This is a genomic window from Vibrio kasasachensis (assembly GCF_050337565.1).
GTDB lineage: Bacteria > Pseudomonadota > Gammaproteobacteria > Enterobacterales > Vibrionaceae > Vibrio > Vibrio kasasachensis.
Genome location: NZ_JAKJTB010000016.1, coordinates 57,672 through 115,342, shown reverse-complemented (window position 1 = coordinate 115,342; position 57,671 = coordinate 57,672). Strand labels below are relative to the sequence as shown.

Annotated in this window: 41 protein-coding genes (2 of these 41 cut by a window edge); 24 read left to right on the top strand and 17 right to left on the bottom strand. The window is 43.7% G+C overall.

The genetic code is table 11. The features are described from left to right. A protein-coding gene (locus L4C38_RS14015) for a potassium channel family protein (RefSeq protein WP_428798180.1) crosses the window boundary here: on the bottom strand, window positions 1-468 show its 5' portion. It extends 339 nt beyond the left edge of the window; the window shows 468 of its 807 coding nt (coding positions 1-468); the start codon lies at window positions 466-468; its stop codon lies off the left edge, out of view. A gap of 103 nt (window positions 469-571) precedes the next feature. Here L4C38_RS14015 and L4C38_RS14010 point away from each other — a divergent pair, with 103 nt between their 5' ends. The 3 genes from L4C38_RS14010 (at window position 572) to hldE (ending at window position 6,310) form a co-directional block, all read left to right on the top strand. Further along, entirely contained in the window at window positions 572-1,828 is a 1,257-nt protein-coding gene (locus L4C38_RS14010) for a methyl-accepting chemotaxis protein (RefSeq protein WP_428798179.1), read from the top strand. Between the two features lie 123 nt (window positions 1,829-1,951). Next, window positions 1,952-4,792: a bifunctional [glutamate--ammonia ligase]-adenylyl-L-tyrosine phosphorylase/[glutamate--ammonia-ligase] adenylyltransferase gene (gene glnE, locus L4C38_RS14005; RefSeq protein WP_428798178.1), complete on the top strand. Its 2,841-nt coding sequence runs from the start codon at window positions 1,952-1,954 to the stop codon at window positions 4,790-4,792. 87 nt (window positions 4,793-4,879) lie between these two features. Continuing rightward, complete coding sequence (hldE, locus tag L4C38_RS14000) at window positions 4,880-6,310, top strand: bifunctional D-glycero-beta-D-manno-heptose-7-phosphate kinase/D-glycero-beta-D-manno-heptose 1-phosphate adenylyltransferase HldE (protein WP_428798177.1); 1,431 nt, start codon at window positions 4,880-4,882, stop codon at window positions 6,308-6,310. 133 nt (window positions 6,311-6,443) lie between these two features. On the opposite strand, the gene arcA is transcribed toward hldE, so the two are convergent. After that, window positions 6,444-7,160: a two-component system response regulator ArcA gene (gene arcA, locus L4C38_RS13995; RefSeq protein ID WP_428798176.1), complete on the bottom strand. Its 717-nt coding sequence runs from the start codon at window positions 7,158-7,160 to the stop codon at window positions 6,444-6,446. 742 nt (window positions 7,161-7,902) lie between these two features. Between arcA and L4C38_RS13990 the strand changes: the two genes are divergently transcribed. Continuing rightward, window positions 7,903-8,388: a putative 4-hydroxy-4-methyl-2-oxoglutarate aldolase gene (locus L4C38_RS13990; protein WP_428798175.1), complete on the top strand. Its 486-nt coding sequence runs from the start codon at window positions 7,903-7,905 to the stop codon at window positions 8,386-8,388. Between the two features lie 13 nt (window positions 8,389-8,401). Here L4C38_RS13990 and L4C38_RS13985 read toward each other — a convergent pair whose 3' ends face one another. After that, window positions 8,402-8,854, bottom strand: coding sequence for a ribonuclease regulator (locus L4C38_RS13985; RefSeq protein WP_428798174.1), 453 nt, complete (start codon window positions 8,852-8,854; stop codon window positions 8,402-8,404). A gap of 415 nt (window positions 8,855-9,269) precedes the next feature. Between L4C38_RS13985 and thrA the strand changes: the two genes are divergently transcribed. The 3 genes from thrA to thrC are packed head-to-tail and all read left to right on the top strand — an operon-like array spanning window position 9,270 to window position 13,980. Then, window positions 9,270-11,729, top strand: coding sequence for a bifunctional aspartate kinase/homoserine dehydrogenase I (gene thrA, locus L4C38_RS13980; RefSeq protein ID WP_428798173.1), 2,460 nt, complete (start codon window positions 9,270-9,272; stop codon window positions 11,727-11,729). Window positions 11,730-11,743: 14 nt separating this feature from the next. After that, a complete protein-coding gene (gene thrB, locus L4C38_RS13975) occupies window positions 11,744-12,700 on the top strand; it encodes a homoserine kinase (protein WP_428798228.1) in 957 nt (318 codons plus the stop codon). Next, complete coding sequence (gene thrC, locus L4C38_RS13970) at window positions 12,697-13,980, top strand: threonine synthase (RefSeq protein WP_428798172.1); 1,284 nt, start codon at window positions 12,697-12,699, stop codon at window positions 13,978-13,980. Before thrB ends, thrC begins: the two co-directional genes overlap by 4 nt. Window positions 13,981-14,045: 65 nt before the next feature. Here thrC and L4C38_RS13965 read toward each other — a convergent pair whose 3' ends face one another. The 4 genes from L4C38_RS13965 to mtnN form a co-directional block, all read right to left on the bottom strand. After that, window positions 14,046-14,666, bottom strand: coding sequence for a TRIC cation channel family protein (locus L4C38_RS13965; RefSeq protein WP_428798171.1), 621 nt, complete (start codon window positions 14,664-14,666; stop codon window positions 14,046-14,048). A gap of 105 nt (window positions 14,667-14,771) precedes the next feature. After that, the gene (btuF, locus tag L4C38_RS13960) at window positions 14,772-15,590 is read right to left on the bottom strand and encodes a vitamin B12 ABC transporter substrate-binding protein BtuF (protein ID WP_428798170.1); all 819 of its coding nucleotides are present in this window, start codon (window positions 15,588-15,590) and stop codon (window positions 14,772-14,774) included. Then, window positions 15,590-16,543: a cobalamin biosynthesis family protein gene (locus tag L4C38_RS13955; RefSeq protein ID WP_428798169.1), complete on the bottom strand. Its 954-nt coding sequence runs from the start codon at window positions 16,541-16,543 to the stop codon at window positions 15,590-15,592. The genes btuF and L4C38_RS13955 overlap by 1 nt, the downstream gene beginning before the upstream one ends. Before the next feature lie 12 nt (window positions 16,544-16,555). After that, window positions 16,556-17,254 (bottom strand): 5'-methylthioadenosine/S-adenosylhomocysteine nucleosidase, encoded by a 699-nt coding sequence (mtnN, locus tag L4C38_RS13950; RefSeq protein WP_428798168.1) that lies wholly within the window; start codon window positions 17,252-17,254, stop codon window positions 16,556-16,558. A gap of 234 nt (window positions 17,255-17,488) precedes the next feature. Between mtnN and rpsO the strand changes: the two genes are divergently transcribed. The 5 genes from rpsO (at window position 17,489) to L4C38_RS13925 (ending at window position 23,232) form a co-directional block, all read left to right on the top strand. Further along, window positions 17,489-17,758: a 30S ribosomal protein S15 gene (rpsO, locus tag L4C38_RS13945; RefSeq protein WP_005598021.1), complete on the top strand. Its 270-nt coding sequence runs from the start codon at window positions 17,489-17,491 to the stop codon at window positions 17,756-17,758. Window positions 17,759-18,062: 304 nt separating this feature from the next. Next, window positions 18,063-20,192, top strand: coding sequence for a polyribonucleotide nucleotidyltransferase (pnp, locus tag L4C38_RS13940; RefSeq protein ID WP_428798167.1), 2,130 nt, complete (start codon window positions 18,063-18,065; stop codon window positions 20,190-20,192). A gap of 196 nt (window positions 20,193-20,388) precedes the next feature. Further along, window positions 20,389-21,300 carry a lipoprotein NlpI gene (nlpI, locus tag L4C38_RS13935; RefSeq protein WP_428798166.1) on the top strand — a complete coding sequence of 304 codons (912 nt, stop codon included), beginning with the start codon at window positions 20,389-20,391 and terminating at the stop codon, window positions 21,298-21,300. Between the two features lie 107 nt (window positions 21,301-21,407). After that, the gene (locus L4C38_RS13930; RefSeq protein ID WP_428798165.1) at window positions 21,408-21,821 is read left to right on the top strand and encodes a MarR family winged helix-turn-helix transcriptional regulator; all 414 of its coding nucleotides are present in this window, start codon (window positions 21,408-21,410) and stop codon (window positions 21,819-21,821) included. 67 nt (window positions 21,822-21,888) lie between these two features. Beyond that, window positions 21,889-23,232: an MATE family efflux transporter gene (locus L4C38_RS13925; RefSeq protein WP_428798164.1), complete on the top strand. Its 1,344-nt coding sequence runs from the start codon at window positions 21,889-21,891 to the stop codon at window positions 23,230-23,232. An 84-nt stretch (window positions 23,233-23,316) separates the two neighbouring features. Here the strand turns inward: L4C38_RS13925 and L4C38_RS13920 are convergent, their stop codons facing one another. The 3 genes from L4C38_RS13920 to L4C38_RS13910 form a co-directional block, all read right to left on the bottom strand. Continuing rightward, the gene (locus L4C38_RS13920; RefSeq protein WP_428798163.1) at window positions 23,317-24,192 is read right to left on the bottom strand and encodes a U32 family peptidase; all 876 of its coding nucleotides are present in this window, start codon (window positions 24,190-24,192) and stop codon (window positions 23,317-23,319) included. 18 nt (window positions 24,193-24,210) lie between these two features. Then, a complete protein-coding gene (ubiU, locus tag L4C38_RS13915) occupies window positions 24,211-25,224 on the bottom strand; it encodes a ubiquinone anaerobic biosynthesis protein UbiU (protein WP_428798162.1) in 1,014 nt (337 codons plus the stop codon). 131 nt (window positions 25,225-25,355) lie between these two features. Next, the gene (locus tag L4C38_RS13910) at window positions 25,356-27,395 is read right to left on the bottom strand and encodes an EAL domain-containing protein (protein WP_428798161.1); all 2,040 of its coding nucleotides are present in this window, start codon (window positions 27,393-27,395) and stop codon (window positions 25,356-25,358) included. A gap of 195 nt (window positions 27,396-27,590) precedes the next feature. Here L4C38_RS13910 and ubiT point away from each other — a divergent pair, with 195 nt between their 5' ends. The 5 genes from ubiT to prfC all read left to right on the top strand — a co-directional run bounded on the left by ubiT (window position 27,591) and on the right by prfC (window position 31,249). Beyond that, window positions 27,591-28,118, top strand: coding sequence for a ubiquinone anaerobic biosynthesis accessory factor UbiT (gene ubiT, locus L4C38_RS13905; protein ID WP_428798160.1), 528 nt, complete (start codon window positions 27,591-27,593; stop codon window positions 28,116-28,118). After that, on the top strand, window positions 28,102-28,605 hold the full coding sequence (locus tag L4C38_RS13900) for a GNAT family N-acetyltransferase (RefSeq protein ID WP_428798159.1): 504 nt from the start codon (window positions 28,102-28,104) through the stop codon (window positions 28,603-28,605). Before ubiT ends, L4C38_RS13900 begins: the two co-directional genes overlap by 17 nt. A 95-nt stretch (window positions 28,606-28,700) precedes the next feature. Further along, on the top strand, window positions 28,701-29,102 hold the full coding sequence (locus tag L4C38_RS13895) for a DNA polymerase III subunit psi (protein WP_428798158.1): 402 nt from the start codon (window positions 28,701-28,703) through the stop codon (window positions 29,100-29,102). Between the two features lie 3 nt (window positions 29,103-29,105). Next, complete coding sequence (gene rimI, locus L4C38_RS13890; RefSeq protein WP_428798157.1) at window positions 29,106-29,555, top strand: ribosomal protein S18-alanine N-acetyltransferase; 450 nt, start codon at window positions 29,106-29,108, stop codon at window positions 29,553-29,555. 104 nt (window positions 29,556-29,659) lie between these two features. Next, complete coding sequence (gene prfC / locus L4C38_RS13885) at window positions 29,660-31,249, top strand: peptide chain release factor 3 (protein WP_428798156.1); 1,590 nt, start codon at window positions 29,660-29,662, stop codon at window positions 31,247-31,249. Window positions 31,250-31,498: 249 nt separating this feature from the next. Here the strand turns inward: prfC and srmB are convergent, their stop codons facing one another. Together srmB and L4C38_RS13875 are read right to left on the bottom strand one after the other, a co-directional pair. Next, entirely contained in the window at window positions 31,499-32,728 is a 1,230-nt protein-coding gene (srmB, locus tag L4C38_RS13880; RefSeq protein ID WP_428798155.1) for an ATP-dependent RNA helicase SrmB, read from the bottom strand. Window positions 32,729-32,862: 134 nt separating this feature from the next. Beyond that, window positions 32,863-33,582 (bottom strand): tRNA1(Val) (adenine(37)-N6)-methyltransferase, encoded by a 720-nt coding sequence (locus tag L4C38_RS13875; RefSeq protein ID WP_428798154.1) that lies wholly within the window; start codon window positions 33,580-33,582, stop codon window positions 32,863-32,865. A 309-nt stretch (window positions 33,583-33,891) separates the two neighbouring features. Here L4C38_RS13875 and brnQ point away from each other — a divergent pair, with 309 nt between their 5' ends. From brnQ to vpsR, 4 genes are all read left to right on the top strand, one after another. Next, window positions 33,892-35,205: a branched-chain amino acid transport system II carrier protein gene (brnQ, locus tag L4C38_RS13870; RefSeq protein ID WP_428798153.1), complete on the top strand. Its 1,314-nt coding sequence runs from the start codon at window positions 33,892-33,894 to the stop codon at window positions 35,203-35,205. Between the two features lie 161 nt (window positions 35,206-35,366). Then, window positions 35,367-36,465 (top strand): peptide chain release factor 2 gene (gene prfB, locus L4C38_RS13865; protein WP_428798152.1). Its coding sequence is split into 2 segments (ribosomal slippage): window positions 35,367-35,441 and window positions 35,443-36,465, totalling 1,098 coding nucleotides; the frame shifts between segments, so codons are not numbered across the junction. Window positions 36,466-36,499: 34 nt separating this feature from the next. Then, entirely contained in the window at window positions 36,500-38,035 is a 1,536-nt protein-coding gene (gene lysS, locus L4C38_RS13860; protein WP_428798151.1) for a lysine--tRNA ligase, read from the top strand. A gap of 319 nt (window positions 38,036-38,354) precedes the next feature. Next, window positions 38,355-39,689, top strand: a complete 1,335-nt coding sequence (vpsR, locus tag L4C38_RS13855; protein WP_428798150.1) for a cyclic-di-GMP-binding transcriptional regulator VpsR — start codon at window positions 38,355-38,357, stop codon at window positions 39,687-39,689. Window positions 39,690-39,763: 74 nt separating this feature from the next. Here the strand turns inward: vpsR and L4C38_RS13850 are convergent, their stop codons facing one another. From L4C38_RS13850 to gltB, 5 genes are all read right to left on the bottom strand, one after another. Further along, the gene (locus L4C38_RS13850; protein WP_428798149.1) at window positions 39,764-41,521 is read right to left on the bottom strand and encodes a diflavin oxidoreductase; all 1,758 of its coding nucleotides are present in this window, start codon (window positions 41,519-41,521) and stop codon (window positions 39,764-39,766) included. A 30-nt stretch (window positions 41,522-41,551) separates the two neighbouring features. Then, the gene (locus tag L4C38_RS13845; protein WP_428798148.1) at window positions 41,552-47,011 is read right to left on the bottom strand and encodes a glutamate synthase-related protein; all 5,460 of its coding nucleotides are present in this window, start codon (window positions 47,009-47,011) and stop codon (window positions 41,552-41,554) included. Between the two features lie 275 nt (window positions 47,012-47,286). Continuing rightward, window positions 47,287-47,718, bottom strand: a complete 432-nt coding sequence (locus tag L4C38_RS13840) for a DUF1499 domain-containing protein (RefSeq protein ID WP_428798147.1) — start codon at window positions 47,716-47,718, stop codon at window positions 47,287-47,289. 210 nt (window positions 47,719-47,928) lie between these two features. Next, window positions 47,929-49,398, bottom strand: a complete 1,470-nt coding sequence (locus L4C38_RS13835) for a glutamate synthase subunit beta (protein ID WP_428798146.1) — start codon at window positions 49,396-49,398, stop codon at window positions 47,929-47,931. Continuing rightward, window positions 49,398-53,936 (bottom strand): glutamate synthase large subunit, encoded by a 4,539-nt coding sequence (gene gltB, locus L4C38_RS13830; RefSeq protein WP_428798145.1) that lies wholly within the window; start codon window positions 53,934-53,936, stop codon window positions 49,398-49,400. Before gltB ends, L4C38_RS13835 begins: the two co-directional genes overlap by 1 nt. Before the next feature lie 533 nt (window positions 53,937-54,469). On the opposite strand from gltB, the gene mnmL reads away from it, so the two are divergent. The 3 genes from mnmL to arcB all read left to right on the top strand — a co-directional run. Further along, the gene (mnmL, locus tag L4C38_RS13825; protein WP_428798144.1) at window positions 54,470-55,399 is read left to right on the top strand and encodes a tRNA modification radical SAM protein MnmL/YtqA; all 930 of its coding nucleotides are present in this window, start codon (window positions 54,470-54,472) and stop codon (window positions 55,397-55,399) included. 69 nt (window positions 55,400-55,468) lie between these two features. Continuing rightward, window positions 55,469-57,220, top strand: a complete 1,752-nt coding sequence (locus tag L4C38_RS13820) for a sensor domain-containing diguanylate cyclase (protein ID WP_428798143.1) — start codon at window positions 55,469-55,471, stop codon at window positions 57,218-57,220. Window positions 57,221-57,359: 139 nt separating this feature from the next. Next, window positions 57,360-57,671: the start of an aerobic respiration two-component sensor histidine kinase ArcB gene (arcB, locus tag L4C38_RS13815; RefSeq protein ID WP_428798142.1), read on the top strand. 2,037 nt of this gene lie beyond the right edge of the window; the window shows 312 of its 2,349 coding nt (coding positions 1-312); it begins with the start codon at window positions 57,360-57,362; its stop codon lies beyond the right edge, outside the window.

Sequence of the window (57,671 nt, the reverse complement as noted above, 5' to 3'; positions counted from 1 at the left end):
CGTTTGGATGTTGGCATCAGGTGAGTGTCCTTCAACAAATAACATGATGCTTGAACCAAGTGTAAGAAGTACCACCAATAACAATAGGATGGATGCGATAGTGGTCTCTTTGCGATTGCTGAGAATCTGTTTGACGATACTTCGACTTGAACGAATAACCAATATCACTCGCAAAATATGAAAAATTCTCGCAAATCGCAGGGGTTCGATCATTGGCACACTGGCGATGAAATCAATCCAGTGTTTTTTCATAAATAAGACTTTGTTTGCGGAGCGGATCAAATCAATCGATAGTTGCAGAATGAAAATACTGCAGATGACAAAATCTAAGCCGATGAGTATTTGACGAGTTTCTGCTTGTATAGGAAAAAACAACAAGGCTGAGATCACAAATAACGCCATAAATGAGAGTATTAGTGACAGCAAGCTCATCGGCTTTGTATCGTTTTTGTTATCATTTGTATTCATACGGGGCTCGAAATAAATATAAGTACTAGTACTAAAGTGCTGGATAGTGCGGAGTGATACCCGCTCACAGTTACAGAATATATGACTTAGTGGAGAACTAACAATGACGACAATGGCATTTAAGCCATGGGAACGAGTGATTACGGATATTCGACTTGTTCCTAAGATGGCGTTGCTGATGGTGTTCAGTACCTTACTGATCGTCGGAAAGCAATTATGGGACGCAGAGACGTTCTACGACTCACTCCTCGCAGTAACTGACAATACTGCTGTTGCTCGTGAACATTATGAAGCTTATCTAGTTGATGTGGTTTGGCAAACCATCAGCTTAATTGCCATTTTTATCTTTGTTCTTCTTTTTGCTGCGCGAATTATGTTGCGCCAAACCAAATACATCAATGATGCGATTCAGCTAATGGCAAGCGGTGATCTATCCACACCGATTCGTTTAGAGTGTAAAGATGAGTATGGTGATGTTGCTCGTGAGTTAGAAAAAACACGTTCTCAACTGCAAGATTTAATTCGGATGCAGGTTAGTTCTTCACAAGAGCTTTCGGAATTAACGGAAGTTATGACCTTGAGTATGTCGGAAACAAAAGAATCAGCTGTCGAAGAGTTTGAAGAAATCGATCAGCTTGCGACGGCAATGAGTGAAATGACATCCACAGTACAAACGGTTGCTGATCATGCGAAAAATGCATCGTCTCTAACGGAAAGCGCCTCAGGTCAAGCGGCGACGGGGCAGCGTTTTGTACAAGATACAGTGGGTAAAATCAGTGAATTGTCACAAGATATCGCGGCTTCTGCTCAAGCGGTTAATCAAGTTGAAGAAAGTGTTGAAGCAATTGGCAGTGTGGTTGGTACGATTCAAGGTATCTCTGAGCAAACGAACCTTTTAGCACTAAATGCAGCTATTGAAGCGGCTCGTGCTGGTGAGGCCGGTCGAGGCTTTGCCGTTGTTGCTGATGAAGTTCGTAACCTTGCAGGACGCACTCAACAAGCGACTATCGAGATTCAAGAAATGATATCGCAATTACAAAATAGCGCCAACTCAGCTGTGGACTTAATGGAAAAGAGTGTAGTTGAAGCTGCAGAAGGTGTTGATTTGGTCACCAATGCTGGTAACGAGCTGGATGGTATCGTGCTACAAGTGAACCAAATTAATGATATGAACTTCCAAATTGCAACCGCAGCAGGGCAACAAAGCAGCGTCGCAGAGGAAATGAACCAGAACCTAACTAATGTGAGGGAGTTGGTTGAAGCCTCAGTGACTGTGGTGAGTGAACTACTTGAAACCTCTGAGATAATGCAAAAAAATGCTGAAGAGTTAGATAAGAAAATTACCGCATTCAAAGTGTGATCTCACAGAGTGAATCAATAAACGCCTGCGAATTGTTAGCAGGCGTTTTTTATTGCCTAAAGTTTGTTATAACTAGCTCAACGGAACATGAGTCCATAACGCTTTTATCTACAAGGAATACCCATGCTTTTGCCTCCATCTCTTATCCCTATATCTCAATCCGCGTTGGCAAATCTGGAGCAATACCAACTAAAACAGCTTTGGCCTGAAAAAGTCCACCAACAACTAGAGTATGTCAGCGGGCTGAGTCAGTTTGTCATTGAGGTATTGGTCAAAGATGAAATTCTACGCGAGCAGTTACCTGCAATGCTGGAGCAGCAAGATCGCTATAAAGAGTATCGTGATGCGCTAGCAAGGCAATTGGACGTTTGCGCCGATGAGATGACAGGACAACGGGTACTGAGACAATTTAGAAATCGCGAAATGGCTTACATCGCTTGGCGTGATTTTTGTGGTTCTTGGTCTCTGGAGAAGAGCTTAAAGCATATTTCTCAATTAGCGGAAGCGATGATTTTCGAGACTTATCAGTGGCAATATAAAGTGTGTTGTGAGCTATGGGGGACGCCTTGCAACGATCAAGGTGAAGCGCAGCCTATGTTGATTATTGGCATGGGGAAACTGGGCGGTGGTGAGCTGAATTTCTCATCCGATATCGACCTCATCTTTACTTATCCTGAAAATGGAGAAACGCAAGGTTCTCGCCGAAGTATTGCCAATGCACAGTTTTTTACGCGTCTAGGTCAACGTATTATTAAAGCGTTAGACCAACAAACTTTAGATGGTTTCTGTTATCGAGTTGATATGCGTATTCGCCCATTCGGTGATAGCGGTCCACTGGTTATGAGTTATGCTGCGCTTGAAGATTACTATCAAGAGCAAGGGCGTGACTGGGAACGTTACGCGATGATTAAAGCACGTGTAATGGGGCGCGAAATGTACCCAGAATATCAAGAGCTTCGCCAGATGCTGCGCCCATTCGTTTTCCGTCGCTATATCGATTTTAGTGCGATTCAATCTTTGCGCCGCATGAAGTCAATGATCAGCAGTGAGGTTCGTCGTCGTGGGCTAAGCAACAATATTAAGCTTGGGGCAGGTGGTATTCGTGAAGTGGAATTTATCGCACAGGTCTTTCAGTTGATTCGAGGCGGGCGTGAGCCAAGCTTGCGACAACGAGGATTGCTGGTGACATTAGACGCGATTACCGAGCTTGAACTGTTGACCGTGAAAGAGACAGATAAGCTCCGTGAAGCATACAAACTATTGCGTAGATTAGAGAACCTACTGCAAGCCATGGCCGATAAGCAAACTCAAACTCTACCCGATGGAGAGATTGAGCAGCTTCAATTGGCGACAGCAATGGGTTTTCAATCCTGGCAAGAGCTTGTTGCTGAAGTTCAGTTAAATATGGGCAATGTACATGGTGTATTTACTTCCTTAATTGGTGATGATGACGAAGATCAGGGCGAAGTCGCGAAGCACTTTCATGAATTATGGGATATGGCGCAAAACAGTGATGTTATAAACCATGTGTTGATCCATGATTTAAATCAGGAAGATCCTGAGAAAATGGCTCAAATCATTGTTCAGTTCAAACAAGATTTAGCCAAGAAAACGTTAGGACCTCGAGGTCGAGAAGTGCTTAATCGACTTATGCCGAAAGTGTTTCAAGCTATCTTTGCTCACCCTGATGCGCAATTTGGTTTATCACGCGTGTTGCATTTGCTGCACCGCATAGTTACTCGTACCACGTACTTAGAGCTGCTGGATGAACATGGCGCCGCACTGACCCAGTTAGTTCGCCTTTGTACTGCCAGCCCGATGATATCTGAGCAATTGGGTCGCTACCCAATTCTTCTTGATGAGTTGATTGATCCACAGCAGCTCTATAATCCGATCCCGCTGGAAGCTTATCGTACCGAGCTGCGTGATTACCTAGCTCGTATTCCTGAAGATGATATGGAGCAGCAAATAGAAGCACTTCGTCAATTCAAACAGATTTGTATCTTACGTATCGCCGCCGCTGATATCGCAGGCGTGCTTCCTGTGATGAAAGTGAGTGATCACTTAACTTACTTGTCTGAGGCGATTGTTGAATGTGTGGTAAACCAAGCTTGGCTGCAAATGGCGGCAAAATATGGTCAACCAAATCATTTGATAGATCGTGAAGGAAAAGGTTTTGCGGTGGTAGGCTACGGCAAAGTGGGTGGATGGGAATTAGGTTATAACTCAGATCTTGATATTGTGTTTATGCATGATTGTCCAGTGAGCGCTTATACGGATGGTAAGAAAGAAATCGATGGGCGCCAATTTTACTTGCGTCTGGCACAACGAATTATTCATATTTTCTCGATTCGTACCGCTTCAGGTATTTTGTATGAAGTGGATACTCGCTTGCGTCCATCAGGTGCATCGGGTTTATTGGTGAGTCCTGCCGATGCATTTGAAGAGTACCAGCGCAATGATGCATGGACATGGGAGCATCAAGCTCTCGTTCGTGCGCGGATGATTTATGGTGATGAGCCTCTCCAACGTGCCTTTGCTGACATACGTCACTCTATTTTATGTTTGCCTCGCGAGAGTGCAGAGTTGAAGAAGCAGGTGACAGATATGCGTATTAAGATGCGTGACCATTTGGGTGGTAAGAAGGCTGGGCGATTTATGTTGAAGCAAGATCCTGGTGGGATCACCGACATTGAGTTTCTCGCGCAATATTTGGTGTTGAACTACAGTCACAATAAACAAAAAATGACTCGTTGGTCGGATAACGTGCGTATATTCGAGCTGTCGATTTCACAAGATATTATGGATGAAGATCAAGCGATGGCGATTACCAACGCTTATACAGCGATGCGTGATCAAATTCATCAAAGGAATTTGCTCAATTTAGATGCCGATGTTGCAGATGACAAATTCATTCATGAGCGCGAGTTAGTGATTGAAGCATGGAATCAATGGCTGAATTAAACATATACAAGCTGACCGTATGTAAAGGTTTTGACAGTCAAAGGGCTATGATAAACTTTGCCAAGAATTAAATAGTGGAGATCCCTGATGAAACCAATCCTACCTGACTACAGTCAAGCAGGTGTGCTTATTATTGGTGACGTAATGCTAGATCGCTACTGGTATGGTCCTACTGGGCGTATTTCGCCAGAAGCACCAGTACCAGTAGTGAAAGTAGAAAATAACGAAGAGCGACCAGGTGGTGCTGCTAACGTAGCAATGAACATCGCCTCTTTGGGTGGACTTGCTCATATCGTTGGTTTAACAGGGATTGATGAACCCGCTAAAGTGTTGAATGAAACCTTATCTGCACTCAGCGTTAAATGTGACTTTGTGTCATTGCCAAATTTTCCAACCATCACCAAGCTGCGTGTACTAAGCCGTGGGCAACAGCTAATTCGCCTTGATTTTGAAGAGCAATTTGAAGGGGTTGACCCTGAACTGATCTTAGATCGCATGGAGCTGGCACTACCGAAAGTAAAAGCGGTTGTGTTATCTGATTACGCGAAAGGGGCGTTGGAGCATGTGCAACTTTTCATTCAAAAAGCGCGAGCAGCTAATGTTCCAGTCTTTATTGATCCAAAAGGTGCAGACTTTGAGCGCTACCGTGGTGCTACGCTACTTACGCCAAACATGGCTGAGTTTGAGCTTGTGGCTGGCAAAGTTAAGTCAGAGCAGGAGTTGGTAGAAAAATCTCTTGAGCTGATTGAACAATATGATTTTGAAGCGTTACTCGTTACTCGTAGTGAGCATGGCATGACATTGATCCGTCGTGGTCAAGATCCTTTCCATTTACCGACTCAAGCGAAAGAAGTGTTTGATGTAACCGGCGCTGGTGATACGGTTATTTCAGTACTAGCAGCTTCAGTATCGGCAGGAAAACCATTAGACCAAGCGTGTGCATTAGCCAACGCAGCCGCTGGGGTTGTAGTCGGTAAGCTTGGTACATCAACCTTATCTACTATTGAATTAGCTGAAGCCATTCACGGCAGCCGAGATACGGATTTTGGTGTGATTTCTGAAGTGACATTGATTGAAGCGGTAAAGAAAGCACAGTCTCGTGGTGAAAAAGTTGTTATGACGAACGGTTGCTTCGACATTTTGCATGCTGGGCATGTGTCCTACCTCAACCACGCCGCTGAGCTTGGTGATCGTTTGATTGTGGCTGTGAATACTGATGAGTCGGTTAAACGCTTAAAAGGACCTGGTCGTCCAGTAAACCCAACAGATCGTCGTATGGCGGTATTAGCTGGTTTAGGCGCGGTTGATTGGGTTGTTCCATTTGGAGAGGACACACCACAGCGTATAATCTCTGAAGTGTTACCGGATCTTTTGGTCAAAGGCGGTGATTACAAGCCAGAAGACATTGCTGGTGGTAAAGAAGTGATCGCTCATGGTGGTGCTGTGAAAGTACTTAATTTCGAAGATGGTTGCTCAACGAGTGAAATCATCAACGCGATTAAAGGCGGTAAAGGCTAAGTTTTTATTTATCGACTATCTTATTATTTATAACGCTCATCAATGATGGGCGTTTTTTTTAGTAGTGCGACTATCAAGTACTTAAATACAAAAAAGGAGCCAACAGGCTCCTTACATCTAATGAGGTTGAAGATTAATCTTCTAGCTCACCACAAAAGCGGTAACCTTCACCGTGAATGGTCGCGATGATTTCAGGTGTGCCTGATACTGATTCGAAATGTTTACGAATGCGACGGATTGTAACGTCAACCGTACGATCGTGTGGTTTAAGTTCACGACCAGTCATTTTCTTCAGTAGATCTGCACGAGTTTGGATTTTACCTGGATTCTCACAGAAGTGCAGAAGTGCACGGAACTCTGAGCGAGGTAGTTTGTAGCTATCACCATCAGGGCTCACAAGTGAGCGGCTGTTGATATCTAGAATCCAACCATTGAATTGGTATTTTTCAACCGTACGCTTCTCTTCTTGAACTGAGCTAGAGTTCATTGAGCGGGTCAATAGGTTACGCGCACGGATAGTTAGTTCACGAGGGTTGAATGGCTTAGTGATGTAGTCATCAGCACCGATCTCAAGACCAAGGATTTTATCAACTTCGTTGTCGCGACCAGTTAAGAACATAAGTGCCACGTTCGCTTGCTCACGAAGTTCACGTGCTAGTAGTAGACCATTCTTACCTGGAAGATTAATATCCATGATCACCAAGTTGATTTGACTTTCAGTCAAAATCTGGTGCATCTCTTCACCGTCACTGGCTTCGAAAACAGCGTATCCCTCTGCTTCAAAAATACTCTTTAGAGTGTTACGAGTTACTTGCTCATCTTCAACGATAAGAATCTGCGGGGTTTGCATTGGCGTTACCTAAACTGGTGAAAAAAATGTGCTAATAGAATAAATTCTAGGCAAAAACATTACTTACAGGTAATTTGATTTTGACATTAAATCAAAGACTATAAAAACAATTCGTTACATGCCCGCCATCCTTGGTGTTACTTTCTTTCAGAAGAGGTTCCTTATCCTCATTCATACTATCAAGCGATGGTTTGGATTTTATAGAGTTAACAGCACGCTAACAATGGTCAAATGTTAATTCCATTCACTTTGTTGATTTATATCAAGAGATTCTTTGTAACAGATATTAATGGCAAATGACAATTGTAAATTTATTGGTCATATGATGATTGATGACTATTTTGGTTAATCTTACTGTGATCCATGCTTCAAATTTGAAAATAGAATTCTAATTGGTTAAATTGTCATTAATTCGGTGAATAACTCTGCAATTTAGTGCATGTATCATCAGGAAAACATCATAATAAATATACGTTTGCAGTGTTAAGTGCAGCTAAGGTAAAGGCATAGGATAGGGGCTGGTAAGAGCAACTTATTATAGGGTAAATAACGTTTCTCTAGTCAGTTTTCGTGCAATTCGGCTATTGAGCTTGCAAAGAAATATCAGCAGAATGCTATCTACTTTACTCAAGGTGGACAATTAAACTTGTTATCATGAGTATGCAATAGAACAAAAAATAACCGAGGGGAATTGTTGCGCAGGATCAGATAAGGAATTCAAATTAAGTTCATGGAGGAATACATGAGAGACATAACCCCTGACATTTGTGACAAGTTCGAAAGTCACGTGAATTACGTAAATTTACCACTTAGTAATTTTGGTCGAAGAACAGCCTTCTGGGGCGAAATTGTCACAGTACGTTGCTATCATGACAATTCTAAAGTGCGTGAAGTACTAGAGCAAGATGGTAGAGGTAAGGTATTGGTGGTGGACGGAAACGGTTCTTGCCAACGTGCATTGCTTGGTGACCAGCTTGTGATTTTGGCTATCGAGAATCATTGGCAAGGGATCATCGTTAATGGTGCCGTACGAGATGTGTCGATGATGGCTGAAATGGATATCGGTATTCAAGCGCTAGGTACATGCCCATTTAAAACCGAGAAGCGCGGTGTGGGTGAGATCAACGTAATGTTGACGATTCAAAATCAAATGATTCAACCAGGTGATTATATTTACGCAGATTGGAACGGTGTTTTGACGTCGAGCGAATTACTCGATTGGAGCTAACAGTTTTTGAAAGCTAGAAGCGGAATCCAATTCCAACTTCAAAGCCTTGCTGCCATTCTTGATAATCGAGAGTGGCATGCAAATCTAAATGTTCGGTGAGATGGACTCGACTGGATACTTCTGCAGAAATACCGCTTTCCTGACCTTCAGGTGCATCATCATTAGAATACGAGTGAAGAGAGCTTTTAACCGATACACGTGGTGATACTTGATAACTTAGCCCGCTAAGAAAGCCGCCTTCTTTGTTATCATCAAGTCGTGTGCCGACATAAATATCGACTTTTTTGAATAAGCTATATGAATAACCACTGTCGATGGTCCATGAATCAAAGCTTCTTTGATTGTTCTCACTGGAAATAAACAATCTGTGAGGGGAGTTTGATTGTTGAGATGGCAGTGTAGGAAGATCGGCAGCGCAAACCCCACAACTCACAAGGGTAAGAACTAGGCTAATTAGTTTTGTCATAAGCCGCCCCAATCCATTTGGTAATTATTTTTATCCACTGCATGGACAATTAAAGCATAAAACTTAAGAACCAGATGCATTTTTCAACCAATTAAGATCAAAACTGCTATATCAGTGCTATTTCTATTCAATTTCAGTCTGATAAAGTCGCATTAGCGAATAAATTATCAGCGTAAAAATAAAGTTTTCGTTGACTAAATGTTGGAAAATAAGGTAAACGTAGTGGTAAGCAAACACATACAAGCTATTTAGTTATGAAAATCGACAGCCTAAACGTAATGACCACAACCATTATTATTACCGACAATATACGCGTTGGGGCAGGCTGCTAAGCGTAAAAAAATTTTTAAAAGGCCTGTCTCCAAATGGAACAGGCCTTTTTTTATACCAATTGATTGAGAATTCGGAGGAAGGGATGCGAGTTTTAAAATTTGGGGGATCTTCATTATCAGATGCTGATCGCTTTTTAAGAGCAGCAGATATCATCGCCAATAATGCCCAACAAGAAGAGGTGGCAGTGGTGCTATCAGCACCAGGAAAAACAACCAATAAACTTGTTGCGGTGATCGACGCGGCGTTAAAAGGTAGTGATGCCGAATTACAAATTGCTGAAATCGAGGATTTGTTCCGCGGTATATTTGAAGAAATAAAACAAGTACTGCCAAATATTGATGGTAGTGGCTACAACCATCAGGTCAAAATTTCATTGTCACAACTACGTCAGTTTGTTAATGGCATAGGTCTGCTTGGAATGTGTCCTGATAATGTCAACGCACGTATTATCAGTAAAGGTGAGCGTGTATCCGTTCAACTAATGAAGGCGGTTCTTGAGGCGAAAGGGCAACCTGCTAGCCTAATTGACCCTATCAAATACCTACTTGCTCAAGATGAATATCTTGAAGCCATGGTTGATGTCGAGTTATCAACTGAAAACTTTAAGGCTAATCCATTACCTCAGGGGCACGTTAATATAATGCCGGGCTTCACGGCTGGTAACGCGAAAGGCGAATTGGTGACGCTAGGGCGTAATGGTTCTGATTACTCTGCAGCGATTTTGGCGGCATGCTTACGCGCAGAGTGTTGTGAGATTTGGACCGATGTGGACGGTGTTTATAATTGCGATCCGCGCTTAGTGGATGATGCCCGTTTATTGAAGTCTTTGAGCTATCAAGAAGCAATGGAGTTGTCTTACTTTGGGGCTTCTGTACTACACCCTAAAACCATTGCACCTATTGCTCGATTCCATATCCCTTGTCTGATTAAAAATAGTTTTAACCCACAGGGTGCAGGAACCTTAATTGGACAAGACACAGGTGAAGATAATCTCGCAATCAAAGGCATTACCACATTAAGCAATTTAACTATGGTGAACGTTTCCGGTCCGGGAATGAAAGGCATGGTAGGTATGGCGAGTCGTGTATTTGGTGCTATGTCGGCTGCAGGGGTATCGATCGTTTTGATCACTCAGTCTTCGTCTGAATATAGCATCAGTTTCTGTATTGAAAGTGATGATAAAGCAGTAGCAGAGCAAGCACTTAAAAATGCATTTGAGCTTGAGCTTAAAGATGGATTGCTCGAGCCGGTGGAATATATCAATGACGTAGCCATTGTGACTCTGGTAGGGGATGGTATGCGCACTTCACGCGGAGTGGCATCTCAGTTCTTCTTATCATTGGCAGAGGTGAACGTAAACATCGTCGCTATTGCTCAAGGATCGTCTGAACGTGCGATTTCCGCTGTGATTCCAGAGGATAAAATCTCTGAAGCAATCAAAGCGTGCCACGTAAACCTGTTTAACTCTAAACACTTCCTTGATGTTTTCGTTGTCGGTGTTGGTGGTGTTGGTGGTGAGTTGATCGACCAAATTCAGCGTCAGCAGCCTAAATTGGCGGAAAAAGGTATTGTTCTTCGAGTGTGTGGTTTAGCCAACAGTAAAGGCGTATTGCTTGATGGCGCGGGTTTACCTTTGGATCATTGGCGTGATCGTCTTAATGGTGTTTCTGAGCAATTTAGCTTAGCTAGCTTAACGTCATTAGTGCAACGTAATCACATCATTAACCCAGTATTGGTTGATTGTACTTCGAGCGAAGAGATTGCCAATCAATACGCTGACTTTCTGGCCGCGGGCTTCCACGTTGTTACACCTAATAAGAAAGCCAACACAGCAAGCATGTCTTACTATCATCAGTTACGTAACGTGGCGCGCAGCTCACGTCGTAAACTAATGTATGAAACAACGGTTGGTGCTGGTTTACCCGTTATCGAAAACTTGCAGAATCTTATTTCAGCAGGTGATGAACTTGAGCGCTTTACGGGTATTTTGTCAGGCTCGCTCTCTTTCATTTTCGGTAAGCTTGATGAAGGAATGACACTTAGCCAAGCCACTAATATAGCTAAAGATAATGGCTTTACTGAGCCAGATCCTCGTGATGATCTTTCTGGTATGGACGTAGCTCGCAAGCTGTTGATCCTTGCCCGTGAGGCCGGTATGGCTCTAGAGTTGGAAGATGTGATTGTCGATCAAGCACTACCGCCAGGTTTTGATGATTCGGGCAGTGTTGAAGAATTCATGGAACGTCTTCCAGAAGCGGATGCCTATTTCCAAGATCTTGTCGCACAAGCGGGTGAAGAAGGTAAAGTCCTGCGATTTGTTGGTGAAATCGCCGACGGGCAATGTCGTGTGAGTATTGCCGCGGTGGATGAAAATGACCCAATGTTTAAGATCAAAGACGGTGAGAATGCGTTAGCTTTCTATAGTCGTTATTACAACCCTATCCCATTAGTTCTTCGTGGTTACGGTGCGGGTACAGAAGTCACTGCCGCAGGTGTTTTTGCGGATGTAATGCGCACACTAGGCTGGAAGCTGGGAGTATAGCAATGAGTCGTGGTATGGATGTAGTGGTATACGCACCAGCGTCAATAGGTAATGTTAGTGTTGGTTTTGATGTGTTGGGGGCGGCAGTGTCACCAATGGATGGTTCTTTGCTTGGTGATCGTGTGCTGGTTGCTAAAGGTGAACAAGCATTTAGTTTAACCACCGCAGGTCGCTTTGTTGGTAAATTACCGACCGACGCTAAAGAAAACATTGTTTATGATTGTTGGCGAGTATTTGCTCGTGAGCTAGATAGAAAAGGTGCTGAACTACTGCCACTCTCAATGACATTAGAAAAAAATATGCCGATAGGATCCGGTTTGGGTTCGAGTGCATGTTCAATCGTCGCCGCGCTGGATGCGCTTAACCGCTTCCATGGAGAGCCATTGGATGAGACTGAGCTATTGGCTCTAATGGGGGAGATGGAAGGGCAAATCTCTGGTGGTATCCATTATGACAACGTTGCTCCTTGTTACCTTGGTGGTCTGCAATTAATGCTCGAAGAGTTGGGTGTTATTAGCCAAGAAGTGCCTTGTTTTGATGAATGGTACTGGGTGATGGCTTACCCTGGCATCAAAGTTTCCACAGCAGAAGCGCGCTCTATTTTGCCGTCACAGTATCGTCGCCAAGATGTGATTGCTCATGGTCGACACCTTGCAGGTTTCATTCACGCTTGTCATTCTAATCAGCCTGAGCTTGCTGCAAAAATGATCAAAGACGTGATCGCGGAACCGTATCGTGAGAAACTGTTACCCGGTTTTGCTGATGCTCGTAAATACGCAACATCAGCTGGAGCGCTTGCTACCGGTATTTCGGGTAGTGGACCAACATTATTTAGTATCTGTAAAGAGAAAGATATTGCCGAACGTGTGGCTGGTTGGCTCGAACAAAACTACGTACAAAATGAAGAGGGATTCGTTCATGTTTGTCGTTTAGATAAGCAGGGTTCGAAAGTTACAGGAAGTGAGCTATGAAGCTTTACAATATTAAAGAAAATGATGAACAAGTATCCTTTGGTCAAGCCGTTCGCCAAGGATTAGGTCGTAATCAAGGTCTATTTTTTCCATCTCAACTGCCTCAGTTTGATGATGTCGACGCACTATTGAAGCAAGATTTTGTTTCGCGTAGTACTACTATTTTATCAGCTCTTATTGGAGAGGAACTATCGTCCGATCAGGTCAATTCAATGGTCGATGCTGCATTTCAGTTCCCAGCACCAATCAAACAAATCAAATCAGACGTGTATGCGCTTGAGTTGTTCCATGGACCAACCTTGGCATTCAAAGATTTTGGCGGACGATTCATGGCTCAATCTCTATTGACCGTTTCTAATAGTGGTAAAATCACTATTTTAACGGCCACTTCTGGAGATACGGGCGCAGCGGTTGCTCATGCTTTTTATGGTATGGAACACATCAATGTCGTTATTCTTTATCCGAAAGGCAAAATTAGCCCTTTGCAAGAAAAGCTATTTTGCACCCTAGGTAAGAACATTCATACCGTTGCCATTGATGGTGATTTTGATGCATGTCAGGCGTTAGTTAAGCAAGCTTTTGATGATACAGAGCTGCGTGAAGAAATTGGTCTCAATTCAGCAAACTCAATCAACATTAGTCGTTTGATGGCGCAAGTTTGCTACTACTTTGAAGCCGCTTCTCAGTTGACTAAAGCACAACGTGAGAATTTAGTTGTTTCAGTACCAAGTGGTAACTTTGGTAACTTAACCGCAGGCTTATTGGCAAAAGCGATGGGTTTACCGATTAAGCGCTTTATTGCGGCAACCAATGCTAACGACACTGTACCTCGCTACCTAGAAACAGGTCAGTGGGATCCTAAACCAACGATTGCGACGACTTCAAATGCGATGGATGTAAGCCAGCCAAACAACTGGCCGCGTATCGAAGAGTTGTGTCGACTGAAAGGTTGGGGTTTGGATACGTTAGGTAAAGGTAAAGTATCAGATGAGCAAAGTGCAGCCTCTGTTTTAGAATTGAATCAGCTGGGCTACTTATGCGAGCCACATGGTGCAATTGCATACCGATTGTTGAGTGATCAACTTGCAGAAGGAGAGACGGGTCTCTTCTTATGTACCGCTCATCCTGCAAAATTCAAAGAAGTTGTGGATGATATTCTGGGTACCGATATCGAGTTGCCAGCACCGCTCGCAAAACATGCTGCCATGGAGTTACTTTCAGAAGATTTAGCTAATGACTTTGAAGCACTTAAGCAAGTGCTGCGTCGCGTTCAAAAGTAGCGCCGTGATGTGTAAAAAGGTCGCTTAGGCGACCTTTTTTTATGAGCAGCTTTTCTGTTGTCTAACTAGCGGTTTAGGGCAAATATCGGCAGAGATAAATGCCAGCGTATTGCCCCTAAACGAATGAAAAGCGTTGAAAATACACCCGCTAAAAACGCCATGTTATTGTCGTATCCTATGATGAGTACGGTTGTGTGAAATACCCCGCCAGCGATACAAGCGGTAGCATAAACTTCACTTCTGAGTACCATTGGCACTTCACGAGCTAATACGTCACGGATGATACCGCCACCGCAACCTGTGATAACGCCCATGATGATGGCGATCAATGCAGAATCTTGGAACATCATCGCTTTTTCTACACCAATACCGACAAACACGGCAAGACCAACAGCGTCACAGACTGGCAGTATCCACCATGCGAGTCGCTTAGGTCGACGGACAATCAGCATTGTCAGTACACAAGTAATGAAAATTACCCATAAATAGTTGGTATCCGTAATCCAGAAAACCGGAGTTGCGCCTAATGCCATATCGCGAATTGTGCCGCCACCGATAGCAGTGACACTACCGAGCACTATCACTCCAAACGGGTCCATCTTTAAACGACCAGCCAGCAGTACCCCCGAAATAGCGAAGATCGCGGTGCCAAAAAGGTCAACTAGATAAATTAATAAGGAATCCATATCGTTAGGAGCTCAATCTATATAATAAAAAAGTATATTAGTTTTAGTGTAAGTAAGTGCGATACAAAATCGGCGCCGCATAATACGAGATTAAATGAGTAACTGTTAACGCTTTTGTCTCACGGTTTCGAATAGTTCACAAACTTGAGTAATTGCATGTAAAGTTCGATATGTCGGACGATTGATCCAATCGGAACTCAGGGTCCACATGTGTTTATTTTGTAACGCTTGTAGTTGTTCATTCCATGGTTGCCACATGCTGCCATTTTCGATCGCATTACGTGAAGTAAAGATTACTTCAGGATTGGCTAAAATGACCTGCTCTATTCCTACTTGAGGGTAGGGAACTGAACTATTGGCGAAGACGTTTTTACCGCCACAGAAGCTAAAAACTTCGCTCGGCCAATTTTCTTGAGCAACCGTGATTATTGGTTTCTCACTGAGCTGATAGAAATAACTTACAGATTGAGTGGTGTTGTATTTTTGTTTTAACTGTATGAGTTGACTACGGAAGTTATCGGCAACCGATTGACCTTGTGTTGGGTCGTCAGAGTATTGGCTGAGTCGTTCAATATTGAGGGCAATATCTTCCAGTGAAGTTGCTTTGGCATTATAAATATGAAATCCAAACTGACGTAGCTTAGCTAAATCTTGAGCTGGATTACCAGCAGGCCAAGCGAGAATTAGATCTGGTTGAAGGCTAATGATCCGCTCAATATTGATGCCTTGATAATTGGCTACTTTGTCCAATTTGGTAGCAAATTCAGGGTAGTCGCTGTGCTCGCTAACGGCAATGAGTTTCTCACCAAGACCTGCAGCATAAGCAAGTTCAGTCGTTGAAGGCGATAAGCTAATTACTCGGTCAATAGTTTGTGCGTGAAGAGAAAACGTCACTAATGAAAGAAGTAGACTCAGTCTAAGCATTACAGTCCTTGGTAGATTGCACCCATGATCAGGCTTTGTAGGAACACCCAGAGCCAAAAACGACCAATAAGTAGTTTACGTAATTGAGCAAAATGGATTGCGGCTGGGGCAATACGCCCACCAAGCTTTGCCCGAACGGCTTTTTTTCCATTATAGATAGCGGGTCCGGCAAGAGACAATTCTAGCTTGGCACCTGCGGCTGCGAGTAGCCATGCTGGACCAGGTAGCGGCCAAGATAAGGCTTGTTGTCTAATTAAGCTGATGCGTGTCTGAGCTCGTTGGCCTGCAATGATCATTAACGCAAACAATCTCAATGGAATAAAATCGAGTAGCGCCAATATCCTGATTGCTGGCAAGCCAAACGGAAGAAACTGTTGTCGAGAAGGAGACCAAACACGTGATAATTCCATCGCCATGCGATACATAAATGCGCCAATTCCACCGGTCAATCCATACCAGAACAGCACAGCAATTACATTACGTCCATAACTCATGATCAACGTTTCACAGCCTGCTTTACCAAGCCCGAGTAGAGATAGAGTGTTCGTTGATCGGTTTACTATTGGGGTTAATAATTGCTTCGCTGTTTGAGTATTTTCTTCAGCTAGCTGGTGGGTAAATTGGTTGGCAAATTTATCGCTGTTACGCCAATCGAGTGCTAATACTAAAAAAGCTAATTCGAATAATTGCGGTTGCCACGCTAAAGTCTCTATTGCCCAAAGAACACAAAGCATAGGAATCATCATTAGCAACCATGCGAGCGTTCCTGAAATTACGCTTTGCGAATAACTGGCTGGGGCGTTGACTTTGTCCGCTAATTGCTCAGCAAACTTACGCCATAATATGGCTGGATGGGCTTCGCGAGGAAACGGAAGGATCCAATTGCACAGTAACGCCCCCCACATAATGAGGAGCGCGCCATTAGCAAAAACCTGATTAAAAAGTTCTTCCATGATGCTTGATAATTACGCCTTTAGCAGCTCAACCATCTTGATAACCATTTCTGAAGAGCTTTGAGCTGCTAGAGGTAGGAACTCGTCAAAGCTCATGGTTGCTTCTTTATCAGCAACGTCAGAAATAGCACGAACAACGACAAATGGTACCTTGAATTGGTGACACGTTTGCGCGATTGCTGATGCTTCCATCTCTACGGCAATAACTGAAGGGAAGTGCTTGCGGATAAACGCTTGACGCTCAGCAGTGCAGACGAATGCGTCACCCGTACAGATCAGACCGCGTACAGCGTGCTTGTTTTCCATTTGAGCTAGAGCTTGCTCTGCTACGCTCATTAGGTTTGCATCTGCAATGAAAGCAGCAGGTTGTTGAGCCATTTGCCCCATTTCGTAACCAAACGCAGTAACGTCTGCGTCGTGGTGGCGTACTTCAGTAGAGATAACCACATCACCTAGGTTTAGGCTAGAATCAAAACCGCCAGCAGATCCCGTATTGATCACTACATCAGGCTGATACTCATCAAGTAAAATTGTAGTGCCAATCGCAGCGGCAACTTTACCAATGCCTGATTGCAGCAATACCACATCAACGCCATTTAGCTGACCAGAAAAGAAAGTACAACCTGCTTTTTTTACTTCTTGGCAGTTGTTGATTGAATCTTTCAAGATGGCAACTTCTTGTTCCATCGCGCCGATAATGCCGATTTTCATATTGGCTTAAACCCGTAGTAATAAATTAAGTGGTAAAAGTTTATCATGAAGCATCAAGAGCAGGTACTCATTATCCAAGATGTCGTGGGTAATGTTGATTTATATAGAGATAATCGCTAGCCAAATTGCAGTTGCTATAGATAGGTGATTCCCCTATAATTCGCGCTTCGCGTAGCGGCTGAATCAGAGATTGGCTGCTACAAATTATAAACCTACTCTTATTAGGAGAGCATTATGTCTCTGAATGCAGAAACTAAAGCAGCAATCGTTGCAGAATACGCACAATCTGAAGGCGACACTGGTTCACCAGAAGTACAAGTAGCACTACTTACTGCTTCTATCAACCACCTACAAGGTCACTTCAAAGCTCACAAAGGCGATCACCACAGCCGTCGTGGTCTTCTACGTATGGTTTCTAGCCGTCGTAAGCTTCTTGATTACTTGAAAGGCAAAAACCTTGCTCGTTACCAAGATCTAATCAAACGTCTAGGTCTACGTCGCTAATTAGCGATTGCATAGAACAGTTTGTTAAAAAAGGGGCTATATGCCCCTTTTTTTATTGGCGAAATCCCCCAATATCCGTCAAGTAGTTTATACTACTGTCCGGTTGAATTAGTTGATGCTATTTCATTCCGCACGCAATACTAAAATTGCTCATCACATTACAGTCACCGATGTCGGCCAACAGGTCGCGACTATTAAAAAGTTACTGTGAGATTATCAGTGTCTTTTTACTAGTCGCGATTAGTAATGTTGTGAGTGTTAACTCAACTTAGTCTAGGTGTTTCACCTAGTACAAGGAATAACAATGTTCGAAAAACCAGTTGTTAAAACGTTTCAGTACGGTAACCACACCGTAACTCTAGAAACAGGTGTAATTGCACGTCAAGCTACTGCTGCTGTTATGGTTACTATGGATGATACTGCGGTATTCGTATCGGTAGTAGGTAAAAAAGAAGCAGTTGAAGGTCAAGACTTTTTCCCGCTAACAGTGAACTACCAAGAGCGTACTTACGCTGCAGGTAAAATCCCTGGTGGTTTCTTCAAGCGTGAAGGCCGTCCTTCTGAAGGTGAAACACTGACAGCTCGTCTAATCGACCGTCCAATTCGCCCTCTATTCCCATCTGCGTTTAAAAACGAAGTTCAAATTATTGCGACTGTAATGTCAGTGAACCCTAACGTTCAACCAGACATGGTAACAATGATCGGTACTTCTGCAGCACTTGCTATCTCTGGTTTGCCATTCAATGGTCCTATCGGTGCAGCGCGTGTTGGTCATATCGATGGTCAACTAGTGCTTAACCCAAGCATCACTGAACTAGCAACCTCTAAGCTTGATCTAGTTGTTTCAGGTACTGAAAACGCAGTGTTAATGGTTGAATCAGAAGCTGACAACCTAACTGAAGAAGAAATGCTTTCTGCAGTAGTATTTGGTCACGACCAACAACAAGTTGTTATCAATGCAATCAATGAATTTGCTGCTGAAGTTGCAACGCCTAGCTGGAACTGGGAAGCGCCATCAGTAAACACTGAGCTTAAAGCTCTTGTTGCTGACCTTGGTGAAGCGCGTCTATCTGAAGCGTACCAAATCACTGAAAAAATGGCTCGTTACGAGCAAGTTGGCGCAATCAAGAACGATGTTGTTACAGCGCTTCTAGCTCAAGATGAAGAACTGAACGAGCGCGAAATTCGTGGCATGCTTGGTTCTCTAGAGAAGAACGTTGTACGTAGCCGCATTATCGCTGGTCACCCACGTATCGATGGTCGTGAGAAAGACATGGTTCGTGCACTAGATGTACGCACAGGTGTTCTTCCTCGTACGCACGGTTCTTCACTATTTACTCGTGGTGAAACTCAAGCAATCGTAACGGCGACTCTAGGTACACAGCGTGATGCTCAGATCATTGATGAGATCACAGGTGAGCGTAAAGATCACTTCCTACTACACTACAACTTCCCTCCATACTGTGTAGGCGAAACTGGTTTTGTTGGTTCTCCTAAGCGTCGTGAAATTGGCCACGGTAAACTAGCGAAGCGCGGTATTGCTGCGGTAATGCCTTCAGTTGATGAATTCCCATACACTATTCGCGTAGTATCGGAAATCACTGAATCTAACGGTTCATCTTCAATGGCTTCTGTATGTGGTACTTCTCTAGCTCTAATGGACGCTGGTGTACCAATCAAAGCTTCTGTTGCTGGTATTGCAATGGGTCTTGTTAAAGAAGGCGACGACTTTGTTGTTCTTTCTGACATCCTTGGCGATGAAGATCACCTAGGTGATATGGACTTTAAAGTAGCAGGTACTAAAGAAGGTATCACTGCACTTCAAATGGATATCAAGATCGAAGGTATCACTAAAGAGATCATGCAAATTGCTCTTAACCAAGCGCAAGGTGCACGTAAGCACATCCTTACTGTAATGGATGAGGCTATCTCAGGTGCTCGTGAAGAGATTTCTGAATTCGCTCCACGTATCTACATGATGAAGATCAGCTCTGAAAAGATCAAAGATGTTATCGGTAAAGGTGGTGCAGTAATCCGTGCTCTAACTGAAGAGACGGGTACTACAATTGAAATCGAAGATGACGGTACAATCAAGATTGCAGCAACTGAAGGCGCTGCAGCGAAAGAAGCTATCCGTCGTATCGAAGAGATTACTGCTGAAGTTGAAGTAGGTCGTATCTACGCTGGTAAAGTTGCACGTCTAGCGGACTTCGGTGCGTTTGTAACTATTCTTCCAGGTAAAGATGGTCTTGTACACATTTCTCAAATCTCTGACAAGCGTGTTGAGAAAGTGTCTGATTACCTAGCTGAAGGTCAAGAAGTTCAAGTTAAAGTACTTGAAATTGACCGCCAAGGTCGCGTACGTCTAAGCATGAAAGAAGCGGTTGAAAAGCCAGCAGAAGAAGCTGAAAAGCCAGCGGCTGACGCTGAGTAATCAAGCATCCTATTAGCCTAGTCGGCTAAAAGCATGTTATAAAGGGAGCCGTGAGCTCCCTTTTTTTATATCGTATGGAAACCATCCGTAGCGTGAGTTTTGATGATGAGAAAGCTAATTGGATAGATCGTCTAAACTAATATACGTAGTTGTTTGGGAATGCTCTCATCATAAGTCAGTAACAGGAGTAGTATTTGTGAAATGGTTTCAAACCGTAACGCTTGGCTTAAGCATGTTGATTGCGACAGGGTGTGCTTCAACAGCGGATAAACAACAGTGGTTTTATCCACCAATGGCGGTACCGCTGCAAGCGAGTATGCAGCAAGAGGTACAGATTGCGCGTTTGTCTCAGTTACTTCTTCGATCTAATCTTTCTGATGAACTGCGTGCGAAGATGCTTTATGAGCGCGGCAACTACTACGACAGCGTTGGTCTGCGTGATTTAGCACGTCTTGATTATGGTCAGTCACTCAAGTTAAATCCGGCACAGTCAGATTTATTTAACCTGCTTGGTGTTTACTACACCCAAGTAGGGGAATTTGATGCGGCTTACGAAGCATTTGACTCAACATTAGATCTCGATCCAAGCCACTCTTACGCAGTACGTAATCGAGCGATTGCTCTCTATTACGGCGATCGTATCGAGTTGTCTCTGGAAGATATTGAAGTGCATGTTGCGGAAGACCCTAATGATCCTTTCCGAGCCTTATGGCGTTATTTGATTAAGTTGGAACAAAATCCTGAGCTTGCTCGTCAAGATTTACTTAAGCTTTATCAAAAACGTGATAACCAATGGGGCTGGGTACTTGTCGCACTCTCTTTGGGGGAAGTGTCAGAAGAGCAGACCTTTAAAGCTATCTTTGCTGGTACGCGAGATAACACAGTGTTAGCTCAGCGCTTAACGGAAGCCTATTTTTACCTAGGTAAGCGTTACCAATATGAAGGTGATTTTGCTAGTGCAATTTCAATGTATAAACTTGCCATCTCATTTAACGTGTTTGAATATGTTGAACATCGGTACTCCTTCCTTGAACTTAGTCGGATTTTCAATCAAGTGAAAGCCGAACAATTGGCAAAAGCCAAGTTGGAACAAGCTAAACAGCAATAGACGAAGCCCCGCTGATATGTAAGAAAACCACCTTCGGGTGGTTTTTTATTGCACAACAGTTAAAAATCACTAAAATAGTTAGCCTGGCTAACTAATGGGATCACTCTATGCATTTGGAAGAGAGCTTAATGGATTTGGAGCGCTTCTGCTCAAAAGCTTGGCGGCAGCATGGCGATGATGATCCTATGTGCCAGCTTAGCTTTAACGAGTTCGACTACTTAAAAGTGATTCAGCAATACCCACAAGGCATTCGTATAACGGACCTTGCTCTTGAGTTATGTGTTACAAAGCCGTCGGCTTCAAACATGGTCGCTCGTTTGGAGAAGAAAAGTTTAGTGCATCGAGTCGCTTGTATTGAAGATGCTCGTGCTAAGCGAGTAGTGCTCACGGAATGGGTTATTCAAAATATGTCATTTGAACGCGTGGTATATCAACAGATTGCTGCGGATCTCAATGTTCAACTTGATGAACAAGAAGCGAAACAGTTGGTTCAATTGCTTAATAAAGCACTTAAGAAGTAAAAATATTTATCATATTAGTTAGCCTTGCTAACTAATTATTGCCTTATGGCACTTGCTTGGTGAAAAAATGCAAATTTCTATTTATAAACAGTTTTGGCGTTATGCGGTGCCAACCGTAGCGGCAATGTTGGTCAATGGTCTCTATCAGGTGGTCGATGGGATCTTTATTGGTCGCTATGTGGGAGCTGATGGTCTTGCGGGGATTAACGTTGCTTGGCCAGTGATTGGTTCAATTCTTGGTATCGGCATGCTGGTGGGGGTTGGTACTGGTGCGTTAGCATCAATCAAACAAGGTGAGGGGAATCATTTAGGAGCTCGAGCAACACTGGCAACGGGCTTGTTGTTATTGCTCTTATTAGCACCTATTGTCTCTTTTGTCCTATATCTGTGTGCCGATAGCTTTCTATTGTGGCAAGGTGCGCAAGGGCGAGTGCTCGAGCTTGGCTCACAATACTTGCACATCTTAATCTTTGCTTGTGTCTTCTCACTTGGCTCGATCGCTGCACCGTTTTTACTACGTAATGATGATAGCCCGAATTTGGCGACATTATTGATGGTAATTGGTGCGGTGATTAACATCGTACTTGACTACATCTTCATTGTTTTATGGGGTTGGGAATTAAAAGGGGCGGCTATTGCTACGGCGATCGCACAAATGGTGGTCACGGTATTAGGTATCGGTTATTTCTTCTCTAGCAAAGCGAAGATGCGCTTACATTGGCAAGATCTCCGTATGCAAATTAATGAGGTTCCACAGATTGCGTCGATCGGCGTATCAAGTTTCTTTATGTATGCTTATGGCTCAATGATGGTAGCACTGCATAATAGTTTGTTCTCCGACTACGGTAGCTCAGTGTTGATCGGTGCGTACGCAATTTTGGGCTATATAGTGACGGTTTATTATTTAGTGGTTGAAGGTATCGCTAACGGTATGCAGCCATTAGTGAGCTATAACCATGGCGCGCGTAATCAAGATAATATTCGTAAGTTACTCGGGGTCGCGATGGGTAGCGCGGTGCTAGGTGGCTTGGTGTTTATTATTGTCCTTAACATCTTCCCACGTGAGTTTGTGTCAGTATTTAACTCTAGTGATTCTCAGTTAATGGAAAATGCCATTATTGGTATTCGCCTGCATATGTTTGCTCTGTTCTTAGATGGTTTCTTAGTTGTCGCAGGAGCTTATTATCAATCGATCAATAAGAGTAGCAAGGCGATGTTTGTGACGGTAGGGAATATGGTTATCCAGTTGCCATTCTTGTTTATCATGCCGAAATTAATGGGAATTCCAGGAATATGGATAGCGTATCCACTGTCAAATGTAGCATTGAGCATAGTGGTGATATGGATGTTGTGGAGAGATGTAAAACGGATGATTTTACTTCCACCACAACCGATGACAGCGGCAAGCTAGTCGGTTAAATGGTGATAGAAAACGGGATAAGATGTCTTCTCCCGTTTTCTATAGTAGAGAGCGAAAGTAATACTAAGATTAGAATTACGATTTTACTTCTAAACCAGCAAGGCGGTGCCAGTAACCATTGCATTGGCGGTCAGCAATTTTTATTGGGTTATTGCCTTGTTCATTCGCGCGGAAACGATCCAACTCAGAGAAGGTATCTAACCCTAGTGGGCTTAATCGCACCACATCAACCATACCTTGCATGCCTGGTAGATCATTGATCAAGTTATAACAGTAGCCTGATTGAGTTTGGATGCCATTGAGATTAAATACTTCTTGTCCTTCTTGGCTTTGCACCTGAATACCCGTCGGATACTTAATACAGCAAGTTTCACAATCATCTTTTGCGAGGTTCTCTGCTCGAGCAGTAAAACAACGAGCTGAATATGCCAATGGCAGGTAACCATGGCTAAACACTTCCACTTCAAACTGATCGCGAATGCCTAGTTGCTCACATTGAGTCAGGACATTACCAAGCCATTCACGTGATAGCTCAACTGGCATACACCAGCGCACCATACCTTGTTTGAGAAACAAGTTTAATGTGTGTGCGTTGTAAGTATTCACAGCCGGACCAACCACGAAAGGTACTTTGTTTTCATAGGCGAGTTGGATGCCAGATACATCATTTGCTTCAATAGAAAAATCACCATTGTCGATGTATCTTTTCATGACATTGACTTCACTGGGCGCTTCCAATAGTGCCATAGTAGAAATCACTACTTGCTTGCCTGCTCCTGCTAGTTCTTTGGCTATATCAAACCACTGAGCTGGTTTCATTTCACGGCGTTTTGAGCAAACGGTTTCACCGAGATAAATAACATCTGCAGAGCTTTGCTTTGCTTGTTGATAGAAGGCTTCTACATCTTGTTTTGGCCAAAAATAGAGAAGTGGACCAAGTGCGTATTTCATGAATCTCTTCCTGTATTCTTATTGCCATTTACGATGGTAAGCACCAAGCGTAGTTTGCGTGCCTTCGGACACGTTGGCTAGAGCCGCATCCCATGCTGCATCAACATGGTAAGCTTCTGGGTTAGTTTGGTAGCGATCAATTGCTGCGCGCCAAGTACGCGTTACTTGTTCTACGTAAGCAGGGCTACGTTGGCGTCCTTCAATTTTCACAGAGGAAACGTTTGCAGCAAATAATTCTGGTAGCAATGACAAAGTATTCAAACTAGTTGGCTCTTCAAGCGCATGGTAGAGCTTTGCTTCACCTTCGATATCAGCAATAAAGCGACCTTTACACAGGGTCGGGTAACCGGCGTTTTCACCGTCGCTATAACGATCAATCAAAATGTCATTAAGGCGTGACTCCAACCCTTGTGGGGTCTCTTGCCATCGTACGTATTTAGCCGGTGAACATGCCCCAACGGTATTCGGTGATTCGCCAGTCATATAAGAAGATAAGTAACAACGACCTTCCGCCATGATGCATAGGCTACCAAAAGCAAACACTTCTAACTCAACATCGTTGGTGATATTGCGTGATAATTGTTTCACTTGATGGATCGATAGAACGCGTGGCAGTACGACACGTTTAACATTGAAGTTATTTTTATAAAAATTGATAGCCGCGATGTTGGTGGCAGAAGCTTGTACTGATAGGTGTAGCTCTAGATCCGGATACTTACGCGCCGCGTAATCTAGTACAGCAATGTCAGCAACGATCAAGGCATCAACACCAACATCAGCCGCGCGATCAACCGCGTTAGTCCAACGTTCGAAGCCATCTGGATGAGCGAATGTATTCAGCGCCACGTGGATTTTTTTGTTGTGATCATGCACGTACTGCACGGCTTTATCTAGTTTCTTACCAGTAAAGTTAAGTCCAGCAAAGTGACGGGCATTGGTATCGTCTTTAAAGCCGATGTAAACCGCATCAGCACCGCAATCGATAGCGGTTTTTAAGGCGGGTAAATTACCCGCAGGGCATAAGAGTTCCATGACTAAATTAAATCTATGGTTTTTTTGATTGCCCGCATTTTATGAAGAATTGTGAACGGCGAATTTGATGTAAGGCAGGTTTAGGTGATTTAACCTACAAAGGATGTTGAAAATTTCGCATTAAAATTAAATCAGTTCTTATGCCGGCGGTTTTGTACAAACAATTCTTCTACTTCTTGCTTTGGTTGCGGTCGATAGAAGTGGAAACCTTGAATTGAATTACAGTTAAGGTTGGAAAGCAGTGTCGCTTGCTGCTGCGTTTCAACACCTTCGGCAACTACGGTCAGGTTGAGAGATTTACCTAAATTAATAATGTTTTCAATTACAGTGACTTGCTTTGGTAACGTGTCAATTTCGTTGATAAATGCACGGTCAATTTTCAACTCATCAAGAGGAAAACGTGCCAAGTATGCTAGTGAAGAATATCCGGTGCCAAAATCATCAATCGATAGGGCAAATCCGAGTTTTTTAATCGCATTAAGCATTTGTAATGTATGTTCACTATCGCTCATCACAGCGCTTTCTGTCAGTTCAAAAGTGATGCAACTTGGGTCGAGTTCGGTACTGCGTAGAAGTTTTTCCATGTAATCGATAAGCTTAGGGTTACCAAACTGTTCAGGCGAGAGGTTGATCGCTACTCTTCCCGGTAGGATGCCTTGCATTTTCCAACGTTTGACAGTGCTAAAGACCTCTCGCATAACCACACGACCAAGATTTTCAATCAAGCCAGCTTTTTCAGCAACGGGGATAAAGGCCCCTGGGCTGATGTATCCTTCAACAGGGTGCTTCCAACGAACTAATGCTTCAGCACCATTGATACTAAAGTCACGAGCATTAACCTTAGGTTGGTACCAAACCTCTAAGCCATTTTGTTGTAAGGCTTTTTGCAATTCGATCTCTAACCAAAGACGCATACGGGCTTCTTTGTTCATTTGATCATTAAATTTGATCAAACGGTTTCGCCCACGCTCTTTTGCTTCGTACATCGCAGTGTCTGCATTTTGCAATAAGATTCGCGCATCATTACCGTCGCCAGGATAATTGACACTACCAATGGAGCAGGCGAGTCGCTTGCTGAAGTGATGGAGGTCAAACGGTTGATTGATTAGAGAGATGATTCGATCAGATAACGTCTCTGCCATACGACTGTTTTCAGGCTCTGGCAATACCAATCCAAACTCATCACCACCTAAATGCCCAAGAACGGCTTGTTGCGGCAATAGACGTTTAAGACGCGATGAAACTTCTTTGATCACTTTGTCGCCGATGTGATGACCAAGTGAGTCATTAATATTCTTGAAGTTATCGATATCCAAATAAAGCATGACCAACGGTGTTTCTTTTTTAATCAGTTGATCTAGCCTTTTGGTAAAGCCAAAGCGATTGTATACCCCTGTGAGGGAATCAAGATGAGCGTCTTCAGTTTTGGCTTGGTTAATTTTTTTTGGTGATTGCTCTGCGTCTTGAATCAACACCAGTTGTGACATGGATCCGAGCACCATAGCCTGTGCTGATTGGAGTTGTACTTTGCGCTCTAACCTACAACGCGGACCGGTCAAACAACGAATTGGCGTATCATGTAATAAAACACAAAGTTTGTTGTTAAACACCGCTTTACTGTTTTCATCGATAAATAATCGAGAGAGTTCTTCTCCCAAAAGCTCATGATTGGATTCAAAACCGAGTAATCGAACTGCCGCTGGATTTGCCGAGATAATACAGTCATCTTCAACTAGTAATAAACCGTCAGGAAGTAGGTGAGTTAAGGCGGTAAATTTATTTTCGGATTCTTCCAGTGAGCGTACAAGCAATTGTCTTTCTGACGTGTCAACGGCGTGAAATGCCACATACTCGACATTGTCATTAATCTGGATAGGAGAGAAAGTGCAAGATAGGCTGGTTTCAACATCTCGATTATTGAGGGATATTTCTGTTTCGAGATGCTGCCCTTCGAATGCGAGATCGTAGTAAGTTTTTATCTGTTGATAAAGGTGCTGACCCAAGATGTCGTTGTCGTTCATGCCGATCAACTCTTCGAATGTCAGTCCTGCGATTTCACAATAGCGATCATTAACCATCACATACTTGTGTTGGTTATCTAAGATGGCTGAGAAAAAAGGGCCTTTGGCCGTGATTTGCTTAAACCAATGCTGAAGTTGTTGCGATGGCATTTAAAGGGTACCAATTCTCCAAAGATTATAGACTAAGTGCGAGAGTGACCTAGAGACTAATGCTTTAATATAGCTTTGATCTCAAAGAGATGAAAGAGCTATAAACATGTGGTCATTTCTTGATGCATAACAGGTCTCACAATGACTTGTTCTATTATCATCCTTACATCATTTACAAAGTAACGGATAACCTGCGTGATTAACAAGATTCGCACTCAATTAGTTCAAAATGCAGCATCAATTTTGCGATCTCCAGTCCACTTATTGCCTCAATCTGTTCAAAATAAAGCCTTACTTGATGGGCTCAAAATGGTGTTCAAAGAAGCGCTTGAAGATGGTGACTTTGAATTCCTTGAAGGCAAGTGGTTAAAAGTTGAAATTAAAGATATGAAGCTTGGCTGGTACATCAGTTATGAAGACGAAAAAATCATCGTAGCCGATAAACCTATTGTTGAAGATGTCTCATTTAGTGGCAATCTAAATGACCTAATTTTAATCGCGGGTCGTAAAGAAGATCCCGATACTTTGTTTTTCCAACGTCGCCTGTCTATTGAAGGCGACACGGAACTGGGTCTAGAAGTGAAGAATTTGATGGACAGTGTCGATCTTGAACTTCTGCCTAAGCCAATGCAAATTTTACTTAATCAACTAGCCGACTTTGTGCATAAAGGCGTACAATTGCCAACAATGCAAAAAGAGGTAGCACATGCTTATACGAACTGAAGCACCAGCGGACATTCTGGTCATTGACCGCCTACTCAAATTAACGTTTGAGACTGAGGCGGAAGCGAATTTGGTAATGTCGTTAAGAGAAAACGCTAAGTTAACATTATCGTTAGTTGCTTGTAATGACGAAGGTGAAGTGGTTGGTCACGCGATGTTTAGCCCAGTAACCTTGGAAGGTGAAGACCTAAATTGGCAGGGCTTAGCGCCTGTTTCAGTTCGTGAAGACTACCGTAAGCAAGGTATTGCGGCAGCGATGATTCGTGATGGTTTAGAGTCGTTAAATGATTTTGGTTATCCAGCATGTGTCGTACTAGGTGATCCTGCTTACTACGCTCGTTTTGGTTTTGAACCTGCACAGCAATATAACTTCAATTGCCAATGGGAAGTACCTGAGGGGGCATTCCAAGTCTTAGCGATTGCTGACGGTGAATTTGAGCAGCGCCAAGGTCAAATTGAATTCAGCGAAGAATTTGCTAATTTCTAGCGTGATATTGATAGAGAGAAGGGGCGCTTAGCCCCTTTTTTGTTGCGCGTAGATTTGTGCTAATATGAGCGCCCAAATTTTAGAGAACAGCACTTATGCAAACTAACTCGATGGCATATTTATCAGAGATGGGTATCGACACTTATCAACTGATACACCCACAGCGGTTGTCAGGTTGCCAAGTCGCAGCGATAAACTTGCCTTCAGATTGCAAAATGCTATTGGTTTCACCTACTTTGCCAGAAGTTAGCCAAGCTGAATTTCTAGAACGAGTGTTGAAGAGTATGCAGTTAACCTTGGCGCAAATTCGCCATGTTTTCCCTCAGCAGGTTGAGCTAATACAAGCACAATCCGTTGAGTGGTTATGGTTCGCCGGTTGCCCAAGCTCAGACGCACTACAAGGCAAAGTGCTAAGTTCTCCTTTACTTAGTGATATTGATGGCAATAACCAACAACGCAAAGCGTTGTGGCAGCAAATCTGCACCTATTCTGAATAAATTATGACATTACAGTTCCTTCCTCTTGCCGTAGAACATCTTGATGATGTTTGGGCAATTGAGCAGCAAGCACACAGCCATCCATGGGCAGAGTCGATGATTCGCGACGTGAATAGTCGTGGCGGATGCCATCATGTACTCATCGATAATGATCAGTTAGTGGGCTACTTTTACGCGCAAAATATCGTCGGTGAGGTGACATTGCTGAATATCGCCGTCGCACCAGAACGACAAGGCAAGGGCTATGGTAAAGCCCTGCTTGAACACCTGCTCGATCACTGTGAAAAAGCCAATGCGGAAAGCGTATGGCTAGAAGTCAGAGAAAGCAACCACAAAGCATTTGCACTGTATGAGTGCGCGGGTTTTAACGAAGTTGATAGACGTAAAAATTATTACCCAGTAGCCAATGGCAATGAGGACGCGATTATCATGAGCTATTTATTCCTTTTCTGATTTGCCCCCAAAAGGAATATAAGCGAGAATACCGCGCAAAATTGAATCGAATTCGTTTGTTTAACAATTAAACAAGCATCCAGACAGAAAAGAAGACCAGTTTGATGTCAAATACACCATTTATCGGCGAAGTTTCTAAACGTAGAACGTTCGCGATTATTTCTCACCCGGATGCGGGTAAAACCACCATTACAGAAAAAGTTCTGTTGTTCGGAAACGCGATCCAGAAAGCGGGTACAGTAAAAGGTCGTGGCTCTAATCAGCACGCGAAATCTGACTGGATGGAGATGGAAAAAGAACGTGGCATCTCGGTAACAACGTCTGTGATGCAGTTCCCATACAATGATTGCCTAGTCAACTTATTGGATACTCCGGGACACGAAGACTTTTCGGAAGATACCTACCGTACATTAACGGCTGTTGACTCATGTCTAATGGTTATCGATGCCGCGAAAGGTGTCGAAGATCGTACTCGTAAATTGATGGAAGTGACCCGTCTACGTGATACGCCAATCGTGACTTTCATGAACAAACTTGACCGTGACGTACGCGATCCAATGGAAGTATTGGACGAAGTAGAAAACGAACTGGGTATGATGTGTGCACCTATTACTTGGCCAATTGGCTGTGGTAAAGAGTTTAAAGGTGTCTACCATATTCACCGTGACGAAACGATTCTGTATGAATCAGGCCATGGTCATGAAATCCAAGAAGTGCGCATTATTAAAGGCTTAGATAACCCTGAGTTAGATGAGCAAGTCGGTGCCGATCTTGCGACTAGCGTACGTGAAGAGCTTGAGTTAGTGATGGGTGCTTGCCCTGAGTTTGATCTAGAGTCATTTCTAGTCGGTGAGCTAACGCCAGTCTACTTTGGTACAGCACTAGGTAACTTTGGTGTGGACCACATGCTTGATGGCTTAACGAAATGGGCACCAACACCGAAGGCTCGTCAAGCAGTAGAGCGTGAAGTCGAAGCAACCGAAGATAAGTTCTCAGGCTTCGTATTTAAGATTCAAGCAAACATGGATCCAAAACACCGTGACCGTATCGCGTTCATGCGTATCGTATCGGGTACTTATACCCAAGGTATGAAGATGAACCACGTGCGTCTTGGTAAGCAAGTGAGCATCTCAGATGCGGTAACTTTCATGGCCGGTGATCGTTCACGTGCAGAAAACGCTTATGCTGGTGACATCATTGGTCTGCACAACCACGGTACTATCCAGATTGGTGATACATTCACTCAAGGTGAATCACTGAAGTTCTCAGGTATTCCAAACTTTGCGCCAGAGTTGTTCCGTCGTATTCGTCTACGAGATCCATTGAAGCAAAAGCAGCTACTAAAAGGTCTAGTGCAACTTTCAGAAGAAGGTGCCGTACAGGTATTCCGCCCACTACAAAACAACGATCTAATTGTAGGTGCTGTTGGTGTGCTCCAGTTTGACGTAGTAGTGGCTCGCTTGAAGTCAGAATACAACGTAGAAGCAATCTACGAAGGTGTAAACGTTGCGACCGCACGTTGGGTAGAGTGTAGCGATGGTAAAAAGTTGGATGAGTTCCAGCGTAAGAACCAAGCGAACCTAGCGCTAGATGGTGGCGACAACCTAAGTTACATTGCGCCAACGATGGTTAACTTGAATTTAGCGCAAGAGCGTTTTCCAGAAGTTGCGTTCCGCGCGACTCGCGAACACTAATATTCTTCGTATTTGGTGTGATAGCGGCGTTGACGTCGTTAACTCACACCAATCACATAGTTGTCTATGTTCATGGCGATGAGTGAACTTGTCGCCTTGCTCTGACACCAACTACTTTGAGTATCGCGGTTGATATGGAGTAGGGTTTTAGTGGCTGAGCTACAATAGCAATTGAGTTAGAAATGTTGAGATCATAAAAATGCCACTTCAATGAAGTGGCATTTTTGTATTTGGAGTTTGAAGTGTTAATTACTTCTTCTTAGTCGCTTTCTTTTTGCTTTTTACTGCGGATTTTTTCTTGTCGTCTTTTTTCTTCTTCTTAACGATTGGTTTTTTGTGTTTAGGACGAAGTTCTTTAACAAAACGTTCTTTAATATCTTCTTTTACATAGCGAGCAACACGCTCTAGCATTGCTTGGTCATGTGCTTCGACGATTGAAACAGCATTACCTTTTTTACCAGCACGAGCGGTACGACCGATACGGTGTAAATAAACGTCAGCACTGCGCGGCATGTCGTAGTTTATTACATGGCTTACATCAGGAAGGTCAATACCACGCGCTGCTACGTCAGTTGCTAGCAGAACGTTCACCGTACCGTCTCTAAAGCGTGCAATCGCGTTATTACGGCGATCTTGTGGCATTTCACCTTGGATCCAAGAACAAGGTATTTGCGCTCTTTCTAGCTCTGTACGTAATTCAGCTAAACGTTCACGAGTTTTTAGGAAGATGATTGAGCGCTCAGCTTGCTCAGTAATGATAACTTTAAGCATCGCCAGTTTGTGTTCCATGCTGTCTGCACGGTGATACCACTGAGTGATCTTTTTACGTTCACGACGAGAAGGCTCCGAATCGATTTCAGCAGGATCTTTTAGTAGATCGGCTGTGAAACCTGCCACGCCTTTACCTTCTAAAGTCGCAGAGAATAGGAGTGTTTGCTTGCGCCAGCGGCATTCGGTTGATAGGCGATCAACCGTTGGACCAAAGCCCATATCGAGCATGCGGTCTGCTTCATCAAGAATTAGCCATTCAATCGCGCGGCAATCAAAACGTTCCGCTTTGATGTATTCCATTAAGCGTCCTGGTGTTGCTACCACGATATCTTGAGTCGTCGCTAGAATATCGGCGTGTTCTTGATACTGCACACCGCCAGTGATAGTAAAGATATTCAGTTTGGTGTTTTTCGCTAGCGCACGCGCATGATCTGCGACTTGTATTGCTAGTTCACGTGTTGGAGTCAGGATCAATACACGTGCAGGTCCCGGTTTGCGACGAGGGAAATCATGCAAAAACTGTAGTGCAGGCAGAACAAACGCAGCCGTTTTACCAGTACCTGTCGGCGCTGAGGCTAGGATATCTCGACCTTCCAATGCTTGAGGAATAGCTTGAGCTTGCACTTCTGTTGGGCGCTCGTAGCCCATGTCTTCGATAGCGCTAAGCAGGTTTGGATCTAAATCGAGGTCTGCAAAATTCTTGATCACAGTTAGTTCTCCGCAAGCCATTCGGCGAGATTGAAAATATTAGAGGCAGGTATATCACGTAGCCCATCACGGGCTAAGCCAAAAATTAGACCGCATAGTATAGTTGTATTGGTGAGAAGGATCACACGTTATTTCTACATCTTTAAATAAAAGTCTTTGGTTAGGGCAATAAAGTCTTCGCTGTACTTAAGTTTATCACGAATTGTTAGTTGCTGATGCTGACACTCAATGTTTTGCTTACGTAATTCAATCAGTAATCTATTCTCTGTTTTAGCCCCAGTTGGCTTGACTCTGCATAAACGCGTGCAGTGAAAATTTAGTTTTTGAGCAAGTGCGATAAACGCTTGTCCTTCCGCGATAGGAAGAATGAAACTTGCCGTTCCTTGCTCCTGGAGCAGAGTTTGACAACGGTCAAGTAATGCCTCATGGCTTAGGCTATCAGTATGTCGCGCGGTAGCACGCTGTTGAGTTAGCGATTGCTCACCAGAGTTAAAATAGGGTGGGTTGCATATGATGGCATCAAAACTGTCAGTAAAAGAGAAGGTCAGAATATCGGCTCGTTCAATACGAATACGCGTCGTCCAAGGAGAATGTTCTGCGTTGAGTCGAGCTGTTGCTGCGGCATGCTCATCGATGTCGATAGCCAAAACTTCCGCATTCGGCTGGCGCTGAGCACACATAAGGGCTAGTAATCCAGTACCAGTACCTATATCCAGAACCCGTGTTACGTTTTTTAAATCTATCCAAGCGCCTAGTAGCACTCCATCAGTACTAACGGGCATACCACATTGCCCACCATTTATCTCGAATTGTTTGAATTTAAAACCTTTGGTTTTCTGAGATTTTCTGCTCATTTAATATCCGGTTGTTGGTTGATATTTGAGTGGGTTTCACTGGTGTGAACAAATTGTTTGAAATTACGCGCTGCATTTGAGTGATGTTGTTAATTATTTTATTGGTTATTTATTCTGATATTTTTTCTTATATTGGTGTTAACAGCTGGTTTTACTAGTGGCGCATAAATTTATATGGTGTTTTTTGCTTTGCTGTTGCGAATAGTCGAGTATTTGTTCATTATTCCGCTCTAAATTAGATAGTTCAGAGGATGTTATTATCCATCTGAGCAGACACAACATCCATCAATAGAAGTAAAAGGTCATTCTGTGAAGCAGTCGTTAAAATTAACAGATATTACAGCGTTAGGCTTCATGCTTTTCGCCTTCTTTTTAGGTGCCGGTAACATCATCTTCCCACCGTTAGCAGGTCAACTTGCGGGTGAGAATATGCTTCCTGCGATGCTTGGTTTCTTATTGACAGCGGTAGGTCTACCTTTAGTCACCATTATTGCAATTGCGATTGCTGGAGGGTCTTGGGGGAAACTCACACAAGATTTGCCGGTAAAGGCCGCGACAATTATGGCGGTATTAATTTTTATTATTATCGGTCCAGCATTTGCGGCGCCTCGTACAGGCTTGGTTGCTTACGAAATGGCAGTTAAGCCATTCTTTGTGCACGCAGAGCAAATCCATCTCACCATTTTCTCCATTATTTTCTTTGCTATAGCCATGTCATTTTCATGGTCGCAAGGAAAGTTGATTGATGTGATTGGTAAGGTGTTGACACCTGTTCTATTTATCGGTCTGATTGTTCTTGCTGGCGCAGTATTCTTCTTCCCACAGGGTGAAATTATTGCCGCCCAAGGTGAGTACCTAACTCACCCACTGCAGAAAGGCTTTCTTGAAGGCTATAACACCATGGATACCTTTGCTTCTTTAATGTTTGGTGTGCTGATTGTTGACGCATTACGCAGTAAAGGTGTTACTGATCAGAAGTTAACAACGAAGTATCTTATCAGTGCTGGTTTAATCGCGGCAGCGGGTCTGGCATTTGTTTATATTTCTCTATTCTATTTAGGAGCGACTAGCTCTGTCGTTGCTGCAGGCGCTGATAATGGTGGTGTGATTCTAAGCCAATATGTTCAGGCTCTATTTGGTTCTTATGGTCAAGTCGTTCTGACTGTAATTGTACTGCTTGCTTGCTTGACCACTGCAATTGGTTTGATTTCAGCTTGTTCAGATTACTTTAGCTCACTGACCTCCCTTTCGTATCGTAAATGGGTAGTGATTAATGGTGTCGCTTGTGCTGTTATTGCCAATGTTGGTTTGACACAGCTGATAACGCTGTCTGTACCGGTATTATTTGCTCTTTACCCAGTCGCAATTGCACTTGTAGCTCTTACTTTCTTGCGCGGTAAATTACCGAATACGCGTTTTGCTTACCGTACCGTGATTGTTATTTCACTGGTGTTTGCATTAGTTGATGCAGCAAAAGTAGCAGGAGTTGATGTGTCAGCGTTTAACGTATTGCCTTTGTTTGATATCGGTATGGGGTGGTTACTACCAACCGTTACCGCGATGGTTTGTGTGTTTTTCGTTAGAAAATCAGAGCAGCCAACGTTGACGGAAGAAGCTGTGTAACGAACAGTTAAGGTTGATCTTAATCCCTCGTGATGCTTAGCATGACGGGGGATTTTTTTATCTTATAAGCTCCTTGCCGCAGACAAAAAAATACCTGTATCTCCGTCACACTTTTCAGTACAATTCTTTGGTTAAATTCTACTCGTAAATATTGAGCAAACATGTTTGAAATCAATCCTATTAAAAACCGTCTACAGGATGTGTCTGAGCGCACGGCAGTCCTGAGGGGGTATCTTTGACTATGACGCTAAACAAGAGCGTCTAGAAGAAGTAAACGCAGAACTAGAACAACCAGATGTATGGAATGAACCAGAACGAGCTCAAACACTGGGCAAAGAACGTGCGTCTCTGGAAGCAGTTGTTGATACTATTGTTCAACTTGAGCAAGGTGTAGAAGATGTAGATGGTCTTCTTGAGCTTGCTGTTGAAGAACAAGACCAAGAAACATTTGACGAAATTGAACCAGAACTAGCTGAGCTTGAAGCTAAGCTAGGTAAACTTGAGTTCCGTCGTATGTTCTCTGGTGATCACGACTCTTCAGATTGCTACATTGACTTACAGTCCGGCTCTGGTGGTACAGAAGCCCAAGATTGGACTTCAATGATGTTACGTATGTATCTTCGCTGGGCTGAAGCTAAAGGTTTCAAGACAGAAGTTATCGAAGTCTCTGATGGTGATGTAGCTGGTCTTAAAGGCGCTACTGTACGTATCTCTGGTGAGTACGCTTACGGTTGGTTACGCACAGAAACCGGGGTACACCGTTTAGTTCGTAAGTCGCCATTTGACTCAAGTGGTCGTCGTCATACTTCATTTGCATCTGCGTTTATTTACCCAGAGATTGATGACAATATTACAATTGATATTAACCCATCCGATCTTCGTATTGATGTTTACCGTGCTTCAGGCGCGGGTGGTCAGCACGTAAACACCACCGAATCGGCGGTACGTATTACTCACGTACCAACCAATACAGTGGTTCAGTGTCAAAATGACCGTTCTCAGCATAAAAACAAGGATCAAGCGATGAAGCAGCTACGTGCTAAGCTTTTTGAGCTTGAGCTTCAAAAACAAAATGCTGAAAAACAAGCGAATGAAGATACCAAATCAGACATCGGTTGGGGTAGCCAGATCCGTTCTTACGTTCTGGATGATTCACGAATTAAAGATTTACGTACTGGCGTTGAAAACCGCAATACTCAAGCGGTACTTGACGGCGATCTAGACAAATTTATTGAAGCTAGCCTGAAATCAGGTTTATAAGCTTTTCACCGACTAAAGACAGGATACATCGAAAATGACTGATGTTGTTCAAAACGAATCTGTACAAGAAGCTTCTACACAAGAAGAGAATAAGCTAATTGCTGAACGCCGTGCGAAACTGGATGCTATCCGTAAGAGCTGCAAAGCAAACGGTCACCCAAATGATTTCCGTCGTGACGCTATAGCGGACGACCTACAAAAAGAGTTCGGTGAAAAGACGAAGGAAGAGCTAGAAGCGCTTAACCACGTAGTAGCTATCGCTGGTCGTATCATGGCGAAACGAGGTCCATTCCTAGTTCTCCAAGAAACATCTGGTAGCATTCAAGCGTACGCAAGCAAAGAAGTACAAAAAGTATTGAAAGAGCAGTACCAAGGTCTTGATATTGGTGACATCATCGGTGTTAAAGGTGCGCTGCACAAGTCTGGTAAAGGCGATTTGTACGTAAACATGGAAGAGTACGAGTTGCTGACTAAAGCATTGCGTCCTCTTCCGGAGAAGTTCCACGGTTTAACAGACCAAGAGATGCGTTACCGTCAACGTTACGTTGATCTAATCGTGAACGAAGATTCGCGTAACGCGTTCAAAGTACGCTCTAAATTGGTTTCTGCTATCCGCCGCTTTATGGAATCAAAATGCTTCATGGAAGTTGAAACACCAATGATGCAAGTGATCCCTGGTGGTGCATCGGCTCGTCCGTTTATCACTCATCACAACGCATTGGATCAACAAATGTTCTTGCGTATCGCACCAGAGCTTTACTTGAAGCGTTTGGTTGTAGGTGGTTTTGAACGCGTATTCGAGATCAACCGTAACTTCCGTAACGAAGGTTTATCTCCGCGCCACAACCCTGAATTCACTATGATCGAATTCTACATGGCGTACGCAGATTACAAAGATCTAATGGACCTAACTGAAGAGATGCTAAGTACAGTAGCTCTAGAAATTCTAGGTTCTACAGCGATGCCATACGGCGACCAAACGGTTGAGTTTGGCGGTCAGTATGCACGTATGACTATGCTGGATGCGATTAAGCACTACAACCCAGATCACGCTGAAATCCAAGCTCTAACAGAGGAAGGTGTTCAGGATCGTGAGCTGATGGTATCTATCGCTAAATCACTAGATATCTACGTTGAGAAGTTCTGGACTTGTGGTCAACTGCTAGAAGAGATCTTTGGTGAAACGGCTGAACCTAAACTTATTCAGCCTACTTTCATCACAGGCTACCCAGCAGATATCTCTCCATTGGCTCGTCGCAGTGATAACAACCCATTCTTCACTGATCGCTTTGAGTTCTTTATCGGTGGTCGTGAAGTTGCAAATGGCTTCTCTGAGCTTAACGATGCGGAAGACCAAGATGCACGCTTTAAGTCTCAAGTTGATGCGAAAGACGCAGGTGATGATGAAGCAATGTTCTACGACGCCGACTACATTACAGCGCTAGAGCATGGTTTACCGCCAACGGCAGGCCAAGGTATTGGTATTGATCGCTTAGCAATGTTATTCACCAACACGCATACAATTCGTGATGTGATCCTATTCCCAGCAATGCGCCCACAGGCTCAGTAAGCTTTGAAATGACTAGCAAAACCACCTTCGGGTGGTTTTTTTTTACCCGTTTTTTGCGTAATTTTTCGTAAATGATATTCAATTTATAATAAAGACCTTAAATTGTTTGATTTTAGAGCGGTTTATTCGGTTGAACGAAGATTATTTGCAGGTGAATTTTGAATATCAATCGCATATTAATTTGTTCAACTAATAGATTATTGTCTAGTCTTAGTATTGAGACAGATTATTAAGGCAAGCTCTTATAGTGTAGCCACTTTGTTGATGTGTTTTTTGTGGCACAAATAATTATAAAATATCAGTATAAGGAAGAAGCTTAATGGGTAGTCAATTCCGAATGGATTCTGTCCCAGGTTCACTCATCGTAGTTGGTGGTAGCTACGAGCCATGGCTTTCCGTACTAGAGCAAGTGGGGTGGCGTTGCACCCAATGCGCGGATTTGCGCAAAGCGAACACTTTGTTTTCAGAAACGGGACCATGCATCGGTGTAGTGGATCTCAGTCATGATGAGTTTAGCCTGAACGGTATAGCTAATCTCGTTAGCACTCATAAGCAAGTTCGATGGATCGCATTCATACGCGAATCTCAGCTCAGCTCAGATACTATTTGCCAGTTTATTGTTAACTTTTGTATTGATTTTTTCACCGCTCCGATTCCAGATGCGCAACTGCTAAGTACTATTGGACACCAACTAGGTATGCTCAAGTTGGAGAAAAAAGTGTGGCCTCATTATGGTAACAATAATGATATGGGCTTAATCGGTGAATCGATTCCAATGAAACGCTTGCGCGACCAAATTAAACGTATCGGTCCAACCGATGTGAGTATTTTGATTTACGGTGAAAGCGGAACAGGTAAAGAAACGGTAGCGAAAGCGGTGCATAAAACATCAGCGCGCGCACATGGAGAGTTCATCTCGGTTAACTGCCGAGCTTTATCAGAACGCCGAATTGAGAGTGATTTATTTGGCATCAATCGAGACGATGAAGATGCACCATCTATTTTAGAACAAGCAGATGGTGGCACATTGCTCCTTAATGACATCCTAACGCTGCCTAAATCTCAGCAGCTAAACCTACTCCGTTTCTTGCAAGAAGGCACTGTAGATACAGTTAACGGCACGAAAGAGGTGGATGTACGGGTATTGGCGGCAAATTCTGCCGATATTGAGAAAGCGTTGATCGATGGTGATTTCAATGAAGAGCTTTATCATTATATCAATGTACTACGTATCAACGTACCAAGCTTAAAAGAACGTGCTGGTGATATTGCGATTCTGGCTCGTCATTTTTTGATGGATTATTCAAGAGAATACAATGCACAGGCGCGCAGTTTTACCGAAGATGCGGTAAGAGCGCTAACTCGCTATCATTGGCCTGGTAATGTTCGTGAACTAATGAATCAGATTAAGCGTGTAGTGCTTATGTCTGATAGCGTTATGTTGGATGAATTGAGCCTTGATCTGCCTAAGCGCAGTGATGGCAAACGTAGCTTGAAAAGCATTCGTGAGCGCAGTGAGCGTGATGCTTTATTGCTGGTGTTAGAATCCAACGCAGGGCAAGTTTCAATGGCGGCGAAAGAGTTGGGTGTATCTCGCGCAACTATGTATAGGCTGCTTAACAAGCACAACCTTATTTCAGACAGTACGGTTTAGTCTGGTTCTGAGTAATAAAAAGCCATGGCGTTCGTCATGGCTTTTTTGCATCAGTGAACATATCCAATAATTATTTAGTACACATCACGTACATAGCGTTTCTGCTTCTTTAATTGTGCTACATACTCATTGGACTCTTGTTCGCTCATTTTCCCATGTTCAGCAATCACAGCGTGGAGCGTTTTGTCCACGTCCTTCGCCATATGGTAAGCATCGCCGCAGACAAAGAAATACCCGCCACGTTCTAGCCATGCAAACAGTTCAGCACCATTCTCTCGCATTTTATCCTGTACGTAGATTTTCTCTGCTTGGTCACGTGAGAAGGCTAGATCGAGTCGAGTTAAGGTGCCTTTGTGTTGAAGGATCTCGATTTCATCTTGATAGATAAAATCATTGGCCATGTTTCGGTCACCAAATATCAACCAGTTGTCCCCCGGAGCGGCGGAGATTTCTCGTTCTTCTAAGAATGATCTAAACGGTGCAATACCTGTTCCAGGACCAACCATGATCATCGGTGCTTTATCATCATTTGGGATGGCAAAATTTTTGTTTGGCGCAAAGTAGCAAGGAACCGTTTGACCTTCAGCTACTATGTCAGCCAACCATGTGGAGCAAGTGCCATTGTACTCACGGTCGCTATGCTGGTAGCGCACATTACTGATGGTTAAATGAACTTCATTTTGATGTTTATTTAAGCTAGATGAAATGGAATAAGCGCGCGGTGCTATCGGTTTGAGCAAAGACAGTATTTCCGCTAGTGATAGACTAACAGTGGGGTAATAACGCAGAATATCAAGCATATCTTTACCCCATAAAAAGTCATTTAATTGCGAGTTGTCATCATGGGAAATTAAGGTGAGTAGGTGATGATCACTGGCTGACTCTGCCATGGCTTTAACGAATTCTTTCGAAGGTATTCTTATGTCGAGATGATGAGTGAAAATCTCTCGCAGGCTATGGTTTTCGCCGTTCCAAGATGGTCGCTCATCACCACTATAACTAAGTTGGCTCAGCACTTCCTCAACTAAACTAGGTTGATTTTGGGGAATAATATTTAACGCATCGCCCGGTTTGTAAAATTCACCAGAATTTTCTAGAGAAAGCTCGTAATGGACGATCTCTTTTGATGAAGCCGTTTTACTCAGCACTCGCTTGTGTAGCAATGTGGCTAGTAAGGGATTCTTGCGACCGAATTTTGATTTCTTCTTTGCGGGAACGCTGTTTTGTGGCTCAGTGGTGTTTTCACCGCCTTGCTCAGCAATGCAAGGTAAGGTGGCAACCATCCAATCTTCAGCAAGTTGTTCGAAGTCTACATCGCAATCAACACGAGCGGTGATACGAGTCGCGCCTAGAGTTTCCAATCGTTCATCCCAAAGCTTACCTGCGAGACAGAACTCATCATAACTAGTGTCACCTAACGACAGCACAGAGAAGAAGGTGTTGTCTAACTTAGGGGCGTTGTCGCTGCTAATTAATTGCCATAGCGCTTCTGCGTTGTCTGGCATTTCACCTTCACCGTAGGTGCTGGTGATGATCAAAATTCGGGATGATTTGATGAAAATTTGCGCATCGACATTATCCATATCGAGCACAGATGCTGTCATTCCGTATTCTTTTGCCTTTTCTGCAGCGTCATAGGCAAGGCTTTCAGCATTGCCAGTTTGTGACCCATAGAGAATAGTTAACCCTTTTACTTGGGGTTTTGATTCCGCATGAACAACGGACTCTTGCTTAAGCAAAAGGCGAGAATGCAGACCAGAAAAAAAACCAGCCAACCAAGTTTTTTGGTCATCGTTAAATGGAATATCTTGTGGTAAGTGAGGTACTTTCATTATATTTCCTATTGATGTACGCGCCTTTCCTTAGGCTAATTTAGCGTCTTTTTTCTTTACAGTTTCAAGCCGGCTTGATTGTTCAATATCTTGTTTAATAACATCTGAAAAGAGGTGACAATAAAGCGTAGCTAATCGTTGGCTCAGAGGGTCGATACCGACAAGTTGTTTTTTCACTTCTGCTTCACGAGCAATTATCCACACCGTTGTTGCTCGAGAGTGAGTATCCCAAATATCACGACGGCTGAGAGACGCTTTGTAGTCTTGCACTCGTTTGTTGGCAAGCAACAGCGCAAGCTCATCGTCTTTGTAGTGAGATATGCCTTCTTTAACATCTTTACTTATCGTATCAAGTAGTTTTTTGTCTTTAAGCTCAAACAGTCGACGAATTATAGTGTTATGTGTGCCATCTTTATTATCTTGCTGTTGCGCTAAATGTTGAGCGCGAAGCAGTACGCCACTTTGAGTTATTAAATCGCATATTAGCCCACTATCCATTTCGCCATATTGTGGGCTTAATCCATGGGATAAAGGATGGCTGTCACGGTAAGCAAAGTGGATTTGTTCGATAAGACGACTCGCCTCGCCTTGAATCAACTCTTCTAGCATTTTTTTACGTGAATGGGTGGCTAGAATACTTTCCGGGTGTTGGCTTTGAGTCAAAGCGAGAGGTAGAACAAGAGTAAATAGTGTTCGGCTCGTCGACCAATCATCGAGCAATTGTTGGGCTTTGCTTGAGCCAGTAAAGCGAGTGTGTTGCTCCAAATGCCACTTTAGAGCTTCCTCGTAACCCGCATTATTTCCAATCAACGGCAAGGTTAGTACGGAGTCTTTACTGCAACTGTTCGAGAATTGACCGTTGATGTCGTATTGGAATGCCACCCCACCAGACATGCCATTGCCAAAGCCTTTACCATAATCACCAAGGTTGATCACGGTACCATTGGTCATGTATTCACAGCAGAAATCACCGACACCTTCGACAATCGCAACTGCACCAGAGTTTCGCACAGCAAAGCGGTCGCCAGCCTCACCTTCAATAAAGGTTTGACCGCCCGTCGCGCCAAATAGCGCAAAGTTGCCGATAAGGACATTATTGCCTTGGGCGAGAACGTTGGGAAGTGGGGAGCACACCACGATATGCCCGCCACTGGCACCTTTACCAACCCCGTCGTTGCAGGTGCCAATATGCCTCATAACCAACCCGCTATTATTAAACGCCGCGTAACTTTGACCTGCGCTGCCATAACTGGTGACGGTAATGGATTCAGCATCTAAGAATCGACGACCATTTGTCGCCGTTTGGACGCTAGGATGATGTTGAGCTGAGCCTTGATAGTTCAGAGCACGCTCTATATCAATTGAAAGTTGCCCGCCGGTCGATTTGTTGCGGTTAGTCAGCTTGCCGACATCGAGGGTTATTTGATGTTGTGACGACTCAAAGTATTCCGTCATTAGTTGTTCAAACAGAGCATCATCTGGAGTGAAGTCCGCTTCTAAATAAATAGGGCTGGCAATCTTGACCAAATTAACTGGCTTAAGCAGCCCGGTAACATCCAATCGTCCAACAATGCTATGGTGGTTCGCAAGATGCAGTAGCTGGGTTTTCCCGCGAATTTGTCTTAGATTTTGATAACCTAATGATGCGAGTATCTCTCGGGTTTCATGGGCAACGTTGAGGAAGTACTGCGCTAATGCGCGAGGATCGCCTTGGTATAACTCAGGGTTCGTTGTTAGACCAGCAGGGCACTTGATGTTGCAGTTTTTCGCCATGACGCATTTAAGCATCATTAATGCAGTGGTACCGAATTCAAAGGAATCCCCACCCATGATAGCGGACTTGATAACATCAACGCCCGTTTGATGGGCATTGGAGCAACGCAAGGTGATTTTGTCTCGCAGTCCATTTTCACTTAGAGCTTGGTGTACTTCGGCAATCCCAATTTCGGCAGCTCGACCGGTGTTTTTTAAGCTGGTTACTGCCGCTGCGCCAGTACCACCAGTATTCCCTGCAACATTGATGACATCAGCGCCTGCTTTCGCTACGCCTACTGCGATGGTGCCAATTCCTTCTGAGGATACCAGCTTAACGATTACTCGAACTCTCGCCGCTTTTGCGTCGTGGATCAACTGTCCTAAATCTTCAATAGAATAAGTGTCGTGATGTGGTGGTGGGCTCACTAACTCAACGCCTGGGGTGCCACCGCGAGCGGCGGCTATTTCGACCGTTACTTTTGGCGAAGGTAACTGACCACCTTCACCGGGTTTCGCTCCTTGGGCAATTTTGATCTCAATTTCTTCTAATTGAGGATCAGCAAGGTACCCGACCCAAACACCAAAACGACCAGAAGCAAACTGCTTAATTTTACTTGATTTAATTGAGTTAAAACGTGATGAGTGCTCACCACCTTCGCCAGAGTTACTCATGGCTCCAGCGATGTTGGTGCCTTGAGCGACCGCTTGATGGGCATTGGCGTTTAGTGCGCCGTGGCTCATTGCGCCTGAAGCAAAGTAAGGGGTAATTAAGTGGGCTGCATCGACGTCATCCAGTTTAATAGTTCTAGGTGTTGCCTTAACTCGTTCAAAGAAGTTTGCCAACTCAGGTGTGACAATTAATTTTAAAGAATTATTCTCAATAGATAATTGTTCAACCTTTTCTGCCCACACTAACCCAATTGCTTGTTTAAGCAGATGGAGGTGCTTTGATTTATCAAGAGTTAAAATGAAGTGTTGTGATTGCTTTTCAACGCGTAGTCCGCGCCAAAGGTAGTCGATATTGCCATCAAAGTGGTAGCGTTCTAACAGCTGAATGAATTCAGCCTGACTAGAAGCGCGGCTGAAATCGAGTGGCAGCAATAAAATATCGCGCAATGTTGCTGGGCGAATTTCTCGCTCTTGGTAGAGGTTATTGGCAAAGGTTCGATAAGCTGGGGTTATTTGGAACGCGTCCATCTGCTTGGCTGATAGCTTGTCATAGCCATTTTGTTTATAGGCAAGATCCTGTTCTTGAACGACGGTAGATTCGAGCGCTTTCGTTTCGGCAAGCGAGTCAACATAACTCACAGGCTCTTGCGTCATGTTAATGTATTCACGTACCGCGGTGTTACCAAAACTATGCCCAGCACCATCTTGGCGTTCTTTAAATAAACCTAATAGAGGGATTTGGTTCTCTTCGTTTATTGCGAGAGCTTTGAAATGCCATTTGGCTGCACTCCACGCAATATCATCTAATCGAGCTCCGCCTACGGGAGAGGCGATATTTGGGAAATAATCTCTCAAGCATGATGAGTCGGTATCAATGAAGCTTGATTCAAAGAACTCTCCACCGATATAGCTTTCAGCAGTACAAAGACCAAATTTACCCATTGTCTTCATTAATGATTTTTCACAGGCTTTTTGAAAGTTGTTAAGCCCCACTTCAGTGCTTTGATTGTTTGCCAGTGTTTGCGCTCGATAGTACACAGATAGCGGACAAATAGCCGAGACACCGAAACCGAGTAAGCAGGCTATGTCATGGCTACTTGCGGCTTGACCGGTTTGATAAATCAGACTTGTATCAAATCGATGTCCGCGTTTTATCAAGTGTTGATTTACGGCAGCTGTGACCAGTATTGCTGGTAGTGCGGCTTGGTTGTTGGCGATGAGCTTATCACTCAATACGATAATGCCGCTCCCGTTGACTGCAGCTTCTTCCGCCTGTTGGCATATCAATGCCAGTGCTTTCTTAACGCGTTTCGTATTGTCAGATCGATTATTGATGGTTGGCGTGAAAAGGGTGTCAATGAGTGAAACTTTAATCCGATCTTGAGCAAAGATCTGCTCAAGTTGTTGCGGCTGTAGTATTGGAGAATTCAATACTAATTGAAGTGTCGCTTTCTGGCTAAAAGTTGGTTTAGCACCCAAGGCGACACGTAATGTCATGCCATCGGATTCACGTAATGAATCAAGCGGTGGATTTGTTACCTGAGCAAAACGTTGGCTGAAGTATTTAGACATGCCTCCTTCTTCGTCTGTTAGTACATTTGGTGCAAGCCCAAAGCCCATAGCTGAAATTTTCTCAGCACCAGATTCAAGCATAGGGTCAAGAAAGAACTTAAAGCTTTCTTGGTTTAGTGAGTAAGCAACGTGGCGACTGTAAGCACTAAAAGTGTTGTTATTGATCACTTTCTCAAGAGAGGCATCAGGCAGATCTTGTAGAGTAAATCGAGCGGATGCTAATAGAGCTGGGTAGTTGCGTTGCTGTGCAAGATGCTCGAGGATCTCGTCAGTTTGGTAGCTTTGACCTGTTGCGTGGTCAAAATAAATCATACCGCCCGCCTGAATACGACCAAAGCGGGTTACGTCCTTGGCATCGAAGTCGATCTGACCTGCTTCACTCATTACTGCTAAATAACGAGAGGTTTCAACACTACGCAGAGGTCGTAAACCCAAGCGGTCTAAGCGAGCACCGACTTTTTTCCCATCAGAGAATATGAGGGCAGCAGGACCATCATTTTTTTCTTCAGATAAGCTGAAGTATTCCAGCATTGCTTTTACATTAGGAGATAGTTGAGCATCGTTTTCCCAAGCTGGTGGCATCATCGCAATCACTGCTGTCACGATATCCATATTGTCTTCAATAATACGACGGGCTAAGGTTTGATCTAACCTAGCAGAGTCGGACTGTCCTTTAGGAAAAACGACTTGCTTGTGTTGTTGATGAGCAATCGCATCTTCACTTAAACGGTTTTTCTTATCGGTATTGAGCTCACCATTGTGTGCCATTCGACGAAAAGGCTGCGCCATCATCGTGGCGGGTGCTGTATTGGTGGAGAAGCGCGTATGGAAAAACAGTGTTGTAATTTGGTGTTTGGGATGAGTTAAGTCGGAAAAATATGGCATCACCTCCCAAGAATTTAGCCGACCTTTATAGACTTGGGTTTTGGAGCTCATCGATAATGGATAAAACCCATGCAAGCTATCATCCGTAAAACCAATCGATTCTAGTTTATTGAGTGCTAAATTAATATCATGCTCGAAGGTTGCAGTATCGCGAGAAGCGTCAGCATTAATAAAAATGTATTGATGAATGGTTTGCTGTACTTGTAGAGATGCGGGATTGACAGCTTCTCTATTTACCGGAATTTCACGGCATAGTTCAAGTAATAGCCGATACTCTTTAAGAGTCTCTTCTATTAGTATATTGGCATGTTCAAATTGCTTAGTGTTATAAGGGAAGAAGAAGTTAGCGACACCGAATTCTCCCAACTGTAATTGCGGTCTATCTAATAAGTGCCGATAAAAACTTGCTGATAGATCAATGTTAACACCAGCACCGTCGCCAATACCTTCGGCATTCATCCCACCACGGTGAGGGATGCTGCAAAGTGCTTGGTGTGCAAGAGTGATAAGTTGATGAGTCTGTTCGCCCGTTTTATCTGTGATGAACCCCACTCCACAACTTGAGTGCTCAAGCTCGCGATCAAACAGCGAGCGACATTCCTGATTCATTCGATCTTTTCCTTGATTGCTAGCAGTATTCCTACTGCCGGATCCATTGGCTTTTCTCACTACAGTGCCATTATTAGCTGTCCACTCAATTGGGAATGCTTCCCATTACCCTTGTGTGAGCAATAATAATTATCATGTGCAATGGTTAATCGCAAGCATTGTGTGATTAAGATCGCCTAAAAATCAGACGTTGTTAGCGAAGTTGTTAATGAGTTATTGTTGTTTTTTTATTCTGATTCCCTCATTGGTATTAGCAAAGCCTAGTGGGAAAAAGCTTAAATTTCCAATAAACCCGCAGCAGTCAGTTGGGTCCTTAATTGCTCTGAACGCTTACGATTAACGCCAAAATCTGAGTACCCAACTCTTGATTCTGAGCGAACAATTAATTGGCTACCTTCAATTTTAAGTTCGAGATCATCGACAAATTTCATGATTTTACTCGTGCACTCAATTCGTAAGTAGTTGTTATCTTGAGCGGCAGTTTTTGCACCTGGTAATGCTAGTGCTGCTGTTTCTACTTCTTCAATTGTGACATGAGGTTTGAGCCTGAAAGGTGCTATTTGAAATTCTTCTCGCGTATCGAGGGTTGAAACACAGTTTGGTTTATCGGCGCAAGGTTGATCGATTTTTTTTGCCATTGTTCTTTCTCCTTGGCTACATCCTGAAAGCATGAGTGCCGCGGTTAAAATTGCGAGGGGAGCTTTCATCACTGTTTCCATTATTTAAGGGGAGGGGGATTTGAGTATTCACTCTATCGGTGCCTATAGTCAATCTGTTCGTGATATCCAATAGTATAGAAAGGAAGAGAAGGTTTCGTACAAGTGTTGAATCATGGGCAAAAAAAGACCAGCACAAGGCTGGTCAAATTTAGATGGAAGGAACATCGGCGAGAAACGGTCGCTTCTCGCGTAATGCTTTTAAGCCGAAAGCATTAAGGAGCTTGCTTTCGCTTCTAGGTTGGTACCGCCCATTAAGTACTCATCGATAGCTCGAGCGCTTTCACGACCTTCATTGATACAACGTACAACTAATGATTGACCAGTGCGCATGTCGCCTGCGGCAAATACACCCGGCTGACTGGTGGCAAAACCTTGAGTTGCGACGTTGCCGCGTTCATCCAGCGCTACATCTAGTTGAGCCAATACACCGTGAGGTTCAGGGTGAAGGAAGCCCATTGCGAGGAATGCCATATCACAAGGAATGACTCGTTCACTACCTTCAACTTCTTTGAAGTTAGGACGTTCGCCTGCTTTAGGTTCATCCCATACGATATCAGCAAGGCGCAGACCAGTGACTTCGCCTTTGTCGTTACTGACAAACTCTTTGGTTAGGATGTTCCAGTGACGACCAACTCCTTCTTCGTGAGAAGTAGAAGTACGCATAATCATTGGGTATTGAGGCCAAGGCATGTTTACAGGGCGTAGCTCTGGCGGGATAGGCATTATTTCTACCTGAGTGATGCTTGCCGCACCATGGCGGTTAGAAGTACCGACACAGTCAGAGCCAGTATCACCACCACCTATAACCACAACATGTTTACCTTTTGCGTGGATCTCTTCTGTTTTAAGATCCATATAGTTAGCACGACGGTTGTTTTGTGCTAAGAATTGCATCGCAAAATAAACACCGTTTAGCTCTCGACCGGGTACGGGTAGATCACGAGGTACAGTAGAGCCGCCTGTCAGTAGAACCACATCAAACTCTTGACGTAACTGTTGTGCGTTAACGTCTACGCCTATGTGTTGGTTTACTCTAAATTCGATACCCGCTTCCGTCATTAGGTTGATCTTACGATCGATGACATCCATACCAAGCTTGAAATCAGGGATACCAAAGCGCAGTAGACCACCCACCTTCTCATCACGCTCGAAAACTGTCACAGAGTGACCTGCGCTGTTGAGTTGCTCTGCCGCTGAAAGACCAGCAGGACCGGAACCAATAATAGCGACCGTTTTTCCACTGCGAGAGCGTGGTGTTTTTGGCTTAGCGTATCCTTCACGATACGCTGTTTCTACGATGGTTTTCTCAATATTACAAATGGTGATTGGATCTTGATTGATACCCAATACACAAGAGCTTTCACAAGGAGCTGGGCAAACACGACCAGTAAATTCTGGGAAGTTGTTAGTCGAGCTAAGAATATTCCAAGCTTCTTCCCAGCTATCACGATACACCGCATCGTTAAACTCTGGGATGATATTGCCAATTGGGCAGCCGTTATGACAAAACGGCACGCCACAGTCCATACAACGAGAGGCTTGGTCATTAATTTTGCTGCCAAACTCCTCGTTTAGAACGAACTCTTTGTTGTTCTTGATACGTTTTGCTGGGTCGATTTTCTGCGGGAGTTCACGACCATGCTCTAAAAATCCAGTAGGCTTACCCATTACACTGCCTCCGCTTCTTTTTGTTGTGCCTCAGCCTTACGTTTTTGAAGCACTGCTTTGTAATCACGTGGCATAACTTTCACCATGCTCTCTAAGCTTGCTTCAAAATTGTTTAGGAATGATTGAGCCACTTCACTTCCTGTGAACTGAACATGCTTGGTTAGCATGTCGAGTAGTAGGTCTTTGTCTTCTTGCTCGATAGGGTCTAAGTCAACAAGTTCAGGGTTCAGTTTTGACTCAAAGTCGCCTGATTTGTCCCAAACGTAAGCTACACCACCACTCATACCAGCGGCAAAATTACGACCTGTAGAGCCAAGGATAATGGCAGCGCCGCCTGTCATGTACTCACAACCATGATCACCGACACCTTCAACAACGACTTTCGCACCAGAGTTACGAACACAGAAGCGTTCGCCTGCTAGACCGCGAATGAAAGATTCGCCTGAAGTTGCACCATAGAAACAAACGTTACCAACCACAATGTTATCTTCTGGCACTATGCTTGATTTAGCATCAGGATAAAGCACAAGCGTACCGCCTGAGAGACCTTTACCCCAGTAATCGTTAGCATCGCCTTCTACTTCGAACTTCACGCCCTTAGCAAGGAAAGCACCAAACGACTGGCCCGCAGAACCATTGAATTTAACATTCATTGGTTTTGGTAGACCTTGGTCTTTATACACTTTCGAGATTTCATTCGACAACATAGTACCGGCTGAGCGGTCTGTGTTAACGATTGGGAATTCAGCGTTGACCGATTCACCTTTCTCTAAAGCAGGAATTGCAGCTTGAATCAGTTTACGATCGAGTATCGATTCTAGATTGTGATTTTGCTGTGTTTGACAGAATACGCCGTCAGCTTCACGAGCATTTTCAACATGTAGAACAGGTGATAGATCGAGATTCTTATATTTCCAATGTGATATGTCTTGGCGAATTTTAAGCTTCTGACCTTGACCTATCATTTCCTCAATAGTGCGGAATCCGAGTTCAGCCATGATTTCGCGTAGACCTTCAGCCATGTACTGGAAGAAGGTTACAACGTCTTCTACACGACCATCGAAGCGTTCGCGTAGAGTTTTGTTTTGTGTCGCGATACCAACCGGGCAAGTGTTCTTGTGACACTTACGCATCATGATACAGCCTTCAACCACAAGAGCTGCGGTTGCCACACCCCATTCTTCCGCACCCAGCAGAGTGGCAACAGCGAGGTCGCGAGGTGTCTTCATCTGACCATCAGCTTGAACAACGATACGATTACGTAGACCGTTTTTCAGAAGCGTTTGGTGAGTCTCAGCCAGACCAAGTTCCCAAGGGAGACCAGTGTGGCGAATTGAAGACAGTGGCGAGGCCCCTGTACCGCCATCGAAGCCAGCGATAAGTACAACATCGGCTTTTGCTTTCGCTACACCCGATGCGATGGTACCAACACCTGCTTCCGATACTAGCTTAACGTTGACGCGACCTGCGCGGTTAGCGTTCTTCAGATCGTAGATTAGCTGAGCCAAATCTTCGATTGAGTATATATCGTGATGTGGTGGTGGTGAAATTAGACCTACTCCTGGAGTAGAGTGACGCGTTGCCCCGATCCAGTCATCGACCTTATCGCCTGGTAGCTGACCACCTTCACCTGGTTTCGCGCCTTGAGCCATCTTAATTTGAAGCTCGTCTGCGTTGGTTAGGTAATAAGAGGTAACACCGAAGCGACCTGAAGCAACCTGCTTGATGGCACTACGTTCCCAATCACCGTTTTCTTTGCGTTCGAAACGGGCTGGGTCTTCACCACCTTCACCTGAGTTCGATTTTCCGCCTAGACGGTTCATCGCAACAGCCAGTGTCGAGTGTGCTTCGTGAGAAATAGAACCAAACGACATTGCACCAGTCGCAAAACGCTTAACGATGCTATCAATTGATTCAACTTCGTCTAGCGAAATTGAACCGGCAGGGTTTTTGATAAATTCAAGCTGGCTACGCAGCGTAACCGCGTTATCACCTTGCTTATCAACCGCTGCTGCATACTGTTTGAATTGCGAGTAGTCTTTATTACGTGTTGACTCTTGTAGTAGCGAGATGGTCTCAGGATTAAATAAGTGTTTCTCACCACGCTGTTTCCATTGGTAAACACCGCCAACATCAAGTATTTGTGCAGGGATCTCGCGTTGAGGGTAGCCAATACGGTGACGCACCAACACTTCTTTAGCGATATCATCAAGGGTTAAACCTTGAATTCGTGAAACGGTACCGGTGAAGTATTTATCAACCACAGATTTGTGAATGCCAAGTGCTTCAAAAATCTGAGCGCCATGATATGACTGCAGGGTTGAAATACCCATCTTTGAGAAAATCTTAAGTAGACCGCCATTCACTGCATTTCGATAGTTGTTAAACAAATCGCGTGGATTTGCTTTAGGATCTAACTTTTTAATACGTTGAAGCTCAACTATCGTTTCGGTCACTAGGTAAGGGTTTACTGCGTTTGCACCGTAACCAAGTAAGGTTGCAAAGTGGTGCGTTTCACGTGCATCTGCCGTTTCGACAACGATGTCACATTTAGCACGTAGACCTTTACGGATTAAGTGGTGATGTACAGCACCAACAGCCAGCATCGCAGGGATTGCTGCGTGGTTTGAGTTTACTGCACGGTCAGTCAGAAGGATGATTGAGTAACCATCAATCACAGCGTCTTCCGCGTACTGGCAAATACGTTTCAGCGCTCGCTCAAGCTTGCCTTGATCTTCATTGGCTTGGAATACGATATCTAGCGTCTTAGCTTGTAGGTGCTCGTTATCGATAGCTCGCAGTTTTTCAAGTTCAGCGTTAGCAAGTACTGGTGATTCCAACTCAACTTTTTGACAGTGAAGCGGTGTTTCGGTGAGTAGGTTTTGATCTTTACCTAGGTAGGTGTTCAGCGACATAACCATACGCTCACGGATCGGATCGATCGGTGGGTTGGTTACTTGAGCAAACAGCTGCTTAAAGTAGTTCGATAGATGTTGCGATTGATGAGATAGGACTGCTAGAGGCCAGTCAGCACCCATGGCCGAAAGTGGCTCTTTACCATCGTTAGCCATCGGTACGATGACTTCGTTTACTTCCTCAGAGCTTACACCAAACGCTTGTTGACGATGTAATAGGCGCTCTGGAGATGGCTGGCTGAACTGGTTGCTTGCATCAGGCAGCTTATTCAAACTCAGTAGGTTTTCTTCCACCCACTTCTCGTAAGGCTGTGATGTTGCGATAGAATCTTTTACTTCTTCATCAGAAATGATTCGACCTTGCTCTAGGTCGGCGACGAAGATGCGACCAGGTTGCAGACGCCCGCGGAATTCGACATTTTCAGGGGCAATATCAACCACGCCTGACTCTGACGCCATTACCAAGAAGTCATCTTTGGTTACTGTGTAGCGAGAAGGACGCAGACCGTTTCGGTCTAGTGTCGCACCAACTTGAACACCATCGGTGAAACAAACTGAGGCAGGTCCATCCCATGGTTCCATAACGTTCGCATGGTATTGATAAAACGCGCGACGCTTAGCTTCCATGTTTTTGTTTTCTTGCCATGCTTCAGGAATCATCATCATTAAGGCATGTGGCAGGCTGCGTCCTGAAAGAACGAGCAATTCTAGTGCCATGTCAAAGTTAGATGAGTCGGAGCTGCCTTCTTGACAGATAGGCAGAAGCATGTCGATTTCGGCTTGAGAGAACAACTCTGATTCCAGAATTGCCTCACGCGCTTTCATCCAGTTTAAGTTACCACGAACGGTATTGATTTCACCGTTGTGTGCAATATAACGGAAAGGTTGTGCTAAACGCCATTTCGGGAAAGTGTTGGTTGAGAAGCGTGAGTGAACTAATGCCAGCGCCGTTACCATGGTTGGGTTTTGTAGATCTAAGAAGTACTGAGGTACTTGCTCAGTTGTTAACTGCCCTTTATATACCAAGGTTTTGTACGACATTGAGTTGATGTAGAAATCATCGCCAATGTTCGACACGCTTTCTAAACAAACACGAACGGTGTAGTTACGAAGTACATACAACTTACGCTCAAGCTCTTCAGGTGACATGCTCGGGCCACCAGTAATAAAGACATGTTCGAATTGAGGCTCTGTACTTAGCGGGTCTTCGCCGATCATTGAATTGTCGGTTGGTAGTACACGATAACCGATGACTTCAAGATCAAGGCGTTTTGCGTTGCGCTCTAAAATATCTCGACATTGTTCTCTTTTGTGTTGCTCTTTTGGAAAAAGAACCACACCCACACCATATTTTTCAAAAGAAGGTAGCTTGATACCAAGCTTTACCGCTTCTTCTAAAAGAAATTCATGAGGTTTTTGAAGTAGAATACCTGCACCATCACCGCTGCAAGGATCACAACCTTGACCGCCACGGTGCTCCATGCGTGCAAGCATATCAAGGGCCTGCGTAACAACTGCGTGAGATTTACGGTTTTTTAGGTGAGCAACAAAACCGATACCACAAGCGTCGTGTTCCAATTCAGGAGTATACAGACCTTGGGTGCTCTGCTCTCTATCTACCATAGATACATCCTTCCAATCTAATTTGGACGCACTGTTATTAAGCGAACTTAATCGCGCGTCACTTCCTTTTATAGTTTGATTCGCACCTGAGCGAGGTTGTTCAGGTTTGACTCCCTTCTTTTCTCACTGGAAAAATGTTGTGAGAAAGATAATCCTTGGTGATATCCATTTAACAGCATCACTTTTGTAGTGATTTATATAGGTGGGATGTGTATATCACCGATTTCCTTGCCGATTATTTTGTATTTAGTGATAACGCTTAGCAAGTGAGATCTGTAAGTATCCTACAATTTACTCGGACCAAAATGCAATCAAAACTCAGCCTTGTTATGCAATTTTTTCGGGAGTTAAATAGGTTTTATGTTCATTTTTTGCCTAAATTTCAGCTTGAAGCACGTTTTTTTGAATGTTTATTGATTTGTGATAGGGATCAAATTAGTAGTTCTGGTTAGATCGCAGGCACTAAAAAACACGAGATTTGTGTAATTTTATTACACAAATCTTAATGATTTACATTCTCATTGTGGTTAAAGATGCAATTACATGAACTGGTCAATACTATTGGTCAAGATTTACATCGTCGTTATGGAGAGAAGGTACATAAGTTAACCTTGCATGGAGGATTTAGCTGCCCAAATCGCGATGGTACGATTGGTCGTGGTGGCTGCACTTTCTGCAATGTAGCTTCATTTGTTGACGAAGACACTCAAATTAAAAGTATTCAGGCGCAACTGAGCGACCGTGCTGGAGAAATTAAGCGCGCTAAAAAGTATTTAGCCTACTTTCAAGCTTATACTAGTACCTATGCCGAAGTGCAGGTTCTTAAGAACATGTATGAAGAGGCATTGAAAGCCGCTGATATTGTTGGTTTATGCGTAGGTACTCGTCCCGATTGTGTACCTGATGCGGTATTAGATCTTCTTTCTAGTTATGCTGCGCAAGGTTATGAAATATGGCTTGAGCTTGGTCTGCAAACTGCCAACAATGATACGCTTAAACGAATCAACCGTGGTCATGATTTTGAGTGTTATGCTGAAATCACCAAACGAGCACGTGAAATGGGTATTAAAGTATGTACTCATCTTATTGTTGGCTTACCTCGCGAAACCCGTGAAGATAACATTCGCACTATGCAGCAAGTTCTTGCGGTAGGCACTGACGGTATTAAGTTGCATGGTCTACATATAGTGGAAGGTAGCACTATGGCGAAAGCATGGCGTGCGGGAAAACTTGAAGCGCCTAAATTAGAAGAATATGTGAGTATTGCTAGTGAGTTGATTCGCATGACTCCGCCAGATGTGATTTATCATCGAGTTTCTTCAGCTGCACGACGCCCGACATTACTCTCACCGCTATGGTGTGAGAATCGCTGGTTAGCTATGACTGACATAGGTCGAGCATTAAATCGCGATGGTGCTCAAGGTTCATTGACCGATAAAACGTTTCATTACACTAAGCCATGATTTGTTAAGATATATTTTATAAAAACTGCTATCTTTTAGCGCACATAAAGCCAGAGATAATAAGCCTGTATGATTGATAAGTCGGAAAGTTGGATATTTGAATCTGTCCATCTTCATGGATTCGAACTGCTCATTGCTGTTGTTCTTCTAGTAGTAATGAGTCAGTTATACCTTCGCTTTCATCGACAGATCAAAAGACTTATTGAAGACGCACCGCTACCTATGATGTTGGTGGAGAGCAAGTCGGGCAATTTATTAATATCCAATTCGGTTGCTACGCGTATATTGGGCGTGCGCCGAGTTGGGCGCTATTACCTACTTCCAGCTACACTCAAACAATCTTTTATCCTTGATCTAATGGATTATTTTTCCACTAATAACTCTGCTGTTTATCGATTTGATTGGCCACTTTCAGTCAATAAAACGATACAAGTTGAAGTATCAGGACGCCCAACCAAATACCGTGGTAAACCTTGCTGGTTTTTCTATGTGACTCCTTATCAGCCAAGTGTTGATGAAGTGATGGAGCAAGTCCATTCCTTGTCGGTGATTAAGAGTGCGTTTGAAAACTTATCTGAACTGATTTTTGTCAAAGGTCAAAATGGTGAAAAGCTCTTTACTAATCGAGCATTTGATCGTTTTTGGGGGGATCGTGTTGATGAAGGGATGAATGAAATTACTGGCGTGATAAAAGGTCGAGCCTCTCACCGTCATTGGACGGTTGATTTGTTGGGGCGAAGTTGTTTACTTGAAACACATCAACGTTTATTGATGTCACCACAAGGCGAGCCTCTAGGAATGTTGGGGATAAGCCACGACGTAACAGATTGGCATGATATTCAACGTAACCTCCGTGACGAAATGGACAAACGACGGGATACCGAAGTCGCATTGGCTCAACGAGACACGATTCTTCAAAATATTCTAGAAGCAAGCCCAGACTCAATTGGTATCTTTAACGAAAATATGGTTTACCAAGCGTGTAATGGACCTTTCGTTAAAACGCTCGGGATCTCTGACGTAAATGATCTTATTGGTCATAGATTACAAGATGTCATTCCTAGTGATGCTCACCAACGTTTCGTTGAAAGCGACACTCGAGTGTTGAATGAAAACGAATCTCTACGTTATGTTGATCAGGTTATTCATAGCAATGGTGAAACCACTTGGTACGACGTTGTTAAATCTCCATTTCGTGATCCTGCATCGGGTACTAACGCTGTTTTGGTCATGGCAAGAGATGTTTCTGAAAGATATCTCGCGGCACAAAAACTTGAAGAAGCGAACCAAGAACTGGAACGATTAAGCTTTATCGATGGATTAACTCAAATCTCTAATCGTCGTCGTTTTGATGAACAGTTGGATCTATTGTGGCATATACATAACCGAGAACAGCAACCTCTGGCTATTATGCTGTGCGATATAGATTACTTTAAAGGTTTTAATGATCTATATGGGCATCAAAAAGGTGATGAAGCTCTGATTAGTGTCGCTCAAGCATTTAAAAGTGTGATTACTCGTTCAAGTGATTGCGTTGCTCGTTATGGTGGTGAGGAGTTTGCGTTTTTATTGCCAAATACCACGGTTCAGGGCGCAGAAGTTTTGGCACAACGCATTCATGCTGAAGTGATCAGAATGGCGATTCCGCATAAAGGGTCCGAGACCAGTGCCCATATCACGGTTAGTATTGGTGTGGCATCCTTGATACCCAAACCAGAACACAGTGCAGAAACTTTGGTTGCACTAGCGGATAGCGCGTTGTATCAAGCAAAAGCAAATGGTCGTAATCAAACCAGCATACATCACACATCCGGTAATTAAGCTTATTGCGTGTGGGGATTTCTTAGCTGTGCTTTGTTAAAGAAGGTAATATATCTCGATAAGTCGTCACTTATTATTCTAAATTTAGCAGCTTAAAATCGTGGCGATGGCTGCTGCCTTTTCTCGCTTGGAGCGCTCAATGAAACCCATCAAGAACCTTGCTCAATACTATGTCGACTTGCTCGTCAAACTTGGTATTTTGCGTTTCTCTATACTTCTGGCTCTGGCACTGATCTCTGTCGCTGTCGTTGTGCAAGTCGGCATTACTTTGTTTCTTAGTGGGCATGTTGACGATATTGATATTGTTCGTTCAGTTTTCTTTGGCTTAGTTATCACCCCTTGGGCTGTGTACTTTCTCTCGGTCGTTGTCGACCAATTGGAAGAATCTCGCCAAAGACTCTCAAAACTTGTATCCAAACTCAAAGTAATGCGCTCACGTGATCAAGAACTC

What these genes read in the sequence shown, in the direction of transcription:
- L4C38_RS14010 (WP_428798179.1), top strand. Translation starts at nt 572, where the DNA reads ATGACGACAATGGCATTTAAGCCATGGGAACGAGTGATTACGGATATT.
- glnE (WP_428798178.1), top strand. Translation starts at nt 1,952, where the DNA reads ATGCTTTTGCCTCCATCTCTTATCCCTATATCTCAATCCGCGTTGGCA.
- hldE (WP_428798177.1), top strand. Translation starts at nt 4,880, where the DNA reads ATGAAACCAATCCTACCTGACTACAGTCAAGCAGGTGTGCTTATTATT.
- arcA (WP_428798176.1), bottom strand. Translation starts at nt 7,160, where the DNA reads ATGCAAACCCCGCAGATTCTTATCGTTGAAGATGAGCAAGTAACTCGT.
- L4C38_RS13990 (WP_428798175.1), top strand. Translation starts at nt 7,903, where the DNA reads ATGAGAGACATAACCCCTGACATTTGTGACAAGTTCGAAAGTCACGTG.
- L4C38_RS13985 (WP_428798174.1), bottom strand. Translation starts at nt 8,854, where the DNA reads ATGACAAAACTAATTAGCCTAGTTCTTACCCTTGTGAGTTGTGGGGTT.
- thrA (WP_428798173.1), top strand. Translation starts at nt 9,270, where the DNA reads ATGCGAGTTTTAAAATTTGGGGGATCTTCATTATCAGATGCTGATCGC.
- thrB (WP_428798228.1), top strand. Translation starts at nt 11,744, where the DNA reads ATGGATGTAGTGGTATACGCACCAGCGTCAATAGGTAATGTTAGTGTT.
- thrC (WP_428798172.1), top strand. Translation starts at nt 12,697, where the DNA reads ATGAAGCTTTACAATATTAAAGAAAATGATGAACAAGTATCCTTTGGT.
- L4C38_RS13965 (WP_428798171.1), bottom strand. Translation starts at nt 14,666, where the DNA reads ATGGATTCCTTATTAATTTATCTAGTTGACCTTTTTGGCACCGCGATC.
- btuF (WP_428798170.1), bottom strand. Translation starts at nt 15,590, where the DNA reads ATGCTTAGACTGAGTCTACTTCTTTCATTAGTGACGTTTTCTCTTCAC.
- L4C38_RS13955 (WP_428798169.1), bottom strand. Translation starts at nt 16,543, where the DNA reads ATGGAAGAACTTTTTAATCAGGTTTTTGCTAATGGCGCGCTCCTCATT.
- mtnN (WP_428798168.1), bottom strand. Translation starts at nt 17,254, where the DNA reads ATGAAAATCGGCATTATCGGCGCGATGGAACAAGAAGTTGCCATCTTG.
- rpsO (WP_005598021.1), top strand. Translation starts at nt 17,489, where the DNA reads ATGTCTCTGAATGCAGAAACTAAAGCAGCAATCGTTGCAGAATACGCA.
- pnp (WP_428798167.1), top strand. Translation starts at nt 18,063, where the DNA reads ATGTTCGAAAAACCAGTTGTTAAAACGTTTCAGTACGGTAACCACACC.
- L4C38_RS13930 (WP_428798165.1), top strand. Translation starts at nt 21,408, where the DNA reads ATGCATTTGGAAGAGAGCTTAATGGATTTGGAGCGCTTCTGCTCAAAA.
- L4C38_RS13925 (WP_428798164.1), top strand. Translation starts at nt 21,889, where the DNA reads ATGCAAATTTCTATTTATAAACAGTTTTGGCGTTATGCGGTGCCAACC.
- L4C38_RS13920 (WP_428798163.1), bottom strand. Translation starts at nt 24,192, where the DNA reads ATGAAATACGCACTTGGTCCACTTCTCTATTTTTGGCCAAAACAAGAT.
- ubiU (WP_428798162.1), bottom strand. Translation starts at nt 25,224, where the DNA reads ATGGAACTCTTATGCCCTGCGGGTAATTTACCCGCCTTAAAAACCGCT.
- L4C38_RS13910 (WP_428798161.1), bottom strand. Translation starts at nt 27,395, where the DNA reads ATGCCATCGCAACAACTTCAGCATTGGTTTAAGCAAATCACGGCCAAA.
- L4C38_RS13900 (WP_428798159.1), top strand. Translation starts at nt 28,102, where the DNA reads ATGCTTATACGAACTGAAGCACCAGCGGACATTCTGGTCATTGACCGC.
- L4C38_RS13895 (WP_428798158.1), top strand. Translation starts at nt 28,701, where the DNA reads ATGCAAACTAACTCGATGGCATATTTATCAGAGATGGGTATCGACACT.
- rimI (WP_428798157.1), top strand. Translation starts at nt 29,106, where the DNA reads ATGACATTACAGTTCCTTCCTCTTGCCGTAGAACATCTTGATGATGTT.
- prfC (WP_428798156.1), top strand. Translation starts at nt 29,660, where the DNA reads ATGTCAAATACACCATTTATCGGCGAAGTTTCTAAACGTAGAACGTTC.
- L4C38_RS13875 (WP_428798154.1), bottom strand. Translation starts at nt 33,582, where the DNA reads ATGAGCAGAAAATCTCAGAAAACCAAAGGTTTTAAATTCAAACAATTC.
- lysS (WP_428798151.1), top strand. Translation starts at nt 36,500, where the DNA reads ATGACTGATGTTGTTCAAAACGAATCTGTACAAGAAGCTTCTACACAA.
- vpsR (WP_428798150.1), top strand. Translation starts at nt 38,355, where the DNA reads ATGGGTAGTCAATTCCGAATGGATTCTGTCCCAGGTTCACTCATCGTA.
- L4C38_RS13850 (WP_428798149.1), bottom strand. Translation starts at nt 41,521, where the DNA reads ATGAAAGTACCTCACTTACCACAAGATATTCCATTTAACGATGACCAA.
- L4C38_RS13845 (WP_428798148.1), bottom strand. Translation starts at nt 47,011, where the DNA reads ATGAATCAGGAATGTCGCTCGCTGTTTGATCGCGAGCTTGAGCACTCA.
- L4C38_RS13840 (WP_428798147.1), bottom strand. Translation starts at nt 47,718, where the DNA reads ATGAAAGCTCCCCTCGCAATTTTAACCGCGGCACTCATGCTTTCAGGA.
- L4C38_RS13835 (WP_428798146.1), bottom strand. Translation starts at nt 49,398, where the DNA reads ATGGGTAAGCCTACTGGATTTTTAGAGCATGGTCGTGAACTCCCGCAG.
- gltB (WP_428798145.1), bottom strand. Translation starts at nt 53,936, where the DNA reads ATGGTAGATAGAGAGCAGAGCACCCAAGGTCTGTATACTCCTGAATTG.
- mnmL (WP_428798144.1), top strand. Translation starts at nt 54,470, where the DNA reads ATGCAATTACATGAACTGGTCAATACTATTGGTCAAGATTTACATCGT.
- L4C38_RS13820 (WP_428798143.1), top strand. Translation starts at nt 55,469, where the DNA reads ATGATTGATAAGTCGGAAAGTTGGATATTTGAATCTGTCCATCTTCAT.